The organism is Mycobacterium kyogaense, from assembly GCF_003254575.1.
Taxonomy (GTDB): domain Bacteria; phylum Actinomycetota; class Actinomycetes; order Mycobacteriales; family Mycobacteriaceae; genus Mycobacterium; species Mycobacterium kyogaense.
The window spans coordinates 56,367-114,037 of sequence record NZ_QJUA01000012.1 but is presented as its reverse complement, the minus strand read 5'-3'; the positions used below and the strand labels follow the sequence as shown (position 1 = coordinate 114,037).

Here is a 57,671-nt window from a genome sequence, read left to right as displayed (position 1 = left end):
TCGTGGCGACCACGGGACGTGACCACGACCTGCTACCCGAGGCAGTTGCGGAACTGCTCAGCCACATCGGTGTCTATCGCTCCGACTACCTGTCGCTGTCCCTCGTCCTGCCGGCCGCACTCGCCGAGACCACCACGGCACGGCCCGATCTCGCCGAGCCGCTCACACTGCTGACCGCCGCGCTGACCCCCGGCTCGGAAGTCGGCGTGCGGCTGCAGCAGCTGTGTGGCGCGGCGACCGCGAAATCCATGGAGGACTGCCTGTTCTACCGGGACGCCCGGCTGGTCTCGCTGAACGAGGTCGGCGGCGAACCGGAGCACTTCGGGGTCAGCGCGCCGGAGTTCCACACCCGGGCGCAGGCGCGCGCCACCCTGTGGCCGTCGGCGATGACGACGCTGTCCACCCACGACACCAAACGCGGCGAGGACGTCCGAGCGCGGATCGGCGTGCTCTCCCAGGTGCCCTCGCTGTGGACGGAGATGGTGCAGGGCTGGGAGCGCGCTACCCCCTCCCCCGATCCCCTGACCGGACTCTTCCTGTGGCAGAACATCTTCGGCGTGTGGCCGGTCGACGGAACCGTCACCGACGAGCTACGGGGCCGGTTGCACGCCTACACCGAGAAAGCGATCCGCGAGGCGGCGCTGCACACCACCTGGAACGATCCCGACTCCGACTTCGAATCCGCGGTGCACGGGTGGATCGACAGCGTGCTCGACGGCCCGGTGGCCGCCGAACTCACCGCGCTGGTTGCTCGACTGGATCCGCACACCCGCGGTGATGCGTTGGGCCAGAAGCTGATTGCGCTCACCGGCCCCGGGGTGCCCGATGTCTACCAGGGCACCGAACTCTGGGAGGACAGCCTCGTCGATCCCGACAACCGGCGCGCGGTCGACTACCGAGCGCGCCGTGCCGCACTGGCCGACGGCAACCACCCGAAGATGCGCGTCGTGACCGAGGCGCTGAAGTTGCGCCGAGAACGACCCGATACGTTCCTGGCCGGCGGTTACCGCGCGGTGCCGGCGGACGGCACCGCGGCAGAACACGTCGTCGCGTACGGCCGCGGCACCGACGTCACGGTGGCCGTCAGCCGATGGACAGCACGCCTCACCGACTGGGGGGACACCTCTGTGACACTCGCCGACGGATCGTGGACCGACCGGCTCAGTGGGCGAACGCATTCCGGCACCGTGCCGGCCGCCGAGCTATTCGGCGACCTGCCGGTCGCACTGCTGGTGCGTACCGATGCCTGAGCACGAGTTCGCGGTGTGGGCGCCGCGGCCGGACCGAGTTCGGCTCGACCTCGACTTCGCCCTGTACCCGATGGAGCGCAGCGACGACGGCTGGTGGCGGGCGACGGTCGATGCCGCACCTGACGCGCGCTACGGCTTCGTGCTGGGCGACGACCCGAAGGTGCTGCCCGATCCCCGCTCGCCGCGTCAGCCCGAGGGCGTCCACGAACGCTCACAGCTGTGGCAGCCGTCGGCCGACGCGTGGTCCGACAGCGACTGGGCCGGCCGGTCCATCGAGGGTGCGGTGATCTACGAGCTGCACATCGGCACCTTCACGCCGGCCGGGACGCTCGACGCCGCCATCGACAAGCTCGACTATCTCGTCGACCTCGGTGTCGACTTCGTCGAAGTGATGCCGGTCAACGCCTTCGGCGGCACCCACGGCTGGGGTTACGACGGAGTGCTCTGGTATGCCGTGCACGAACCGTACGGCGGCCCCGACGCGCTGATCCGCTTCGTCGACGCCTGCCACCAGCGGGGTCTCGGCGTCCTCATCGACGCGGTGTTCAACCACCTGGGCCCCTCTGGCAACTACCTCCCCGAGTTCGGCCCGTACCTGTCGTCGGGCTCCAACCCGTGGGGCGAGTCGATCAACATCGGCGACGCGGGCGCTGATCAGGTGCGCCGCTACATCCTCGACTGTGCGCTGCGCTGGATGCGCGACTTCCACGCCGACGGGCTGCGCCTCGATGCCGTGCACGCCCTCGTGGACACCACCGCGATCCACATCCTCGAGGAGATGGCGGCCGAAACCGATTCTCTGGCAGCCGATGTGGGGCGGCCGCTGTCACTGGTCGCCGAGAGCGACCTGAACGACCCACGTCTGATCACCCCGCGTGACCAGGGCGGGCTGGGCATGACCGCGCAGTGGGACGACGACATCCACCATGCCATCCACACCGCCGTGTCCGGCGAGCGGCAGGGGTACTACGGCGATTTCGGCACACTGGAGACGCTGGCCCAGACGCTGCGTCACGGCTACTTCCATGCGGGGACGTTCTCGTCGTTCCGGCAGCGTCGGCACGGCAGACCGCTGGACACGGCCACGATCCCGGCGACCCGCCTGCTGGCCTACACGCTCACCCACGACCAGGTGGGCAACCGGGCCATCGGTGACCGGCCGTCACAGAACCTGACCACCGGCCAGCTGGCCGTCAAGGCGGCGCTTGCGCTGGGATCTCCCTACACCGCAATGCTTTTCATGGGCGAGGAGTGGGCGTCGTCGTCACCGTTCCAATTCTTCAGCAGCCACCCCGAACCCGACCTGGCGCGGGCGACCGCCGAGGGTCGCAAGAAGGAGTTCGCCAGTCACGGGTGGGACGCCGACGAGATCCCCGATCCCCAGGACCCGGCGACGTTCGAGCGGTCGAAGCTGGACTGGGACGAGGTCGACGACGGTGACCACGGCCGGCTGCGGGCGTTCTACCAGAGCCTGATCGCGCTGCGCAAAGCCGAACCCGACCTGGCTGACCCGTGGCTGGACCACCTGCTGATCGACTACGACGAGGACGCGCGCTGGTTCGTCATGCACCGCGGCGGCATCGCCGTCGCCTGCACTCTCGGGGAGAGCGACGCCGACGTCCCCGTGACCGGTGACGTCTTGGTGAGCTGGGGCGACCCCGAGGTGGGTGCCGAAACGACCCGGATGGCCGGGCATTCCGTCGCGGTGTTGCGTCAGGTCAGGTAGCGGTAGGTCGGCGAGCCCGGCTCGAGCAGCTCAACGTGGCATTCCGATGTCGACATCCGCTCGAGGAGCCCCTCCAGGTCCGCTGCCGAGGCCATCTCGATACCGACCAGCGCTTCACCGGTCTCCCGGTTGTTGCGCTTGACGTATTCGAACAGCGTGACGTCGTCATTGGGGCCCAGCACCTCGTCGAGGAAGCGTCGGAGTGCGCCGGGCTCCTGCGGGAAGTCGACCAGGAAGTAATGCTTGAGACCCAGGTGTACCAGTGACCGTTCGAGCACCTCGCCGTAGCGGGACACGTCGTTGTTGCCGCCCGAGATCAGACACACCACCGTCGAGCCCGGCTCGATGTCGGCCTCCAGCAGCGCCGCCACTGACAGCGCCCCGGCGGGCTCGGCGATGATGCCCTCGTTCTGATAGAGGTCCAGCATCGCGGTGCACACCGCACCCTCGTCGACCGTGGTGATCGACACCATGTCCCCCGCGGCCGACAGCGCCGCGAACGGGAGCGTGCCGACGCGGGCGACGGCGGCGCCGTCGACGAACTGGTCGACATCGGTCAGCGTCACCGGCTCGCCGCTGGCCAACGCGGCCACCAGCGCTGCCGCTCCGGCCGGCTCCACACCCAGCACCGACGTGGTCGCGGTGCGCTCGGCCAGGTAGGTGGTGACGCCGCTGATGCAGCCGCCGCCACCCACCGGGACGACCACCAGGTCGGGCTCGGCACCGAGCTGTTCGAGGATTTCGACCGCGATGGTGCCCTGCCCGGCCATCGTGCGCAGATCGTCGTAGGGCGGCACCAGCGTCGCGCCGGTGCGGGCGACATCGTCGCGGGCGGCCTCGGCGGCCAGGTCATAGGTCTTACCGCCGACGATGAGCTCGATGAACTCCCCGCCGTGATAGCGGATCCGGTTGCGCTTCTGCTTCGGGGTCTTGGCCGGCACATAGACGCGGCCGTGCACGCCCATGGACCGGCAGGCCAGCGCGAAACCCTGCGCGTGGTTGCCCGCCGACGAGCACACCACGCCGGCAGCCTTCTCCTCCGGGGTCAGCTGCATCAGCAGGTTGTAGGCGCCGCGCAGCTTGTACGAGCGCACCGCCTGCAGATCCTCGCGTTTGAGGTACACCTGCGCGCCGGTCAGCGCCGAGAGCCGGTCGCTGTACTGCAGCGGTGTCTTCGACACCACAGCCGAAATTCGCGCAGCGGCCTCGTCGATGTCGGCGGCGCGCAGAGGCGCACCACCCAGATCGAATCGGGGGCTCTGGCTCAGCTCGGTGGACACGCCGACCATGGTGCCACCGGATGCTCCTACAGCGGAAATGGACAGCCGCCCGGGCCGAGACGCGGAGGGACGACATCAGGGTTTCGGCTAGCCGAAAACTCATCTACGGGTTATCGTGGAGCACATGACCACCGCGCAGGAATTCGGCAATGCAGTGAGCCGCCCCGCCGGCTCGGTCTCGATCGCCGGCGTGTTGTGGCCCACCTACAAGGTGGTCGCGCTGCTGGTCGGGCTGATCGTCTTCGCCGGAGTGGCCGTGATGACGTCGACGGCCGCAGCGGCCGTGCTCAGCGGAGCCGGTGCCGCGGCCGTCGTGTGGCTCACCGCGGGTCTGCTGAACCCCTCGAAGAGCTGACCGCCTGACGCCGCACGAGCGGCAGAGCCACCAGTGCAAGCCCCTGGATGGCAACCACCACACCGATGAGCAGTGGCACCGACCTCTCGTACAGAAACCCCCCGCGCGAGGCCGGCAGCGGGACCGTGATCGACCGCGCACCCTCGTAGACGACATCGGCGAGCAGGCTGACGACCCCGAACGTCGTGACGAACCGCCAGGCGCCCAGCCCCGGCGCGGTCACCCGCCGAGGCAGCCCGGTCCGAGCAACTCCTTGAGGTCGCCCATCAGCGCGGATGACGGTGTCACGCGCAGGGATTGGTCGAGTTCCAGCGTGGTGATGCGCTCACCACTGATGAGCCGCAGATGCACCTGGGCGGTACCGGGATGGCGCGCGAGGACCTGCTTGAGGGCACTGACCTTGTCGACGGTGCACTGTCGCGTCGGCAGGCTCACCGCAACCGGCCGGTTGGCCTGTGCGCTGGAGAAGTCCGGGACGATCAGCTCGTTGGCGATCAACGAGATCCGGTCGTCGCGCTTGGCCACCTTGGCGCCGATCAGCACCACGACGTCGTCGGCGATCTCGGCGCCGAACATCGAGTACGTCTGCGGGAAGAACAACACCTCGATACCGCCGGAGAGGTCTTCGATCTGCGCCGACGCCCACGGCAGACCGTTCTTGTTCACCCGGCGGTTGACCGACGCCAGGATGCCGCCGACGCGGACCTGGGTGTCGTTGGCGATGTCGCCTTCCAAGATCGCCGGGATCTGGGTGTCGACCTGCGCGGCCAGCAGATGCGCGATCCCGTTCAGCGGATGCCCGGACACGTAGAGGCCCAGCATCTCGCGCTCCAGCGCCAGCTTGTGCTTGTCCTCCCACTCCTCCTCGGGCACCTTGATCGTGAACACCGACTCCGTCTCGGAGTCACCGCCGCCGAACAGGTCGAACTGCCCCATGGCCTCGGCCTTCTTGGTACCGAGCACCGAGTCCACCGCGTCGGTGTGCACGAGGAACAGACCCTTGCGCGGATGCCCCAGCGAATCGAAGGCCCCGGCCTTGATCAGAGACTCCGTCACCTTCTTGTTGCAGGCGGTGATGTCGATCTTGTTGAGGTAGTCCGAGAAGTCGGCGTACTTACCCTTTTCGGAGCGCGTGTTGACCAGGGAGGCAACGACATTGGCGCCCACGTTGCGCACCGCGCCGAGACCGAAGCGGATGTCGCTGCCCACCGAGGCGAAGTTCTGCACCGACTCGTTGACATCGGGCGGCAGCACCGTGATGCCGAGGCGTCGGCAGTCGGCCAGGTAGACCGCGGCCTTGTCCTTGTCGTCGCCGACGGAGGTGAGCAGACCGGCCATGTACTCCGCGGGATAGTTCGCCTTGAGGTAGGCCGTCCAGTACGACACCAGCCCGTAGCCGGCGGCATGCGACTTGTTGAACGCATAGCCGGCGAACGGAAGAATGGTGTCCCACAACGCTTTCACCGCGGCGGCGGAGAACCCGTTGGCCGTCATCCCCTCCAGGAAGCCCTTGTACTCGGCTTCGAGGACTTCCAGCTTCTTCTTGCCCATGGCCTTACGCAGCGCATCGGCTTTGCCCATCGAGTAGCCGGCGACCTTCTGCGCGATGAACATGATCTGCTCTTGGTAGACGATCAGGCCGTACGTCTCGGCCAGGATCTCCTTGAGCGGCTCCTCGAGCTCCGGGTGGATCGGCTTGATCGCCTGGCGCCCGTTCTTGCGGTCGGCGTAATCGTTGTGGGCGTTCATGCCCATCGGGCCGGGCCGGTAGAGCGCGAGCACGGCCACGATGTCGTTGAACTCGGTGGGCTGCATACGGCGCAGCAGGTCACGCATCGGGCCGCCGTCGAGCTGGAACACCCCGAGCGTGTCACCGCGGCCCAGCAGTTCATAGGCCAGTGGATCGTCGAGCGCGAGTGATTCGAGGTCGACGTCTTCGCCGCGATTGGCCTTGATGTTCTCGATGCAGTCGCCGATGATCGTCAGGTTCCGCAGCCCGAGGAAGTCCATCTTCAGCAGGCCGATGGCCTCGCACGACGGGTAGTCCCAGCCGGTGATCACCGCACCGTCCTGCGGGCGCTTCCACAGCGGGATCGCCTCCATCAACGGCTCGGAGCTCATGATCACCGCGCACGCGTGGACACCGGCGTTGCGGACCAGGCCCTCCAGGCCGCGCGCCGTCTCGTAGATGGTCCGGACGTCGGGATCGGTGTCGATCAGCGCGCGAACCTCGGCGGCCTCCTTGTACCGCTCGTGGGTCGGATCGGTGATACCCGAGACCGGGATGTCCTTGGCCATGATCGGCGGCGGCAGCGCCTTGGTGATCCGATCGGCGATCGCGAAACCGGGCTGCCCGTAGTGCACACGCGCCGAATCCTTGAGCGCTGCTTTGGTTTTGATCGTGCCGAAGGTGATGACCTGGGCAACCCGGTCGCTGCCCCACTTGTTCGCCGCGTAGCGCAGCATCTCGCCGCGGCGGCGGTCGTCGAAGTCGATGTCGATATCGGGGGCCGACGGGCGTTCCGGGTTCAGGAACCGTTCGAACAGCAGGCCGTGCGGAATGGGATCGATGTTCGTGATCCCCATGGCGTAGGCCACCAGCGAACCCGCGGCCGAACCGCGGCCCGGGCCGACGCGGATGCCCACGGACCGGGCGTAGTTGATGAGGTCGGCGACGATGAGGAAGTACGCCGGGAAACCCTTGTCGCAGATGACCTTGATCTCGTACTCGGCGCGGTCGATGTACTCCTGCGGAACCGGCGCGCCCGCGAACCGGCGCTCCGCCAGGCCGGTCATCACCTCGTGCGTGAGCCAGGACCCCTGGTCGTGCCCCTCGGGGACGGGGAAGATCGGCATCCGATCCTTGGGCGCCCACACCTCGGTGTAGGGCTGCACCCGCTCGGCGATCAAGAGGGTCGAATCGCAGGCGCCGGGCACCTGGTCGTCCCACAGCGCCCGCATCTCGGCCGCGGACTTCAGGTAGTAGCCGTCACCGTCGAACTTGAACCGCGTGGGATCCGACAGGGTCTTACCGGTCTGGATGCAGAGCAGCGCCTCGTGGTTCTGGGAGGCGTCGCGCGTGACGTAGTGGCAGTCGTTGGTCGCCAGCGGCCGGATGTTGAGCTTTCTGCCCACCTCCAGCAGGCCCTCGCGGACGCGGCGCTCGATGTCCAGACCGTGGTCCATCAGCTCGAGGAAGAAGTTCTCCTTGCCGAAGATCTCCTGCCACTTGGCCGCGGCCTCGATCGCCTCCTGGGTGTGGCCCAGCCGCAGTCGCGTCTGCACCTCACCCGACGGGCAGCCCGTGGTGGCGATGATGCCTTCGGAGTGTTCGGCGATGATCTCGGCGTCCATGCGCGACCACTTGCCGAGCTGACCTTCGAACGAGGCCAGCGACGACAGCGTGAACAGGTTGCGCAGACCCGTCGCGTTCTCGGCGACCATCGTCATGTGCGTGTAGGAGCCGCTACCGGAGACGTCGTCGCTCTTCTGGCTGGGATCACCCCAGAGCACGCGCTTGGTGTCGAAGCGCGATGCGGGCGCGATGTAGGCCTCGATGCCGATGATCGGCTTGATGCCGACATCGGTGGCCGCGTTGTAGAACTCGCTGGCGCCGAACATGTTTCCGTGGTCGGTCATGCCGATGGCGGGCATCTCGAGGCGCTGCGCCTCGGCGAGCATCGGCTTGACCTTCGCGGCGCCGTCCAGCATCGAGTACTCGGTGTGGTTGTGGAGATGCACGAATGACCCGCTCATAGGCAGGCCAGTCTATGGCCGCACACCGACACCTCCCGGCGTGTCTCCTGGCGTGTCCCCGCGCGTGTCTCGAGGAGGTTTCGAAGTGACCGTCAGCCCGCGCCGCTGCGCGATGTCAGCAATTTCTCGTCGAAGACGTTGAGCAGTTGCCTGGCAACCATAGAGCCGTCACTGTCGGACGCCACGAATCCGGCGTGGAACGCGATACCCCAGAACACCGACGCCAGAAGGTCCGCCAGGCCCCGGGTGTCGGCCAGGGTGTCGTAGAACCCGTGAATCGCCGCGATGGCCGACTCTGCCGTCGCGTTGCAGTGCACACCTCGACGCTGTTCGACCTGCATGGTCACCAGAAACCGCAGCGCACCGGGTCCTCGCGGCACAGACGTGCGACGGCTTCGGTGAACGCGACGAGCTGAGCGCGCGGTTCCGGGAACTCCCGCGCCTCCGCGATGTAGCGGGCGATCTGCGCATGAACCGCCTGCGCCAGCGCCTCGTAGACCTGTTCGCGAGTGTCGAAGTAGTAGTGCAACGTGGGCCGGCTGACGCCGGCTCGCAGCGCCATCTGCTGAAACGTCGCCGCGGGATAGCCGCTCAGGGCGATGACGTCGCGGGCGGCCCGCAGGATCGTCTGCCGGGTCCGCTCGGAATCCGCTCCCACGGGGCGGCCGCGGCCTCGGGTGCCCGTCGCGCAGTCCACGAGCAAACGCTAGGGCATTGCTGCCAACGGGTCAATCAGCAAACGGGCAAAACTAGGTTCTGGACGGCTGCACGGCACGCCGGTCGGCGCGGGCACGCCGCACCGCGTCGACTGTGAAGACGGCCAGCGCCACCCAGATCAACGCGAAGCCCACCCAACGCGCCGGCGGCATCGGTTCGTGGCCGACGAGCACGCCCCAGGACAGCTGCATCGCCGGCGTCAGATAGAACAGCAGCCCCAACGTCACCATCGGCAACCGCTGCGCGGCGGCGGCGAACAGCAACAGCGGCAGCGCGGTCAGCAGGCCCGACAGCACCATCAACCACACGTGGGAGGCACCGTGATTGCCGAACGTCGCGTGGCCGGAAAGTGTCAGCACCCCCACGTAGGCGAGCGCGAACGGCGTGGCCAGACCTGCCTCCACGCCGACGCTGACGCGGGGATCGGTCGGCACCAGCTTCTTCACCGCGCCGTAGAGGCCGAACGACAGCGCCAGCCCCAGCCCGATCAGCGGTGGCGATCCGACCTCGACGGTCAACACCACGACCGCGACCACCGCGACCGTCAGCGCCGCGATCTGCCAGCGGTTCAGCCGTTCCCGGAAAATGAGCATTCCCAGCGCGATCGACACCAGCGGGTTGATGAAATAGCCGAGCGCGGCATCGACCACGTGCCCGTTGTTGACCGCGTAGACGTAGATCAGCCAGTTCATCGAGATCAGCGCCGCCGCGGCCGTCAGGAGCAGCCACACCCGGCCGGTGATCTCGCGCAGATCGCCCAGTCGGCGCACGGCGGCGACCACGATCACCATCAGAAGGAAGCTCCAGATGATGCGGTGCGCGAGCACCTCCACCGCGCCGGCGGGCTTCAGTAGCGGGAAGAACGCGGGGAACACACCCCACATGCCATAGGCGCCGACGCCGAACAGCAGGCCCGATCTCACCGGCCGGGACCGCGCAGGACGTCCAGTGCGTGTTGCAGATCCGCCGGATACGGACTGGTGATCTCGACCTGCCGGCCATCGGCGGGATGGGCGAAGGCCAACGAGCGCGCATGCAGCCACTGCCGGGTCAACCCCAGCCGCGCGGCCAGCGTCGGATCGGCGCCGTAGGTCAGATCCCCGCAGCACGGGTGGTGCAGAGCGGAGAAATGCACCCGGATCTGATGGGTGCGACCCGTCTCGAGGTGGACGTCGAGCAGGCTGGCGGCCTGGTGAGCCTCGAGCGTGTCGTAGTGGGTGACGCTGTTGCGGCCGCCCTCGACGACCGCGAACTTCCAGTCGTGGCCGCGGTGCCGCCCGATCGGGGCGTCGATCGTGCCGCTGGACGGATCGGGGTGACCCTGCACCAGCGCGTGGTAGCGCTTGTCGACGGTGCGCTGTTTGAAGGCCCGCTTGAGCACCGTGTAGGCGCGTTCGGACAGCGCGACGACCATGACCCCGGAGGTCCCGACGTCGAGGCGATGCACGATGCCCTGGCGTTCGTGGATGCCCGAGGTGCTGATCCGGAATCCCGCGGCGGCCAGTCCGCCGAGCACCGTCGGGCCGTGCCAGCCGACGGTGGCGTGTGCGGCCACCCCCGGGGGCTTGTCGACGGCGACGATGTCGTCGTCGGAGTACAGGATCGTCATGCCCTCGATGTCCTCGGGCACGTTCTCGACGGGTGCGGGCGCCTCGGGCAGCCGCACCTCGAGCCACGCGCCCGCGGTGAGCTTGTCGGACTTGCCCGCCCGCGCGCCGTCGAGCTCGACGCCACCCTCTTCGGCCAGCGCCGCGGCCGCCGTCCGCGACAGCCCCAGCAGACGCGCGATGCCCGCGTCGACCCGCATCCCTGCCAGGCCCTCGGGCACCGGCATCGACCGTGTGGTCACTGCGCGCCGTCACCGCCGGCGCGCCGGCGGCCGGTCGTATCGAAGTCGAACCCGAACAGCGACAGCGCCACCAGGAGGATCGCCCCGCCCACCACCGATGGGTCGGCGACGTTGAAGACGGGCCACCACCCGATCGACAGGAAGTCGACGACGTGCCCGCGCAGCGGACCGGGCGAACGGAAGAACCGGTCCACCAGGTTGCCCATGGCGCCGCCCAGGATCATGCCCAACCCGAGCGCCCACCACGGCGAGACGAGACGGCGCCCCATCCAGATGATGCCGATCACCACGCCGATGGCCACCAGGGTCAGCACCCAGGTGTAGCCGGTCGCCATCGAGAACGCCGCGCCGGAGTTGCGGACCAGCGTCCACGTCACGGTGTCGCCGATGATCGAGACCGGCTGGCCGGGCGTCAGCAGCTCGACCGCGAAGATCTTGGTGACGACGTCGACGACCAGCACCACCGCGGCCACCCCCAGGAGCAGCCGCAGGCGCCGACGCGGGGTCGCGTCGGCCGGCGGTGGGTCCGCGGCATCGCCGGTCGCCGGTCCGGCCGGCTCGGAGGATTCGTCAGTCACGCCGTCCATCATCGCAAAGCTGCGATGGGGAAGAATCCAGCCATGGCCCGCCTCGTCCTGATCGCCACCGGCGGCACCATCTCCACCAGTGCCGATGCCGACGGTGTCAAACGCCCCACCCGCTCCGGCACCGAGCTGACGACCGGTCTCGGTGTCGACGCCGGTGTCGTTGTGGAGGTCGTCGAAGCGATGCGCAAGGACAGCTCTCAACTGGTGCCCGCCGACTGGGACGTCATCGGGGCCGCAGTGGCCGACGCAGACCGCGAAGGTGCCGACGGTGTCGTTGTCACCCACGGCACCGACTCGCTGGAAGAGACCGCGCTGTGGCTCGCGCTCACCTACTCCGGCGCGGCCCCCGTCGTCGTGACCGGCGCTCAGCGCAGCGCCGACGACCCGGACGCCGACGGGCCGGCCAACCTGCGCCAGGCGCTGGCCGTCGCGGCCGATCCGGCGATGCGCGGCGCCGGTGTCGTGGTGGCCTTCGCCGGTGAGGTGTTCGCGGCACTCGGCCTGACCAAGGTCAGCACCGACAGCGACCAGAGCTTCGCAGGGCGCGAGCCCGGCACGCGTCCCCGCCTGGGGGCGTTGCGCGCCGCCGACGCGCCGAGGGTCGACATCGTGGCCGCCTACCCCGGCGCGGACAGCACCGCGCTCGACGCGTACGTGGCAGCGGGGGCCCGCGGTGTGGTGATCGAGGCGCTGGGCGCCGGCAACGTGGGCGCAGCCCTGATCGACGGCGTGTGGCGGCACTGCGCAGCAGGAGTGATGGTGGCGGTGTCGACGCGGGTGCCCGGCGGCCGCGTCAATGCCGGCTACGGCCCGGGCCGTGACCTGGTCAGCGCCGGGGCGGTGCTGGCGCCGACGCTGCGTCCACCGCAGGCCCGCGTGCTTCTGATGGCGGCGCTGGCTGCCGGCTCACCGGTCGCCGACGTCTTCGCCCGCTGGGGCTGACTCGGCGCCGAGCTGTTCCACGAACTCCGGCCAGTCCAGGCTGTCCACGGGATTGGCTCGCGACAGTCCGGGGTCGTCGCCGCGGAACGTGCGAGCGATGCCGGGTCCGTGTGCCCGGGTCTCGAAGCGGACCGTCATCACGCCGTGCCCGGCGCCCTGCACCCAGCCGTGGCCGTGTTCGGTGTGCGACACGTCGTCTCCGATCCGCCAGCCCGGCGCGGTCGCCGCGACGTCGGTCCGCGTGTCCGGCACGCCCATCTCGGGGGCCTGGGCCGCCGAGGACAGGGTCGTCAGCTCCGTATCGGCGAACAGCGGCTCCTGACGGACCTCGGTCAGTCCCGAGAAGCCCACGCCCACAAGGCGAACGGGCCCGATCTCCACCGGATCGAGCAGCAGTTTGCGCGCGGTGCCGATCAGCGTCGCGGCCTCGGTGGTCGCGTAGGGCAGCGTGGCCGACCGGGTGAGGACGCTCATGTCGGAACGCCTGAGCTTGACCGTGATCGTGCGGGCGCCGCGGCCGTCCTTCTCCAGCCGACGGTGTGCGTGGTCGCCGATCGGTCCGATCGCCTCGCGCAGCTGCGCCAGCGTGATCAGGTCCTCGGCGAACGTCGACTCGGCGCTGATCTGCTTGGCCGGCGCGTTCTCGGCGACCGGCCGGTCGTCCACGCCGCGGGCCAGCCGGTGCAGCGCCGGCCCGATCGTGGCGCCCAGGATGTCGGCCACCTCCGCCTCGGTGAGCGCCGCCAGCGCGCCGATGGTCTCGACACCCAGCCGGTGCAGTCTGTCCTCGGCCACCGGACCTATCCCCCACAACCGGCGCACGGGCAGACTCGCGAGCAGCGCCACCTCCTCGTCGCGGTCCACCACCCGGACACCGTCGGGCTTGGCGAGGCCCGACGCGATCTTGGCGATCTGCTTGCCCGACCCGGCGCCCACCGAGGCCACCAGACCCGTCGTCGCGCGCACGTCGGCCCGCAGCCGCTGGCAGAACGCCTCGACCTCGGCGGCGCTCGCACCCGCGAGCTCGATCGGCTCCCCGAACGCCTCGTCGTACGAAAGCTGTTCGAGGACAGGCACTGTGGACCGCACCGTCTGGAAGACACGGCGGCTGGCCAGTCCATAGACCACGCCGCGGGGCGGCAACACCACCGCGCCCGCGCCCACCAGCCGGCGAGCCTGATGCATCGGCATCGCCGACCGCGCCCCGAACCGGCGCGCCTCGTAGCTGGCCCCGGCCACCACCCCGCGGCCGCCGAGGCCGCCGACCAGCACGGGCCGGCCGCGCAGCGTGGGTCGCGTCAGCTGTTCCACGGACGCGAAGAACGCGTCCATGTCCAGGTGCAGGACCCATCGCGCGCCCACACCGCTGACTGTAGGCGGCTAGCGTGGGCGACGTGCACGACGTACCGATCCGCGACGAGACGATCCGCCTCGGCCAGTTCCTGAAGCTGGCCAACCTGATCGACACCGGCGCCGACGCCAAGGGCGTGATCGCCGACGGCCTGGTGTCGGTCAACGACGCCGTCGAGACGCGCCGCGGCCGTCAGCTGCGCGCAGGCGACGTGGTCACCTTCGGCGGGCAGAGCGCGAGAGTCGGCTGACGATCAGACCTTCGCGAGGCTGACCCGTACGCCGTCGCCGATCTCGGCCCCGTCCACGGGCTCCCCGAATGCGAAGTCCGTCGCGAGGATCTCACCGGCGATCAGCTCGGCGTGCGCACGCGCCCACTGCTCTTTGTCGGCGGGCACGGACATCACGACCCGGATCCGATCGGAGACGTCGAGGCCTGAGGTCTTACGCAGTTCCTGGAGCTCGCGGATGCGGTCCTTGGCCCAGCCTTCGGCCTCCAGCTCCGGGGTGAGCGTCCCGTCGAGCACGACCAGGCCGGCACCGTCGGGCAGCGCGGCGGTCCACTCCGGGTCCGCCGCGACCAGCTTCGAGGTGAACTCCTCGGGCAACAGGACCGCGGGCCCGGCGGTCAGCGTGCCGTCCGGATTGAGCACCCCTTCCCCCGCCTTGACGGCCTTGATCGCCGCCTGGACGTCCTTCCCGATGCGGGGACCGGCGGCGCGTGCGTTGACGGCCAACTCGAAGCGTCCGTGCGCGGCGATGTCGTCGGTCAGCTCCACCGCCTTGACGTTGAGCTCGTCGGCGAGCAGCTCCCGGTAGGGTGCCAGCCTCTGCGGATCATTCACGGCGACAACGAGTTTCGTCAGCGGCAGCCGCACCCGCAGCTTCTTGGCCTTGCGCAGTGACGAACCCACCGAGGCGACTTCGCGCACGAGGTCCATGTCGGCGACCAGTCGTGCGTCGGCGGGCAGGCAACCCTCCTCCGGCCAGTCGGTCAGATGCACCGAGCGCTCACCGGTGAGGTCGCGCCAGATCCGCTCGGCGGCCAGGGGCAGCAGCGGCGCGGCCAGCCGGCACGTCACCTCGAGCACGGTGTGCAGCGTGTCGATGGCATCGCGGTCCTCCTCCCAGAACCGCGAACGTGACCGTCGCACATACCAATTCGTCAGCGCCTCGGTGAACTGCCGGAGCTGGTCGCACGCCACCGAGATGTCGCAGACGTCCAGCGAGGCCGTCAGCTCGTCGCGCAGCACCGCCAGCTTGGCCAGGATGTAGCGGTCCAGCACGTGGGTCGAGTCGGTGCGCCACGTCCCCTTCTGCGGGGCATAGAGCGCCAGGAACGAGTACGCGTTCCACAGCGGCAGCAGAACCTGGCGCACCCCTTCGCGAATGCCCTGCTCGGTGACCACCAGGTTGCCGCCGCGCAGGATCGGCGACGCCATCAGGAACCAGCGCATCGCGTCGGACCCGTCCCGGTCGAAGACCTCGGTGACATCGGGATAGTTGCGCAGCGACTTGCTCATCTTCTGCCCGTCGTTGCCCAGCACGATGCCGTGGCTGACGCAGGTGCGGAACGCGGGCCGATCGAACAGCGCGGTGGCCAACACGTGCAGCGTGTAGAACCAGCCACGGGTCTGGCCGATGTACTCGACGATGAAATCCCCGGGGAAGTGCGACTCGAACCAGTCCTGATTCTCGAACGGGTAGTGCACCTGACCGAACGGCATCGAGCCGGAGTCGAACCACACGTCGAAGACGTCCTCGATGCGGCGCATCGTGGAGCGGCCCGTCGGATCGTCGGGATTGGGCCGGGTCAATTCGTCGATGTAGGGCCGGTGCAGGTTGTCCGGGCGCACCCCGAAGTCGCGTTCGAGGTCGTCGAGGCTGCCGTAGACGTCGACGCGCGGATAGGCCGGATCGTCGGACTTCCACACCGGGATCGGGCTGCCCCAGTAGCGATTCCGCGAGATCGACCAGTCGCGCGCCCCGGCCAGCCACTTGCCGAACTGACCATCCTTGACGTGCTCGGGATACCAGGTGATCTCTTGGTTCAGCTCGACCATCCGGTCGCGGATCTCGGTCACCTTGATGAACCACGACGACACCGCGCGGTAGATCAGCGGATTACGGCAGCGCCAGCAGTGCGGATAGGAGTGTTCGTAGGTGTCGTGACGCAGCAACACCGCGCCGTTGGCTGCCGCCGGGCCGGTGCCGTTCTTGAGGTCGCGGATGATGTGCGGGTTCGCCTCGAAGACGTGCTGCCCCTGGTAGTCGGGCACGGTCGCGTCGAAGCGGCCGCGCGCGTCGACGGGGGTGACGGCCACGATCCCGCCGGCGGCTGCGGTGGTCATGTCGTCCTCGCCGTAGGCAGGCGACATGTGCACCAGACCGGTGCCGTCCTCGGTGCTGACGAAGTCGGCGGGCAGCACCCGAAACGCGTTAAGCGAGTCCATGAAATACGGGAACGGCGGCGTGTAGGTCACGTCGAGCAGATCACGGCCGGTGTAGGTGGCGAGAACGGCGGGCTCGTCCCCGAGCTCGCGGGCGTAGGCGCCCAACCGGGCCTCGGCGATCACGTAGCGCCGCCCGTCGTTCTCGACGACGACGTAGGTCACCTCGGGGTTCACGGCGACGGCCTGATTCGACGGCAGAGTCCACGGCGTCGTCGTCCAGATGAGCAGGTGGGCGCCCGCCAGCTCGGCCACCGGCCCGCCGGTGATGCGGAAGCCGACGGTCAGCGCCGGGTCCTGCCTGCTCTGGTAGACGTCGTCGTCCATGCGCAGTTCGTGGCTGGACAGGGGGGTCTCGTCGTTCCAGCAGTACGGCAGCACGCGGTAGCCCTCATAGGCCAGCCCCTTGTCCCACAGCTGTTTGAACGCCCACAGCACCGACTCCATGAAGCCCAGATCGAGGGTCTTGTAGTCGTTGTCGAAGTCCACCCACCGGGCCTGCCGGGTGACGTAGCTGCGCCACTCCCCGGTGTATTTGAGCACCGACTCCCGGCATGCTTCGTTGAACTTCTCGATGCCGAGCTCGTCGATCTGCGCCTTGCTGCTGATCCCGAGCTGGCGCTGGACCTCGAGTTCGGCGGGCAACCCGTGGGTGTCCCAGCCGAAACGCCGCTCGACCTTGTATCCGCGCATCGTGCGGTAGCGCGGCACGATGTCCTTGACGTAGCCGGTGAGCAGATGTCCGTAGTGCGGCAGACCGTTGGCGAACGGAGGCCCGTCGTAGAACACGTACTCGGGCGCCCCGTCGCGGTTGGCGATGCTCGCCCGGAACGTGTCGTCACGGTCCCAGTAGTCGAGGACCTCGAGTTCCACACTCGGGAAGTCGGGCGATCCACTCGCCGGCTTGGGGTACGCGCTCACCGTCTGTCTCCTGTGCCAACCATCAGGCACGGGGACGACGTCGCGCGGTGCGCGAGCGCCGCGGTACCACCCCGCTTGCGCACCTGGGGTGCGCCGCTCGTTCGCGGGCTGTGACGGGCCCACCCGTTCGGGTCTAGTAGGCGCTACGTACGCCGTTCTTCCGAAGGCTCCCCGGTGATGGCCGGATCGACGCCAGTGCCCGCCAGTCTAACGGGGACGGCTACAGCGGTGCGCCGGCGTCGGAGGTGATCTCGATCAGCGCGAGGCCGAACTGCTCGGCCATCTCCTCGACCGAGTAGCCGTCCAGCCGAGCCGCGTCGTAGGTCCAGTCGACGGTCAGCCCGTCGGCGGTGCGGCGCACGTGCACCTGGAGCGGAGTCTCCGGCGCGCCGGCAGCGGTGTCCACCGCCAGCGTGATGTCGGCGGGCGAGTGGGGGTGGTCCGCGTCGGGCAGCAACGCGTTGTGCGCTCCCTGCAGCATCTCACTGGGACCCATCGGCCGGCCGGCCGCGCACAGCAGCGTGACCGGGTGCGCGGGCGCCACTGCCGCGCTACGGACGGTGACGGCGACAGCACCGTCGCCCCGGGTGCGGCCGAACGCACGACCGAGGGCGGCGAGCAGGATCTCCTCGCTCCGCACACCGAGCCACTCCGCTGCGTACTCGAGCTCCGCGGCGAGTTCGCTCGACGGGGTGCTTGCGCACGACACGAACTGCGGCGGTGCCGACCCCGCCGGGGCCCGGTCGAAGATGTCCAGCGCTATCGGCGCTGCGGCGACCACGGCGTGCTTGACCTCGTCGGGCAGGAAGGGAGCGACCATGCAGCTAACCGTAGCGCGGATGTCCCAGAATTGGGAGACTGCTCCCAAAACTGTGACGGCCGTGTCAATTAAGGAAACTCTGACCTGTTTGCCCTGAGGGCTGCCCCGGCGGCCGTCCGCGGTTTACAGTGTTCAGGTGCCCAGGACCGACGAGAACGGCAGACAGCTCAAGGCGTTGCTCGACTACCTGCTCGACGGGGAGATCGACGCCAAAGACATCTACGACGCACTCGGCACGTCCAGCAGCACGTACTACCGGCGGATCAAAGAGGCCGACTACCCGAACGCCGAAGAGCTCCGCCGAGTCGCCGATCGCTTCGACCTCAGCTATCCCGATCTCCAGATCCAGTTCGGTCTGATGACCCGCCAGGAAGTGTTCACCTACGTCGAGTCCGCCCGCGCCTCGGTGGCGACCCGACAGACGCCGGCGGCCACCGTGACGTCAGGGACCCAGCGCAGGCCCCGCCTGTCCGAGCTGACGCCCCGCCTCGACGCCCCGCCCCTGTAAGAGACAGACCCCCGATGGCCATTGCAACTCTCATCGCGATCACGCTGCTGTGCATCGCGTGGAGCTTGTGGATCCGGCGTGTCACCTGGTCCTCGCGCTGGGAGGTCGCCGCCACACTCAACATCGCCCTGCAGGGCGTCGCCGTGTTGCTGATGTCGCCGTGGGCCTCCGAGACCGTGGGCCACTGGCTCTATTCACTGACGGGCAAGTGGAACCTCGAGGACTACATCGGCCACGATGCCTACATCGTGGCGGCATCGGCAGTCGTCTACAACACCCTCGGCCGGCTGGAATCCGACCACGCGATGCACCAGCGTTTCAAGCAGTTCGTCGAGCGGCCGGCGACGCTGTGCATCCCGCTGCTGCTGGCCGCGTTCTGGATGGGCAACGGCGCGGCGCTCTACCGCCCCGACTTCTTCGATGTGCCCACCGACCTGTGGCTGAACCTCTACTGGCTGCTGCTGTGCGGGATGCTGATCTACCTGCTCATGTACGGTTCGCGGGCGCTACTGATCCTGCGCACCGATCCCCGCTCCCGACACGTCGCCAACATCTACCTGTTCGCGTCCGCGATGGGGATCATCGCGTGCGTGGTGCGGGTCGTGACCGCGCTGATCCCCACCCTGCAGACCGTGCAGGGCACCACGCTGGTGTGGGTGTTCGCGTGTGCGTGTGGCGCCGGCTTCGCGCTGACCTCCGCGCATTCGTGGCGGCTGCGCACCAAGTGGTTCACCCGCGCTGGTACCTGACAGCGTCGCGGGCACGCAGCAGGAACTCGGTCGTCCTGTCGTAGTCGGGGCGCGGCCCGTCGATACGCCATTCATCGACGATGGCGCGAGCGACCTCGCGCAGCTTCAGATTGCCGTTCTGCGACAACGACTTCAGTAGTTCGAACGCGTCCTCGGCGGTCAGCCCGAAGGCCGACATGAGCATCCCTTTGCACTGCTCGATGGCGGGCTGGCTGGCCAACCGGTTGTGCAGCTGGCTCACCTTGGCCTGCAGTTCTGCGATCAGCACGGGGTCGGGAGCCGGCACGACCGGCGGCTCGATACGCACATGGGACAAGCGGCCGTCGATGGCTTCGACCGCTGACGCACGGACCAGAAGGGTGATCGACCGGCCGTCGCGCCGAGCGGCGCGGTCCAGACGCAACACGCACTCGGCGGCGAGGTGATCCGCGCCGCCGGCGTCCACGGTCACCGACTCACTGCCGGCCGGCGAGAACGCCGTGTTCACCGCGTCGACGACGGCGGTGGCGTGCTCGGCGTCCACCACACCGGCGACCGCCACGTCGGCGTCCGGGGCGGCGAAAACCCGGTAGGCGCCCCCGCTGTGGCTCACGAACGGATGCAAGCAGATGAGGTCGGCCGCGCCGTCGAGTTCGGCCATGTCATAGGCGCACAGCGCAGACACGGGGAAGCGCGCCATCTGCTGATCGACGAGAATCTCGAAACGCGCGAACGCCCGACGCTGGGCTTCAGTGCGCGCGACCGGGGTGGCGTCCACCACCGCGCGGAAGCCGCTGTGACCGTCGGCGACGGCCCGTTCGGTCGCGGCCACCCGCTCGGCTACCGACGCCTCGGGGTCGACCACGCCGGTCCCGGGAACGAAGCTGTAGAACTGTTCCGCAGGGATGACGGTCACGGGCGCGTCGGCGACGTCTGCACTCATGGTCTTACGCACCGCGGTCAGTTCCGCGGTCAGCGAGCGGGAGCTCCCGCCGCCGACGAACACCACGAACTGGCCCTGCCGCACCCCGTCGGTGAGGTACTCCGCGGCGCGGCGGTGGAATTCGCGGCGGTCGCGGTACCCCCAGCCGAGGTGCCCGAACGGCGTCAGGCCGGCCGCCGACCCGACGACGCCGTGAAGCCGGCTGGTCATTGCCTCACCCCCGTCCGCCCCACCCTCAGACAGTATGCAGCCACAGATATGTCGCGGCACGATTGGGCAAATCGCGACGCTGACGTCAAAATTGACGGTCGCGCCCGCCTGTCCCCTATCCACTCAGCGAAAACAGCGATACCATGGCGCGGGCGCCGGACGAGGAATAGTCGCTTCCGCTCTGCCGCCTGGCGACGACGTGGACCGCGATTGCAGTGTTCAGCAAACAGCACTGACCCGAGTCGCCACCCCGGGCCGACTCACACAGCTGTGGCGGTGACGTCGGAGAAGGGCGCCCCGAAATCCGGCACCGGCCGGTAACCGCGGCTCCGGGCCACCGCCGCACCACGCCGGATCAGTGCCGCCGTGGTGACGAACCCGGCCTGGTCGCTGACCACGAACGGGGTCAGCAGCCGGTTGTGGACGAAGCCGAAGGCCAACCCGCGCTCCGGGTCCGCCCACCCCAGCGAGCCGCCGAGACCGACGTGCCCGAACCCGGGCAGGATGCCGAAGAGCGGCAGTCCGTGATAACCCAGGTGGAACGACAACGGCATGATCAGGCTGTGATCGGGGCGCAGGCTGCGCCTGCCCACCAACGCCGCGGCCGTCTCGCGCGACAGGAACTGCGTGCCGTCGATGCGCCCCTCGTTGGCGATCGCGCCGTACATCCGCGCCAAGGCCCGGGCGGTGGCGACGCCGTTGGCCGCCGGGATCTCGCCGTCGAGCAGCGGGGTGTCGCCCTGCACGAACGCCTTGACGCCGGGGAAGTACATCGCGCCGAAGCCCGCCGAGATCGGCAGGGCGGCCAGGTGCGGCGCGACCAGGTTGAACAACGGGTTCTGGAGTTTGCTCTGCGGACCGATGATGCGAGCCGGCTGCGTCGGGGCGTGCACCGGCGGACGCCCGAGGTGCAGCCCGTCGGTGTTCAGCGGTGCCGCCACCTCGCTGCGGATCAGCTCGCGCATCCCGATGCCCGTCACCGACCGGGCCAGCCCCGACAGCAGCCAGCCGAACGTGAACGCGTGATAGGCCGGGCGGCCGATCAACCAGCTCGCGGGCGCTGCGGCGAGCCGCTCCTCCATCACGAAGTGGTCCATCAGGTCGGTGCCTGCGGCACCGTTGAGATGCGACAACCCTGCCCGATGCCGCATCGCGTCGCGCACCGTGATCTTCGCCTTGCCGTTGGCGCCGAACTCCCGCCAGTACTCCGACACCGGCGCGTCGTAGTCGATGAGGCCGCGGTCCGCGAGTCGGTGGATGACCGTGGCGGCCACGCCCTTGGTCGCCGAGAACACCATGGGCGCGGTGTCGGCATTCCAGTGCCGCCGCCCCCTACGGTCTGCCCAGCCGGTCCAGACGTCGACGACGGGCTCACCGTTGAGGTACACCGCCAGGGCGCCGCCGCCGAATCGGCGGTGCGGGAACATCTGCTTGAAAGCCCGGACAGCCCATGAGAAAGCGGGGTCTGCAGCTCCCTGCACCCCGTGGGGAAGCGCGCCGTCGCGCTCGTCGGAATTGACGCCCGTCACAATGGAACGAACATACGCCTCGGCTCGGCAAAGCGGTGCGGAGTTACCGATTCGTTAGTCTAAAGATTTTGCCGGACTGTCCGAGGCGTCCAGGATCTGTTGGGCAGCAAGGGCCGGCGTCAGCTCCCCGTCGCGCACCGCGCGCTCCACCTCCGCGCGCATCTCGCGAACGCCCGGATGCGACAGCACCCGTTCCAGTACCGCGTCGCGCACCATCGACCACGTCCATTCGACCTGTTGAGAGCGCCGCCGCGCCTCGAACTCCCCCGCCTCGGTCAGCACGTCGCGGTGTCGCAGCACCGTCGCCCACATCTCCTGCAGACCCGTGCCCTCCAGCGCGCTCATCGTGAGAACGGGTGGGCGCCAGAGGGTTTCCCGGGGGTAGAGCAAACGGATCGCCCCGGCCAACTCACGTGCGGCAGCCTTCGCCTCGACCGCGTGTTCGCCGTCCGCCTTGTTCACCACGACGACGTCGGCGAGTTCCAGAACGCCCTTCTTGATGCCCTGCAGCGAATCCCCGGTCCGTGCCAACGTCAGGAACACGAACGTGTCCACCATGTTGGCGACGGTCACTTCGGACTGTCCGACTCCGACGGTCTCGACCAAGATCACGTCGTAGCCGGCGGCCTCCAGCAGCACGATCGTCTCCCGGGTCGCCTTGGCGACGCCACCGAGCGTTCCCGACGTCGGCGACGGGCGGATGTAGGCGTCCGGGTGCACAGCCAGCCGCGCCATCCGGGTCTTGTCGCCGAGGATCGAGCCGCCCGTGCGTGTCGACGACGGGTCGACGGCCAGCACCGCGACGCGGTGCCCCTGCTCGATCAGATACATGCCGAGCGCCTCGATGGTCGTCGACTTGCCCACCCCGGGCACCCCGGTGATGCCGACGTGCAGGGCGCTGCCCGCTTCGGGCATCAGCTCGAGCAGCAGCTCCTGGGCTCGTTGGCGGTGATCGGCGCGCGTCGACTCGACCAGGGTGATCGCGCGGGCCAGCGCCGAGCGGTCGCCGCCGCGCAACGCGGCAGCGAGTTCGTCGGGAGAGGTCATCTAGCTCAGCGCGTAGCCGAGGCGCTCGCCGAGCTTGGTCAGCAGACCGATCGCGGCGTCGGCGATCACGGTGCCCGGCGGGAAGATCGCGGTGGCGCCGGCGGCGTAGAGCTCATCGAAATCGCCCGGTGGGATGACACCGCCGACCACGATCATGATGTCGGGCCGGCCGACCTCGGCCAGCGCGTCACGCAACGCGGGCACCAGCGTCAGGTGTCCCGCCGCCAGCGACGACACCCCGACCACGTGTACGTCGTTGTCGGCGGCCTGACGCGCCACCTCGTCCGGCGTGGAGAACAGCGAACCGACGTCGACGTCGAAGCCGATGTCGGCGAACGCCGTCGCGATCACCTTCTGCCCGCGGTCATGACCGTCCTGGCCCATCTTCGCGACCAGGATGCGGGGCCGGCGGCCGTCGGCCTCGGCGAATTTGGCCACCAGCTCGGTGGCGCTGCTGACATTGCTGGCCATACCCACCTCGTCCCGGTACACCCCGGCGATCGTCCGGATCTCGGCCTGGTGCCTGCCGTACACCTTTTCCAGTGCGTCGGAGATCTCTCCGACCGTCGCCTTGGCGCGCGCGGCGGCGATCGCCAGCGCCATCAGGTTGTTGCCCAGCCCGTCTTCTCCGGCCCGACCGGAAGCCGCTGCGGCACGGCACAATTCGTCGAGGGCGGCCTGGGTGGCGGCGTTGTCGCGTTCGCCACGCAGCTGCTCCAGTTTGGCGATCTGCTCGGCGCGCACCCTGCTGTTCTCGACCTTGAGGACCTCGATCTCGTGGTCCTCGTCGACCTGATAGCGATTCACTCCGATCACCGTCTGCTGGCCGGAGTCGATGCGCGCCTGGGTACGCGCGGCGGCCTCCTCGATGCGCAGCTTCGGAATGCCCTCGTTGATCGCCTGCGCCATGCCGCCGTGCTCGGCGACCTCGCGAATGTGCTCGCGCGCCTTCTCCGCGAGCTGGTGGGTGAGCCACTCCACGTAGTAGGAGCCGCCCCACGGATCGATGGGCCGGGTGGTGCCCGACTCCTGAGCCAGCAGCAGCTGGGTGTTGCGGGCGATGCGCGCCGAGAAGTCGGTGGGCAGAGCGAGCGCCTCGTCGAGGGCGTTGGTGTGCAGCGACTGCGTGTGGCCCTGGGTCGCCGCCATCGCCTCGACGCACGTGCGGGCGACGTTGTTGAACGGGTCCTGCGCGGTCAGTGACCAACCGGATGTCTGCGAATGGGTGCGCAGGGACAGCGATTTCGCGTTCTCGGCGCCGAACTCGGCGACCAGCTCACTCCACAGCAGGCGCCCGGCACGCAGCTTGGCGACCTCCATGAAGAAGTTCATCCCGATGCCCCAGAAGAAGGACAACCGTGGTGCGAAGGAGTCGATGTCCAGCCCGGCGTCGAGGCCGGCCTTGATGTACTCGACGCCGTCGGCCAGCGTGTACGCCAGCTCGAGGTCGGCGGTGGCCCCCGCTTCCTGGATGTGATAGCCCGAGATCGAAATGCTGTTGAACTTGGGCATTTTCACGCTGGTGTAGCCGAAGATGTCGGAGATGATCCGCATCGAGGGCTTCGGCGGATAGATGTAGGTGTTGCGGACCATGAACTCTTTGAGGATGTCGTTCTGGATGGTCCCGGCGAGCTTCTCCGGCGGCACACCCTGCTCCTCGGCGGCCACCACGTACAGCGCCAGGATCGGTAGCACCGCGCCGTTCATCGTCATCGACACCGACACCGAGCCCAGGTCGATGCCGTCGAAGAGCTGGCGCATGTCCAGGATCGAATCGATGGCCACACCGGCCATTCCGACGTCACCGGCCACCCGGGGGTGATCGGAGTCGTACCCGCGGTGGGTGGCCAGGTCGAAGGCCACCGACAGGCCCTTCTGACCGGCGGCGAGGTTGCGGCGGTAGAACGCGTTGGATTCGGCGGCCGTGGAGAACCCGGCGTACTGACGGATGGTCCACGGCTGGTTGACGTACATCGTCGGATAGGGCCCCCGCACGAACGGCGGCAGTCCGGGCAGGCTGCCCAGCGGGTACCCGGCGGCGACGGCGTCGTCGCGGTCGGCGCCGATGTAGACGGGTTTGACGTCGATGCCCTCGGGGGTGACCCAGTCCAGCTGGTCGGCCGTGTAGCCGTGCGCCTCTGCCGCCGCGACGGTCGTCTCCGTGACCTGCTCGGGGGTCGGCGCGGCGACGTCGGCGTCGGCACGCAACGGGACGTCGGCGAAACTCTCGATGGCCGTGTTGCGGGGTTCAGTAGCGGTCACCTTCAGGCCCCCAATCGAGTCAGCAGATCCGACAGCACCGACACCGCGTCGATCTTCGCGGTCACGTAGCCGTCCGGTGGGGGCTCGGCGCCGGCCACCGCCTTCTCCGGGCCCGCCAGCAGGATGTGGCCGGCCCCGGCGGCGCGCGCGGCCGCGACCACGGCGGCGACCTCCTGGCCGTAGCGGGCGTCGGTGCCGCAGAGGATGGCGACCTCGGCGCCTGCCCCGTCGGCGAGCACGGCGGCCACGGTGTCGGCAGTGACCGTTCCCGGGTTCACCGCGTCGATGCCACCGGAAGCCAACAGGTTCGCCGCGAACGTGGTGCGGATGTTGTGCTCGGCCAGCGGCCCCAACGGCAGGAGCACCGCGGTGGGCCGTGAGCCGGTGCGCGCCAGGTACGCGTCGGAGCGGTCACGCAGCGCCTCGAAGTCCGCGGCGTAGCGGCGCACGGTCGGCAGCGGATCGCCTTGCGGCAACGGCACTTCGGCGAGATTTGGGAATTCGTTGACACCGGTGACCGCGGTCCGGCGGTGGGCGATGTCGACGCTGCGGCGCTGGGCGACCTCCGCGATACGCGCCTGCACCTGCTCGCGTGCCGCCTCGAAACCGCCGGCGGCCTCGATCTCCTGGAAGTTGCGCCACGCCGCCTCGGCCACACTGCGCGTCAGGTCCTCGACGAACCACGAGCCGCCGGCGGGGTCCAGCACACGCCCGAGGTGAGACTCCTCGAGCAGCAGCAGCTGGGTGTTGCGGGCGATGCGCCGCGCGAATGTCCGTGCAGTGCCTGGGAATCCACCTTCGATGGCGACGTCGAACGGATGCACCAGCACGGTGTCCGCTCCCCCGACGCCCGCGCCGAAGGCCGCCACCGTGGTCCGCAGCATGTTCACCCAGGGGTCGCGCTGAGCCATCATCGGCAGCGATGTCACCGCGTGCACGGTCGCCGCCCCGGCCTCGGGCGCTCCGGCCACCTCGGCCACCCGGGCCCAGAGTTGGCGCACGGCACGCAGTTTCGCGATCGTCATGAACTGGTCGTCGTCGGCGGCGACACGGAAGGCGATCTGGCGCAGCGCGGTCGCGACGGGCAGGCCGGCGTCGGTCAGTGTCCGCAGGTACGCGACGCCCGCGCCGATCGCCGCGCCGAGCTCCCAGGACGCATTCGCGCCGAGATCGTGCAGCGCCGGCCCGTCGACGGTGACCGCGCGGACATGACCGTCGTGATCCCCGGCCACTGCCGCTGCGACGTCGGTGACATCGGCCAGCGTCGGCGCGGCGCGGTCGGCCAGCGGTGCGACCAGCGGATCGCCACCGAGGTCCACCGACAGCCGGGACCGCTGGTCCTCGTCGAGACCCGCCAGCATGCCGAGCAGCGCCTCGGCGGTGGCCCGGTACACCGGACCGCCACCGGTCACCTCGACGACCAGCGGCACCAGGTCCAGGTAGACGCCCTCGAGGGCGCGATCGAGGTCGGTGGGGTCGATGCCGCCCGGCCCGAGCCGCAACGACAGGGCGCTCACCCCTTCGGTCAGCCCGAGCAGGATCGCACCGTTGGTCTCCTCGACGCTCGATGCCCCCGCCGGGAACACCTCGGCGACCTTCCAGCCGGACTTGACGTCCCGCAGCGCGTCGCCGCCGCGGACGAACGGCCACCGGCCCGGCAGCGCGGGCTCAGCCAACTCGTCGGCCTCGGTGTAGAGCGGGCGTATCGGGAAGCCCTCGTAGGTGTCTGAGTCGAGCGCGCGCTCCGGCTCAGCACCCAGCTCGGCCGGATCGCGGCGGCTGGCCTTGGCCAGCACACCCGCTACCGCAGAACGCCATCGGTCGACATCGCCCGTTGTCTGCACAGCCTTCAGGCTAAATGATGTTCCTCACGTCGGTCGCGCGAGGTGATCATGGCCCTACCCGTAGGGTGGAATGTCGTGAAACCCGTCGTCAGCGCGCTGCGCACCGTGCCGGCGGCCGTGCTCGCCACCCTGCGCGGAGTGCCGCGGACCCGGCTTCTGGCCATGGTCGGCACGGGTGTGATTCTCGTCGCAGTGGTGCTGCTGGTTCCGCTGCCCACCGCGGTGCAGCTGCGGGACTGGGCCACCTCACTCGGCGCCTGGTTCCCGCTGGCATTCCTGGCTGCGCACGTGGTGGTGACGGTGTTCCCGTTCCCGCGCACGGCGTTCACCCTCGCGGCCGGCCTGCTGTTCGGGCCCTACCTCGGCATTCCGCTGGCCGTCGTGGCGAGCGCGCTCAGCGCGGTGCTCGCGGTCCTGCTCGTGCGCGCCGCGGGCTGGCAACTGAACAGGCTGGTCAGCCATCCGAAGGTGGATGCGCTCGATGCCCGGCTGCGCGAACGGGGCTGGGTCTCTGTGATGGCGATGCGATTGATCCCGGCCGTGCCGTTCTCGGTGCTGAACTACGCGGCGGGCGCGTCAGCGGTCCGGCTGCTGCCGTACACGCTCGCCACGATCATTGGCTTGCTGCCAGGCACCGCCGCGGTGGTCGTCCTCGGCGACGCGCTCACAGGCAACGTCAGCCCCCTGCTGTTCGTGGTGTCGCTGTGCACGGCCGCCCTCGGTGTGGCCGGACTCAGTTTCGAGGTGCGCTCGCACCGGCGCGCTGCGGCGGCCCCTGCACCGTCATCGACCCGAACAGCGCCAGCAGCGACGCCGCCGCCCCCAGCCCAGGACTCCAATCCTTCGCCCTGACGTGGGCGCCGACGGCCAACGTGAAGTACACCGTCAACATGAACGTCGTCAGGCGCGCCAGTGCGGGGAACCGGTACACCGACAGCAGCCCCACCGCCGATGCGGCCTTGACGATCGGCAGTACCGGGCGCACGTTCTCGGGGAGGCCGACCGCGTCGAGCGCCGCACGTACCGGCGCGATCGGACCGATACACGCCACCGCGTCGCCGGCCTGCATCGCGGCGAGCACCGCATAGGTCCGCCGCGAGTGCAGCGCGGCCGCCGCGGTCACTGGTCGGAGGCGCCGTGCCGCGGCGCCGCCGGCTGCGTGTAATCGGTCGCCGGGGGCGGCGCCTGTTGCGACAGCGGCGGATACTGCGGCCCCGATCCGAGCGAACCGGCGACCGGGGTGCGCGCCTCGGCGACCGCCTGGGCCACCGCCTGCGCGATCTCCGGATCGGTCTGGGTGTTGAACCAGTCGGCCACCTCGGCCGAGTCGTCCTCCGGCTTGTCCAGGCCGTCCTCCACCGGGGACGGCTGGTAGCGGAACACACCGTCGTCGCCGGGCGCGCCGAGCAGCTTCGTGAAACCCTGCAGCGCAGAACCGAAGTCGCTGGGCACCACCCAGACCTTGTTGGCCTCCCCCTTGGCCATCAGCGGCAACGTCTGCAGGTACTGGTAGGCCAACAGTTCGGGCGTCGGCCGGCCGGCCTTGATCGCGGCGAACGTCTTCTCGATCGCCTTGGCCTGACCCTGGGCCTGCAGGTACTGCGCGGCGCGTTCACCCTGCGCACGCAGCATCCGGGACTGACGGTCGGCCTCGGCGGCCAGGATCGCGGCCTGCTTGGCGCCCTCAGCCGCCAGAATCTGGGCCTGCTTCTGGCCTTCGGCCTGCTTGATCGACGCTTCCCGGTTGCCCTCGGCGGTCAGGATCATCGCGCGCTTCTCCCGGTCGGCACGCATCTGCTTCTCCATCGAATCCTGGATCGACGGCGGCGGGTCGATGCTGCGCAGTTCGACACGGGCGACGCGCAGCCCCCACCGGCCGGTGGCCTCGTCGAGCACGCCGCGCAACTGCCCGTTGATCGAATCCCGGGAGGTCAGCGTCTGCTCCAGCGTCATACCGCCGACGACGTTGCGCAGTGTGGTCGTGGTCAGCTGTTCGACGCCGACGATGTAGTTGCTGATCTGGTAGACGGCGGCCTGAGGGTTGGTGACCTGGAAGTACACCACCGTGTCGATGTTGACCGTCAGGTTGTCCTCGGTGATCACCGGCTGCGGCGGGAACGAGACCACCCGTTCTCGCAGATCCACGCGGGCGCGGATCTTGTCGACGAACGGCAGCAGCAGGGTCAACTGCCCCGACACGGTCTTGCTGTACCGGCCCAGCCGCTCGATCACCGCGGCTTCGGCCTGCGGGATCAGCGCCACCGATTTCGCGACGATGATGATCGCGAACACCACGAGCACACCCAGCAGGACCAGCCCTGCGACGGCACCTTCCACCGTGAACTCCTCTCAGGCGATCTTCGACACGACCGCGGTGGCGCCGTCGATGTGCACGACGGTCACCTGGTCGCCGGGTTCATAGACATCGTCGTCGTTGAACGGGCGCGCCGTCCAGATCTCCCCCGCGAGCTTCACCTGGCCGGCATCCCGGGCGACGCGATCGAGCACCAGGGCGCTCTTGCCCTCGAGCGCCTTGACCGGTTCGGGCAGGCCCGTGCCTGCGTGCATGCGGCGGCGCAGCGCCGGACGGACCCCGACGAGCAACAGCACCGACACCACGAGGAAGACGAGTCCGTCGGCCCACACCGGCCAGTCGAGCAGCCAGCTGGACCCCGCCGCGGCCAGCGCCCCACCGCTGAGCATCAGCAGGAACAGATCTCCGGTCAGCGCCTCGGCGCCGGCCAACGCCAGTGCTGCGATCAGCCAGATCAGCGGTACGGGCATACCGGAAGCCTACGCGCGACCTGCTCCGGCTCGGGACCATCAAATGCGCAGCCAACAACTACACTGCGCCGCATGTGGTGTCCCAGTGCAACGCTCTCGGTGTGGGCCAATTCCTGGCTGGCCGGTGTCGCCGCGCCCGACGACGTGTTGGATGCGTTATCCCTATGGACGCAATCGCATTCGGTCACGGCCTACGATTCCGCGGCCGCCGACCGGACCGGCCTGCCGTGGCCGGATCTGGACAACACAGGCGTCATGTCGCTGTTGCAGACGATGCGGACGGTGGCCCGGCCGGCGAGTGCGCAGCCCGCGATCGCCCTGGCTCTGCCGGTGCCCGGCGACGTCCGGGGTCTGCCGCCGGGCACCCAGTTCGGCCGCGACGCGATCTCGGCCGGAGAGGCGATCATCGTCGGTGATTCGCGGGCCGCGATCGGCGTGGTGCCCGACTTCGAGTACGCCGACGAGTACGCCGACCCGGTCGACGAGGACGAGTTCGAGCCGGAGCTGTGCGGCCTGTCCTGGACGGTGTACTCGCTGGAGCGCGCGCCGGTGAGCACGCACCTCGATCTCGGCGAGGCCGAATACGGGCTGCGCGACGCGGTCCGATCGGCCGCCGACGCCCTGGTCGCGCTCCGGGCCGGGGCCACAGGCGCCGACGTCGCCGATCCGCGCCGCCTCGTCGAGCAGGTGCTCGAAGCCAACCGCGCACATCGCGTTCCGGACCACGCGCCCGAGCGGGCGGTTCGGGTGCTGGAGAACGCTGCGCACGTCGACGCGATCATCGCGGTCAGCTCCGGGTTGCTGCCCATCGGGCAGAGCTCGTCAGAGGTGCAGTTGGCCACCGATGCGCTGCGTCCGCTGACCGCGGTGGTCCGCTCGGCGCGCCTGTCCGCTGTCGATGCGATCCTGCAGTCGGCCTGGCGGCGCTAGAAACGACCTAGGAACTGCAGTTCGGGGTACACAGGGCGCCGTTGACGCTGCACCCGAAACCCGGCACCGGATCGGACCCGTCCACCCGGGCGGCAGGCGCCTGGTGAACCAGTTCGTCCATCAGATCCACCGCCAGGCGCGCGAACCGCGGGCTGCTGTTGGGAGTCGTGGCCCGCGCCAACGCGATCCCGGCTGCCTCGGCCTGCTCGGCGAGTTCGCTGTCGAGGTCCCAGACCACCTCGATGTGGTCGGCGACGAAACCGACCGGGCACACGATCACGGCCTTGGTGCCCGCCGCAGCGAGTGCGTCGAGGTGATCTCCGACGTCGGGTTCGAGCCACGGCACCTGCGGCGGACCCGAGCGCGACTGCCACACCTGATCGAAGTCGTCGTATCCCGCTGCGGCCGCGACCAACCGGGAGGTGTAGCCAACCTGGCGTTCGTAGAGATCCGGTCCGCACCGGTTGGCCGCACGCAGCGGTATCGAGTGGGCGGTGAACACCAGACGCGCGTCGGCCCGTAGCTCCTCGGGCAGCGTGGCGGCGGCGTCGCGGATCGCGTCGGCGAACATCTCGACCAGCAGCGGATGGTCGAAGTACTGGCGCAGCTTCGTCAGCTCCGGCGCCTCGGGGCCGGCGGCGGCGCGGGCGCGGGCGATGTCCTCCTGGTACTGGGTGCAGCCGGAGTAGCCACCCCACGCCGAGGTGGAGAACACCGCGGCGCGGCGAATCCCGTTGTCTCGCATGTGCGCAACGGTGTCCTCGACGAACGGGTGCCAGTTGCGGTTGCCGAAGTAGACCGGGATGTCCGCACCACGGCGGGCCAGCTCGGCCTCGATCGAGGTGATCAGCTCGCGGTTGATGCCGTTGATCGGGGACACGCCACCGAAATGCAGGTAGTGCTCGGCGACGCTGGCCAGCCGCTCCCGCGGGATGCCCCGGCCCCTAGTCACGTTCTCCAGGAACGGCATCACCTGCTCGGGGCCCTCGGGACCGCCGAAGGACAGCAGCAGCAGTGCATCAAAAGACATGGCAGGACACGCCCGTCACAACAGCTGGGTGCTCGCCCCGCCGTCGGCGAAGATGATCGTCCCCGTCGTCGCCGGCAGCCAGTCGGACAGCAGCGCGCACACCGTCTTGGCGACCGGCGTCGGGTCCTTCATGTTCCAGCCGAGCGGGGCACGTTGATCCCAGCCCTCCTCGAGCAGCTGCATCTGCGCACCCGCCTCCTCGCCGAGCGCACCGCCGACGATCGCGCTCATCGCGAGCGTCCGGATCGGGCCGGCAGCAACGAGATTGGAGCGCACACCGACCTTGCCGGCCTCGCGGGCGACAAAGCGGTTCACCGATTCCAGCGCGCTCTTGGCGACCGTCATCCAGTTGTAGGCCGGCATCGCCCGGGTCGGGTCGAAGTCCATGCCGACGATGCCGCCACCGGGATTCATGATCGGCAGCACGGCCTTGGCCAGTGAGGCATAGGAGTACGCGGAGATGTGGATGCCCTTGGCGACGTCCTCGTAGGGTGCGTCGAAGAACGGGTTGATACCCATGCCGGTCTGCGGCATGAAGCCGATCGAGTGGACCACGCCGTCGATCTTGTTGCCCTCGCCGATCTCGGCGGTGATCCGGTCGGCGAGCGAGTCGAGGTGCTCGGAGTTCTGCACGTCGAGTTCGATCAGCGGCGCCGGGTTCGGCAGCCGGTCGGCGATCCGCTGGATCAGCTTCATCCGGTCGAAGCCGGTGAGTACCAGTTCGGCGCCGGCCTCCTGCGCCACCTTGGCGATGTGGAATGCGATGGACGAATCGGTGATGATCCCCGTGACGAGGATCCGCTTGCCTTCCAGAAGCCTTGCCATGTGAAAGTCCTTTTCTCTCTTAGTGGCCCATGCCCATGCCGCCGTCGACCGGGATCACCGCGCCGGCGATGTAACCCGCGTCTTCGGACGCGAGGAAGCTGACGGCGCCGGCGACCTCGGCGGCAGTGCCGATCCTCTTGGCCGGGACGAACTCCAGGGCGCCCTTCTGGATGCGCTCGTCGAGCGCGCGCGTCATGTCGGTGTCGATGAAGCCGGGCGCGACGACGTTGGCCGTGACGCCCGCCTTGGACAGCTCTCGGGAGATCGACCGCGCCATGCCGATCAGGCCCGCTTTGGCGGCCGCGTAGTTGGCCTGGTTGCCGATGCCCCACATACCCGACACCGAGCCGATGAAGATGATGCGGCCGAATCGGTTGCGCTGCATGCTGCGCGACGCGCGCTGCACCACCCGGAATGCTCCGGTCAGATTCGCGTCGATGACCTCGGTGAACCGGTCCTCGGTCATCCGCATCAGGAACGCGTCTTTGGAGATGCCGGCGTTGGAGACGAGGACCTCGACCGGACCCTGGTGCTCCTCGACCTCGGTGAAGGCGCGGTCGACGGCCGCGCTGTCGGTGACGTCGCACTCCACGCCGAACAGGCCCTCGGGTGCACCCGATCCGCGGTGGGTGACCGCGACCTTGTGGCCGTCGGCGGCGAGACGCTGCGCGATGGCCAGCCCGATCCCACGGTTACCGCCGGTCACGAGGACCGAGCGGGAGACGAACGCGGGACGGACGGTCTCGGGGCTGTTCTGGCTGGGAGTGTCGCTCACCTGTTCGCTCCTCGAGTGCTCGCCATGATCGTCAACCTAGTGCCTGGCGGGCGTGACCTTGAAATCGGCTGTGGTCTCAGAGCGGCATCCTGCGGTTGATCAGCAGCGCGCTCAGAGCGGCGGCAGCAGCCAGCAGGGTGCCCAGCCGCAGCCAGCCTGCCGAGGCGTCGCCGCGGACGGTCTCGTAACCGATCTGCTCCTGCAGCGTGGTGTAGACCCTGTTGAGCTCGTCGAGGTTGGAGGCGGTGTAGTGGTCGCCGCCGGAGAGCGAGGAGATCTTCTTGAGCATCTCATCGTCGACGGGGACGTCGACACGCTCGCCGTTGACCTCGACCGAACCATTGGGGGTGCCGAACGCGATCGTCGAGATCGGCACGCCCTGGTCGTTGGCCGCGCGCGCCGCGGTGTAGGCGCCCTTCGGGTTGTCCGGGTTCGCCGGCACGGTCTCCTTGCCGTCGGAGAACAGCACGATGTGGGCCGGCGGGGGCTCATCGCCGCCGCCGATCACCGCGCCGACGGTGTTGATGGCGGTCAGCGCCGTGAGGATGGCCTCCCCCGTCGCGGTCCGATCGGCGACCTGCAGGCTGTCGATCGCCCGCTTGCTGGCATCCCGGTTGGTGGTCGGCGAGACCAGCACCGTCGCGGTGCCCGCGTAGGAGATGACACCCAGGTTGATGCCGGGGGTCAGTTCGTCGACGAACTTCTTCGACGCCGCTTGCGCGGCAGCCAACCGGGTGGGGTCGACATCGTTGGCCATCATCGACTGCGACACGTCGACCACCAGCATCACCACTGCCCGGTTCCGCGGGATCCGTTCGTCCTGGGTGGGGCCCGCCAGCGCGATCGCGAACACCAGCAGTGCGACCGCCATCAGCGCGGGCGCCACGTGCCGGCGCCGGCCGAGGCGCCGGGGCGACACGCTGTCGAGCAGGTCGGTGTTGGCGAACCGCTGCAGCCGCTTGCGCGCCGAGATCTGCAGCATCACGTACAGCCCCGCCAGAGCAAGCGCGATGATCACGAACAGCGCCAGCCACCAGAGGTGCTGGAAGCCCGTCAGCGACAGGGGTCCCAGGAGGGGAAGCGTCATCCTGGCAGCCTCCGGTTCAGCAGGAGCGCCGCCAGCGCAGCGCCGGCCAGAATCAGGGCCCCGATCCGCAACCAACCGATGCTGGCGTCTCCCTTGACTGTCTCGTAGCCGATCTGTTCCTGCAGGTTGGTGAACACGCCCTTGAGCTGTTCCAACGTCGACGCGGTGTAGGAGTCACCCCCGGAGAGCTCGCCGATCTTGGCCAGCATCTCGTCGTCGACGGGCACGGGCTGGCGCTGATCGTTGATCTCGACGTAGCCGTACGGCGTGCCGAACGAGACGGTCGAGATCGGCACGCCCTGGTCCTTGGCGGTACGGGCGGCGGTGTAGGCACCCTTCGGCGCGTCCGGGTTGGACGGCACGGTTTCCTTACCGTCCGACATCAGCACGATCCGCGCCGGAGGCGGGCCGTCGCCGCCACCCAACACCGCACCGACGGTCGCGATGGCCTGCAGCGCGGTGAAGATGCCCTCGCCGGTGGCGGTTCGATCAGCGAGCTGGAGCCGGTCGATGGCGCTCTTGGCGGCTTCCCGGTTGACGCTCGGCGACACCAGGACCGTCGCCGTGCCTGCGTAGGCGATGAGGCCGAGATTGATGCCGGGAGTGAGCTGATCGGCGAACTGCTTGGCCGCCTCCTGAGCGGCGAGCAGTCGGCTCGGTGCCACGTCGGTGGCGCGCATCGACTGCGAGACGTCGATGACCAGCATGACCACCGCGCGGTTACGGGGAATCCGGACGTCGTGCGTCGGCGCGGCCATCGCGGTGGTGAACGACACCAGCGCGAGCACCAGCAGGATCGCCGGCAGGTGCCGCCAACGCTGCCGCTTCGCCGGCGCCACGGCCTCGAGCAGTTCCATGTTCGCGAACCGCAGCATCCGCCGCTGCCTGCGCCGCTGGACGACGAGGTAGAGCGCGACGAGTGCGACGACCGCGATCAGGAACAGGAAGAACCACGGGTGCTTGAACCCCGACACCGAGATCGGGCCGAGCAGGGGCAGAGTCATACGAGGCGGATCTTTCGGTCGTCTCGGCTCGGGCTCACCGCGCCGCGAGCGCGCCGCGGCGCCGGCTCGCGACGAACCTCACCACGTCGGCGATCCAGTCGCGATCGGTGCGCAGACTCAGCAGCGGCGCGTCACATCGGCGCAGCGTGCGGGCCACATCGGCGCGGTGGGCCGCCGCGGCCCTCTCGAAGTCGGCGCGCAGCTGTTCGTCGATGGTGAACTCACGGGTCCGGCCCGTCTCGGCGTCCTGCAGGATCACGTCTCCGACGGGCGGGAGCTCGACGTCGCGGGGGTCGAGGATCTCGATGCCGAGCACCTCGTGGCGCCCCGCGATGGCCCGCAGCGGTCGCATCCAGTTGATCGGCCCCAGGAAGTCGCTGATGATCACGGCCATGCCGCGGCGGCGCTCGGGCCGGCGCAGCGCGTCGATGGCCGCGGCCAGGTCACCCCGCACCCCGACCGGCGCGCGGGGCGTGGTCGCGATGGTGCGCAGCAACTCCTGCTCGTGCATGCGCCCCGACAGGGCGGGCACCCGGCGCACGGTGTCCCCGTTGCTGATGATCGCGCCGAGCCGGTTGCCGCCACCGCTGTTCAGGAACGCCACGGCCGCCGCCGCGGCGACCGCGAGGTCGCGCTTCTCGCATCCGGTCGTGCCGAAGTCCAGGCTCGCCGACACGTCGACGACCAGCCACGTCTCCAGCTCGCGGTCGGCGATCATCTGACGCACGTGCGGCTGGGTGGTCCTCGCGGTCACCGACCAGTCCATCCGGCGCACGTCGTCGCCGGGCTGGTAGATCCGCGACTCCCCCGGCTCGGAACCCGGGCCAGGCAGCAGACCCAGATGGTCGCCGTGCAGCACGCCGTCGAGCTTGCGGCGCACCGTGAGCTCGAGCTTGCGCAGCGCAGCCGTCAGCGCCGGGTCGCGGATCTCTCCGCGCTGCAACGACGGCAGGTCGACGGTCCGGCCGGGGCCGGGGCCGGAAGGCCGAGAAGACTCAGTAGAAGCCACCAGGTCAGCGGCCGTTCGCCGCGGCCGCTGCGGCCGGAACCGCCGGCCCCACCGCATGCCCCTGCTGCGGGATCGCGTTGACCTGCGGCAGCGCCACCGTCTGCAGGATGCGGTTGACCACGGTCTCGGAGGAGATCTCGTCGGCCAGCGCGTCGTAGGTGAGCACGAGGCGGTGCCGCAGCACGTCCGGGATCACCTCGACGACGTCCTGCGGGATCACGTAGTCGCGGCCGCGGACCAGGGCCAGCGCCCGCGACGCCGCGATGATGCCCAGCGACGCACGCGGGGAGGCGCCGTAGGCGATCCACGCCTTGGCGTCGGGCATGCCGAACTTCTCCGGTTCACGCGTCGCGGTGACGATGCGGACGACGTAGTCGACGAGCGCGTGGTGGACGAAGTTGTTAGCCGCGACGTCCTGCAGGCGAAGCAGGTCGCCGGTGTTGAGGATCGTCTTGGGCTCCGGGGGCTTGACGCCCATCCGGTAGATGATCTCGCGCTCCTCCTCCGGGGAGGGGTAGTCGACGTTGAGCTTGAACAGGAACCGGTCGCGCTGGGCTTCCGGAAGCTGGTACACGCCCTCCTGCTCGATCGGGTTCTGGGTCGCCATGACCAGGAAGGGGCTGGGCAGCGGGAAAGTCTTTCCGCCGATGGAGATCTTGCGCTCGGCCATGATCTCGAGCAGCGCCGACTGCACCTTGGCGGGCGCACGGTTGATCTCGTCGGCAAGCAGGAAGTTGACCACGACCGGGCCGAGTTCGATGTCGAACTCCTCTTTGCCCGCGCGATAGATGCGGGTACCGACGATGTCGGTGGGCACCAGGTCGGGGGTGAACTGGATACGCGCGAACGTGCCGCCCACGACCTTGGCGAACGTCTCGACCGCGAGGGTCTTCGCCACACCGGGCACACCTTCGAGGAGCACGTGCCCCTTGGCCAGCAGGCCGACCAGCATCCGCTCGACGAGCTGGTCCTGCCCGACGATGATGCGCTTGACCTCGAAGATCGCCCGCTCCAGCGTGTGCACCTCGCCCTGCAGGCCACCGTTGGACTGCGCGGGTGCCGACGGGGCGGGGGCGGCGTGCGCCCCCGCGGAGTAGCCGGGGCCGGGGGCTTGTCCGGGGAATCCTCCAGAGCCCTGCGGCGGCCCACTCGGTGAGGTCATCAACATTCCTTCCACATGCGCACTACCTGCTGGTTTGTGCGGCGCGCAATGCAATTCGCGCAACACCCGCCGTCAACTATTCCAGGCGGGTGTGAATCCGTCGACGCCGCCCGAATTAACTCAGCCGCTACTCAGGATTCGATGATGCGGGCCGCATAGGGCTGCAGACCGGAGGTGCGCACGGGACTGACGGTGACCTTGCCGGCGCTGCCGGAGGCCTCGAGCATCCGACCTCCGCCCAGGTACATCGCGACGTGCTGGCTGCCACCGGGTCCCCAGAACAGCAGGTCGCCGCGTTTGGCTTGCGCGACGGGCACCTTGCGGCCGGTGTCGTACTGGTCGCCGGAGTACTTCGGGATCAGCACGCCGACCCCGGCGTAGGAGAACTGGGTGAGTCCGGAGCAGTCGAAGCCCACGGTGTTGGCACCGGACTCGATTCCGCGGCTGGGACCGTTGGGCTTGCCGCCGCCCCACGAGTAGGGCACACCCATCTGGCTGCCGCCCCGCCGGATCACGTACTCGATGGCAGCGGGGCCGCGCACCAGCCCGGGGGCCACGCCCGTCGGGTCGGCCGGGGCCAGACCGATGCTCTGCAGGAACTTGTGCCCGAGGTCCATCGTGATCTGGGTGGCTTGAGCAGTGGCGGCAAGCGAGGCGTTGGCGATGGCCAGCGGATCGCCCGGGGCGCCCGCGCTGAGCGTTTTGGGCAGCGTGGGGTCCCACTGACCGGCCTCGGGTTGCGCACCGGCGGGAGCGGCCGCGCCGAGGAGCACCCCGATGACGACCGTCAGCGACAGCAGAAGGCGACGCAGGGCGATCACCACTCGATCATTCGGGTGACATACGGCGTCATGCCACTGGTGCGCACCGGCGAGATCTTGACCACCGAACCGGTGTACGGCGCCTCGAGCATCTGGCCGTCGCCGAGGTACATGGCGACGTGCTGGCTGGCGTTGGGGCCGTAGAAGATCATGTCGCCGCGACGCATCTGCGAGGAGGGGACTTTGCGGCCGGCGTTGTACTGCGATCCCGTGTAGTGGTCGAGCTTGATCCCGACACCGGCGAACATGTAGAGCATCAGGCCCGAGCAATCGAAGCCGACCGTGCCCGCACCGGAGTCGATGCCGCGGCTGGGGCCCGAGGCGTTGCCGCCACCCCAGGAGTAGGGCACGCCCATCTGCGCCATGCCGCGTTTGATGACGTACTCGGTGGCCTGCCGGCCGTACACCACCGGGATCGCGCCGTTCGTGATGCCCGTCGGCGTCGGCAGCAGGCCGATGCTCTGCAGGAATTTGCGACCCAGGTCCTGGGTGACCTGCAGTGAGGTGGTGATGATCTTGAGGACGGCGTTGATGATCTGCACCGGGTCGCCGCTGACGAAGGCGCTCGGGATCTGGGGCAGCGTCATGTCCCAGGCGGTGTTGCGGTTACCAGTGCTCGGGTCCGCATCCCAGTCGGGGTTCACCCCCGACGGCGCGGGCTTGGCGCCCGGGGCGGCCGGCGCTGCGGCGCCGCCCGAACGCCCGGTCGGCGCCGAGAGTGCTTGCGCGGCTTGCAGTTTCGTCTGAGCGTCGGCACGTTCGGCGGTGAGCCGATCGAGATCGGCCTGCTGCGATTTGAAGGTCTGCTGGGCGTTGGTCAGCGCCTCCACGGCGCTCTGTTGGCTCGTCTCGGCAGCCTTGACCGCGTCGTCGGCCTGCTGCTTGGCCAGCCGCGCCGTCGACTCCCGGTTCACCTGCTCGGTGCGGGCCCGCGCGAGGTCGGACATCACCTTCTGGGTGGACAGCGACAGAGCCTGACCGGTGGCCGCGGTGTCGAGGATGTCGATCGGGTCCTTGGCCGTCAGGTACGAGCTCGACGGACCGTGGACGTACATCGCTGACGCGAACTGGTCGAACCTGCCCTGCGCGGCGGTGATCGCCGCGTCCGCGTCCTTGACGCTCTGCGCGCTGGCGTCGACGTCCTGCTGAGCAGTCGTGGCCTTTTCCCGGGCCGTCTGCACATCGAGGATCGCCTTGTTCACGCTCTCCTGCTGGCCCTGGATCGACGCGCCCAGATCTTGCAACTTCTGGTTCACGTTGGCGACCTCGGTCACCAGCTCAGCCAGGTCGTCGGCGGGCTTCGCGTTGGCCAGCTGCGGTGTCGTCAGCACCATGCCGAACGCGAGCGATACGGCGCACAACCGGGTGGCGGGCGCGCCGCCAAGGGGGCGTCTCATTCGACTCAGGTCTCCTCAGGCTTTGCGCAGAAGTCACATCAAGCACAACTGCAACTACAGGCACCGATTGCACCGTACGTCACATCTGACGCTAAAGAAACTTTAGTCACGAATTACAACAATGTAATTGCAATTGCCGTTATCAAACGGTGATGTTTGTATTCGCGCAGCGCGCGGCAATTACTTAATCGCTGCTGGTGGACGCTGCGCTGGAGCCGGTCGACCGTTTGCTCCATTTCTGCAGCGCACGCGTCGCGACGGCACCGATCAGCACGAGAAAAACAAGCGCAATCGTGAATGCAGTCCAGTCAAAGTGCGGGGTGGTCAACTCCCCCACGAAATTCTTCGTCGACTGGACCGGATCGCCGGTCCGGGCGATGTCCTGCCCCGCCTCCAGCGTGGTGCGATCGAAACTCGTGCTGTAGGTGCCGGCGAACGACGGACTGAGCGCCAGCACCGTCGAACCCGGGTGAGCCGCACCGACCTCGGTCGCGATATCGCGAAGCGGAGTGTCGATGGCCGGGTTCTCGGCGATCACGACGACCTTGAGATCGATCCCCTGCTGCTGCGCCTGGGCGATGATGTCGCGCAACGCGGGCACCTCGGCCTGATCGGCCGGCGGCACACTGATGCCGTCGTCGGAGACGTCGGCCTGCACACGATCCATGTCGATCGACGGCGGGATGTACGCCGGCAGGAACGGGATCACCTGCGGTCCGGTCACACGAGCACCGTAGCCGACCGCCAGAGAGAACTGAGCGAGGCCGGGAACACCACAGTGGGTGGCGTGGCGCGCTTCGGGCGACAAGACTGGACACCGCCCTGGGATTCCATACAGGACAAGCGTACTGTTAGGGTGACAAGCGCCGCCGACACAGCCCGTCGCGGCGATGATCTAAGCCGGGAGTTGATGTGAGCAGCAAGAATTCATCCGTGAACTCGTTCGGAGCCAAGGCCACGCTCGAAGTCGGGGACAGCAGCTACGAGATCTACCGCCTGGACGCGGTGCCGGGCACCGAGAAACTTCCCTACAGCCTCAAGGTGCTCGCCGAGAACCTCCTGCGCACCGAGGACGGCGCCAACATCACCAAGGAGCACATCGAGGCGATCGCGAACTGGGACCCCGAGGCCGAGCCGAGCATCGAGATCCAGTTCACCCCCGCACGCGTGCTGATGCAGGACTTCACCGGCGTGCCCTGCATCGTCGACCTCGCCACCATGCGCGAGGCTGTCGAGAGCCTGGGCGGCGACCCGAACAAGGTCAACCCGCTCTCGCCGGCCGAGATGGTCATCGACCACTCCGTGATCCTCGACGTGTTCGGCACCGCCGACGCCTTCGAGCGCAACGTCGAACTCGAGTACGAACGCAACGGCGAGCGCTACCAGTTCCTGCGCTGGGGCCAGGGTGCGTTCGACGACTTCAAGGTCGTCCCCCCGGGCACCGGCATCGTGCACCAGGTCAACATCGAGTACCTGGCACGGGTGACCATGGTTCGTGACGGAGTCGCCTATCCCGACACCTGCGTGGGCACCGACTCGCACACCACGATGGAGAACGGTCTCGGCGTCCTCGGCTGGGGCGTCGGCGGCATCGAGGCCGAGGCGGCCATGCTCGGCCAGCCCGTCTCGATGCTCATCCCGCGTGTCGTCGGGTTCAAGCTGACCGGTGAGATCAAGCCCGGCGTCACCGCCACCGACGTCGTGCTCACCGTCACCGACATGCTGCGCAAGCACGGCGTCGTCGGGAAGTTCGTCGAGTTCTACGGCAAGGGTGTGGCCGAGGTGCCGCTGGCCAACCGCGCCACGCTGGGCAACATGAGCCCCGAATTCGGTTCCACCGCAGCGATGTTCCCCGTCGACGAGGAGACCATCAGCTACCTGCGGATGACCGGCCGCAGCGACGAGCAGCTCGCCCTGGTCGAGGCGTATGCCAAAGAACAGGGCATGTGGCACGACCCCGACAAGGAGCCGGTGTTCTCCGAATACCTCGAGCTCGACCTGTCGACGGTGGTGCCGTCCATCTCGGGGCCGAAGCGGCCGCAGGACCGCATCGAGCTGACCGATGCGAAGAACGCGTTCCGCAAGGACATCCACAACTACGTCGAGGAAAACCACCCGGCGCCGGAGACCAAGCTCGACGAGGCCGTCGACGAGTCCTTCCCGGCCAGCGACCCGGTGTCGCTGTCCTTTGCCGATGACGGGGCGGTGGACGCTCGGCCGTCAGCGGCCAATGGCGCCGAAGGGCGTCCGAGCAACCCGGTCACGGTCCGCTCCGACGAGCGCGGCGAGTTCGTGCTCGACCACGGCGCCGTGGTGGTCGCCGGCATCACGTCGTGCACCAACACCTCCAACCCGTCGGTCATGCTCGGCGCGGCCCTGCTCGCCAAGAAGGCCGTCGAGAAGGGTCTGACCACCAAGCCGTGGGTCAAGACGAACATGGCCCCCGGATCGCAGGTCGTCACCGACTACTACAACAAGGCGGGCCTGTGGCCCTACCTGGAGAAGCTCGGCTACTACCTCGGCGGCTACGGCTGCACGACCTGTATCGGCAACACCGGTCCGCTGCCCGAGGAGATCTCGGCGGCGATCAACGACAACGACCTGTCGGTGACGGCGGTGCTCTCGGGCAACCGCAACTTCGAGGGCCGCATCTCCCCCGACGTCAAGATGAACTACCTGGCCTCCCCGCCGTTGGTCATCGCCTACGGCTTGGCCGGCACCATGGACTTCGACTTCGAGTCAGACCCGCTGGGCCAGGACAATGACGGCAATGACGTGTTCCTGAAGGACATCTGGCCCTCCCCGCAGGAGATCCAGGAGACCATCGCGAGCTCGATCAACCGCGAGATGTTCACCGACAGCTACGCCGACGTGTTCAAGGGTGACGACCGGTGGCGCTCGCTGCCCACGCCGGAGGGCAACACCTTCGAGTGGAACGAGGACTCGACCTACGTGCGCAAGGCGCCCTATTTCGAGGGCATGCCCGCCGAGCCCGAGCCCGTCTCGGACATCAAGGGCGCCAGAGTGCTTGCGCTGCTGGGCGATTCGGTCACCACCGACCACATCTCCCCTGCCGGCAGCATCAAGAAGGGCACCCCGGCGGCGCAGTACCTCGAGGAGCACGGCGTCGAACCCAAGGACTTCAACTCGCTGGGCTCGCGACGCGGCAACCACGAGGTGATGATCCGCGGCACCTTCGCCAACATCCGCCTCAAGAACCAGCTCCTCGACGACGTGTCGGGCGGCTACACCCGCGATTTCACCCAGGATGGCGGTCCGCAGGCCTTCATCTACGACGCATCGCAGAACTACCAGAAGGCCGGTATCCCTCTGGTTGTGTTGGGCGGCAAGGAGTACGGGTCCGGATCGTCGCGTGACTGGGCGGCCAAGGGCACGACGCTGCTGGGTGTACGGGCGGTCATCACCGAATCCTTCGAACGCATCCACCGGTCGAACCTGATCGGCATGGGAGTGATCCCGCTGCAGTTCCCGAAGGGCGAATCCGCCGCCAGCCTCAAGCTCGACGGCACCGAGACCTTCGACATCGAGGGGATCGAGGAGCTGAACAACGGCAAGACGCCCAAGACGGTTCATGTCACCGCGGCCAAGGAGGACGGCTCGAAGGTCGAATTCGACGCCGTGGTGCGCATCGACACCCCCGGCGAGGCGGACTACTACCGCAACGGCGGCATCCTGCAGTACGTCCTGCGCAACATGCTGAAGTCGTAACCGATGCCGAGGGTGACCGACGATCATCTGGCGGCGCGCCGTCGCCAGATCCTCGACGGCGCCCGCCGGTGCTTCGCCGAGTACGGCTACGACCGTGCCACGGTGCGGCGGCTCGAGCAGACGATCGGGCTCTCGCGCGGCGCCATCTTCCACCACTTCCGCGACAAGGACACGCTGTTCTTCGAACTGGCGCGTGAGGACGCGGAGCGGATGGCCGAGGTGGCGGCGCGCGAGGGTTTGATCCAGGTGATGCGCGACATGTTGGCCGCGCCCGACCAATTCGATTGGTTGGCAACGCGGTTGGAGATCGCCCGCAAGCTGCGCAACGATCCGGCGTTCAGCCGCGGCTGGGCCGAACGATCAGCCGAGTTGTCCGCTGCGACCAGCGAACGGTTGCGCCGCCAGAAGCAGGCGGGCCGGCTGCGTGACGATGTGCCGGGTGAGGTGTTGCGCACCTACCTGGAGTTGGTGCTCGACGGCCTGGTGGCACGCTTGGCCTCCGGTGACGATCCACAGCGGCTGAGCGCTGTGCTCGACATGGTCGAGGAGTCGGTGCGCCAGCAGGCCGGCCAGTCCTAGCGTCTACCTCGGTGGTTGGGGCCACCGCGGCTGCGCATGGTGGCGCCGGCTTCGCGCAGCATGCTGTGCACCGAACCGTAGGAGTGACCGGTGGAGGCCACCAGGGTCCGGATGCTGGCGCCCCCCTCGTAGGCGGTGCGCAACTCGGTGATGAGTTGGTCCCGGTTCGCTCGGATGTCTTTCACGCTCTTCTTCATCGACGCCCCTCCAAGGTTGTGCGGCAATCGCATACCCGGGCCCAGGGGGCTTGAATCTGACGATCAGGCGAGTTCGATGAGCTCTCGGTAATCGTCGGACCAGAAGTCCTCGGTGCCGTCCGGCAGGAGCAGCACCCGCTGCGGATCCAGCGCCTCGGCGGCCCCGGGATCGTGGGTCACCAGCACCACCGAGCCCTCGTAGCTGCGCAGCGCGTCGAGCACCTGCTCGCGCGAGGCCGGGTCCAGGTTGTTGGTCGGCTCGTCGAGGAGGAGCACGTTGGCGGTGGAGGCGACCAGGCCGGCCAGGGCCAGCCGGGTCTTCTCACCGCCGGACAGCGTGCCGGCGGGCTGTTCGAGTTGCGGGCCGGTGAACATGAACGCGCCGAGCAAGCCGCGCAGATCCTGCTCGCCGGTGTCGGGGGCGGCGTGGCGGATGTTCTCCCACACCGAGGCCATGTTGTCGAGGGTGTCGTGCTCCTGGGCGAAGTACCCGATCTTGAGCCCGTGCCCTGGTTCCAACCCGCCCGCATCGGATTTCTCCACGCCCGCGAGCAGCCGCAGCAGCGTGGTCTTGCCCGCGCCGTTGAGCCCGAGCACGACCACGCGGGAGCCGCGGTCGATGGCCAGGTCAAGGCCGGTGAAGATCTCCAGCGATCCGTAGGTCTTGGTCAGGCCCTTGGCGATCAGCGGGGTCTTTCCGCACGGCGCGGGAGTGGGGAACTTGATGCGGGCCACCTTGTCGGCGACGCGTTCGTCGTCGAGGGCGGCCAGCATGCGGTCGGCCCGTTTGAGCATGTTCTGTGCGGCGACGGCCTTGGTCGCCTTGGCGCCCATCTTGGCGGCCTGGGCGCGCAGCGCGCTCGCCTTCTTCTCGGCGTTGGCGCGTTCGCGACGGCGGCGCTGCTCGTCGGTCGCGCGGGCGTCGAGATACTTCTGCCAGCCCATGTTGTAGACGTCAGCCTCGCCGCGCACCGCGTCGAGGAACCACACGCGGTTGACGACGTCGGCGAGCAGGCCGACGTCGTGGCTGATCACGACGAGCCCGCCGGCGTGGTTCTGCAGGAACGATCGCAGCCAGGTGATCGAGTCGGCGTCGAGGTGGTTGGTCGGTTCGTCGAGCAGGAGCGTCGTCGCCGAGCCGGAACCGGTGTCTGACGCGGCGAACAGGATGCGCGCGAGTTCGACGCGTCGCCGCTGGCCGCCGGAGAGGGTGCGCAGCGGCTGGGTGAGCACGCGATCGGGCAGACCGAGGCTCGCGCAGATCCGGCCCGCCTCACTCTCGGCGGCGTATCCGCCCAGGGCGGCGAAGCGCTCCTCGAGTTCGCCGTACCGGCGCACCGCTTTGTCGCGGGCCTTGTCGTCGGCCACCTCGGCCATCAGCGCCTGCTGCTTCTCCAGGTCGGACAGCAGCGTGTCCAGCCCGCGCGCCGAGAGCACCCGGTCGCGGGCGAGCTGGTCGAGGTCACCCTCTTTGGGGTCCTGCGGCAGGTAGCCGATCTCTCCGGTGCGGGTGATCGTGCCGGCGTACGGCTCACCTTCACCGGCCAGGATGCGCATCGTGGTGGTCTTGCCCGCACCGTTGCGGCCGACCAGACCGATCCGGTCGCCCGGCTGCACGCGCAGCGCCGACCCTTCGATGGCGAGAAGCGTGCGCGCTCCGGCGCGGACCTCGAGGTCCGTTGCGGTGATCACGCTGAGACTCCTGAATGTGAATGGGCAGCTGAAGACGAGCAGGGTGACACCGCTGCCGCGATTGCCCTACCAGGCTAATGGCAGCGGCCGCCCTGCCGCCAATCGTTACTTGTCGTCGGTGAAGACGGCCGCACGGTTCTCCTTGCGCGCCGCGACCGCTTCCTCGAAGTTGCCGGTCAGCAGCCGGATGTAGAGCTGACCGAGGCCCTCTGCCTGCATATGAGCTTCGAGGGAGCCGGCGTCGAGCCCGCTCCACAGGGTGCGCTTGGTGAGTTCTGTCCCGGGCCGGGAGAACCCGGCGATGCGCTCGGCCAGGTCGAAGCACGTGTCCAGGAGATCCTGGGGGGCCACCTGCCGCGAGACCAGCCCGATCCGCTCGGCCTCGTCGGCACTGACGTCGCGGCCGGTCAGCATGATCTCGAAGGCCCGCGACGATCCGATCGCGCGCGGCAGGAGATAGCTCAGGCCCAGCTCGGAGGCGGTCAGCCCGTTGTTGATGCCCGCGGCGCGGAAGTACGCCTCCGTCGAGGCGACCCGGATGTCGGCGGCCAACGCCAGGCACAGGCCGCCGCCGATCGCGGCACCGTTGACCGCGGCGATCACCGGTTGGTGCAGCTTGCGCATGCCCAGGATCACGTCGTCGAGCAGTTCCATGGACCGCAGGCCGAAGCTGGGCCGAGTGAGCCCGTCGACATGCGGCACGGACCCGGCCGACTTGTGGTCGGCCCCCGACGAGAAGCCACGGCCGGCACCGGTGAGGACGACGGCGCGGACGTCGTTGTCATGGCTCAGTTCGTCGAGGACCGCTTTGAGCGGCACCATGACGTCGAACGCCATCGAGTTCATCCGCTCCGGCCGGTTCAGGGTCACCAGCGCAACGTGCGGACGGGGGGTGTCGACGAGGACGAACTCAGCCACGCCAGCAGGCTATCCGGCGCGGCCCCGCGGCATCAGGCCTGGCCGTCGTCCTGGGCGGCCATTGCGGCGTCGATGTCGAATTCTTTGACCTTCTGGATCAGGTCTTCCAGCGCCGCAGGCGGCAGCGCACCCGCCTGGTTGAACACCAGCTTGCCCTTCTTGAAGGCCATCAACGTCGGGATCGAGCGGATGTCGGCGGCCGCGGCGAGATCCTGTTCGGCCTCCGTGTCCACCTTGGCGTAGACGACGTCGGGGTGCTTCTCCGACGACGCTGTGAACGTCGGGGCGAAGGCGCGACACGGCCCGCACCAGGACGCCCAGAAATCGACCAGAACGATGTCGTTCTCGGTGATGGTAGCGTTGAACTCTTCGGCGGTGATGTCTTTCGTGGCCATGTTGACGTCAACGTCGAACGCCGGGCCTGTGTTCCCCTGTCAGAGTTGGTAGGCGCGGACCCAGTCGACCTTCATCTCGGCGTTCATCGGGACCGAGGCGCTGGGGTCGCCGGTCCAGGGGTTGCCCACGGCGACGTTGAGGATCAGGTAGTGCTCCCATTTCCCGGAGAACGGCGTCCAGTCACCGCCCCGCGCCTCGTACTCCGCTTTCGTCACCCGGCCCACCTCGACACCGTCGACCCGCCAGATGATGCGGTCGGCGTACCAGTCCATGCCGTAGGTGTGGAACCCTGCCGACAGGTCGACGCCCAGGTCGGCGTCGATGTTGTCCATCTTCACGTCGACGCCGTTGTTGCCCTTGGCGGGGCCGTGGATGTTGCCGGTCCAGGTGCTCCGTGAGGCGGGAGTGCCGAAGCCGGGGATTTCCATGATGTCGATCTCGCCCTGGCGTGGCCAGTCGAACTCGTGACCGGGTTCCAGGCCGACGGTCCAGAACGCCGGCAGCAGACCCGAGTCCGGCGGCACCTGGATGCGGGCCTCGACGCGGGTGCCGACGCCGATCGACTGCTTGCCGTAGGTCACGACGCGGGCCGAGGTGTAGTTGTAGGGAGCGCCGAGCCCGTCCGGTGTGCGTTCCCGGCGGACCTGGATGACGAGGTTCCCGTCGGCGTCGACGACGATGTTGTTGCCGTCGGTGTAGTACTGGTTCTCGCCCGCCGACTGGCCCCAACGCCCGGTCTGTGAACCCCAGTACTTCAGCGCTTCCTCCCGGCTGCTGAAATTCGTCTCCCACAGCAGTTTTGGCTGCGAGGTCCCGGGGGGTTGACCGACGGGCGGACCCGACGGCTGGCTGTTCAGCACGTCGCGGTAGATGTCCTGGCGGCGCACCAGCCATTTGTCCGCCTTCGCCGCCGACACCGGGATGTCGAGCCAGTCCGTGCCCATCTTGCGGCTGCGGATTCCGACGGCGTAGAGCTTGTCCACGATCATCGATCCGACGGTCACCCTGGTGCTCGTCGCGGCGGCGAGCAGCACGGCGTCGGGTGTGGTGCTGCTCGCCGTGACCGAGGTGCGCGCTGACGTGAGCGTCGCGGGGGCGACGGTGACCTCGCCCGTTTTCGGGGCTGCGTCCGGGGCCTCTTCCGGGGTCGACGACTTGACTGTGCGGGACGGGCGCTCCGCTGCGGTGGTCGCACGGTCCGCGCGGGGGGTGCGGTCGCGTCGCTGCGGGCGGCTGTCCTCCCCCGCCGTCTCGTCCGAGTCGGCGCGGGGGCGCTCGACTCGGCGCTGGGGCGCGTCCACCTCGCGCTCCTCGGATTTCCGGGCCTGTCCACGCGGAGACAGGCGGGACGGTCTGCTCACCGCACCCGCTGAGGCCGAGTCGGCTGCCGCCGCCGAGTGTGCGGCCGAACCGGGATCGTCCGGGGCTGCGCCAGCGGAGCCCGCCCCGGCGACTCCCGCCGCCATCAGCCCGGCCGCGACGATGCCTCCGGCGAGAAAGTGTTTGCCGCTGAGCGCCGTTGTTCCCGTGCGCTGCGTGGATTGCATCACCGAACTCATTTCTCTTGCCGAGACAGTTAACGAAAGGCGAAGCAAAGTGAACACCACAGCAGAGGAATGACCAGCGAACCACAGAACTGTAACTAAGTGCAGTTCAGACCATGCTAGCGAGCGAATCCCCGGTGCTCAGCAAACGTTATACATAACGCGTACGGGAGTTGCACGCTTTCTCGACAATTTCGGATGACGCCCAGAATCGTCACATTTCGAACGCTCTCGGAGATCCCCGAGAATGCATTTGTGGCGTAGCTGTGAATATTCGCTCGATCCTCGGAGATCTGCGAATGTGCATGGTCGGGACGGTGCCATGGGCCAGTGGCGCCATAGCCGCATCGACGACGGCAAGATCAGGAGAGCATGGCGGATGATGAGACCCATGCCCACTCCCCGTGTACTGATCTTCGACGTCAACGAGACGCTGCTCGACATCGAGGCGCTGGCGCCCACGTTCGAGGATCTGTTCGGTGACCGGCGGGTACTGCGTGAGTGGTTCGCGCAGTTGATCCTGTACTCGATGACGGCCAGTCTTGCCGGGAGCTACACCGACTTTTTCGCCCTCGCCCGCGGGGTCCTGCACATGGTCGGTGGCGTCCACGGAGTGCCCATCACCGACGACGACTGGCAGCGGGTCGGGGAAGCCCTGCGCTCGATGCCCGCGCACGACGATGTCGCCGACGGTCTCGCCGAGCTGCGCGACCGCGGCTACCGGCTGGTGACGTTGACGAATTCACCGTCGGTCACCCGTGCGCCGAGTCCGCTGGAGCGGGCCGGCCTGGGTGACTTCATCGAGCGGCAGTTCAGTGTCGACACCTACCGCATGTTCAAACCGGCCACCCGCCTGTACGAGCAGGTGGCCGCCGACCTCGGCGTTGCACCCACTGAATGCATGATGGTGGCCGCGCACGTCTGGGACACGATCGGCGCACAGAGCGCCGGGATGTCCGGGGCGTTCGTGGCCCGGCCCGGCAATGCCGTCATTCCGACGCTGCCGCTTCCGACCGTCGTCGCCGCCGACCTGGTCGACCTGGCCCGCCAGCTCGACTGATCAGACGGTGAAGCCCAGGGCGCGCAGTTGCTCGCGACCGTCCTCGGTGATCTTGTCCGGGCCCCACGGCGGGTTCCACACCCAGTTGATGCGCAACTCGTTGACCAGGCCGGCGCCGACGAGAGCCGTGCGGGACTGGTCTTCGATCACGTCGGTCAGCGGGCAGGCCGCCGAGGTCAGGGTCATGTCGATCAGCGCGACATCGCCCTGCTCGCCCTTCTCCACGTTGACGCCGTAGACCAAACCGAGGTCCACGACGTTGATGCCGAGTTCGGGGTCGACGACATCACGCATCGCCTCTTCGATGTCGGCGAGCTGTTCTTCGGTCGGTGCGTCACTCATCAGTTCTCCTCCGCAGAAGTCTCATCGGGTCCATGCGCCTGCGCCAGCGCTGCTTTGAAAGCGGTCCACCCCAGCAGCGCGCATTTCACCCGCGCCGGATACTTGGCGACACCGGCGAATGCGACGCCGTCGCCCAGCACGTCCTCGTCCCCGTCGATCGTGCCCCGCGACGACACCATCTCCGAGAAGGCCGCCACCGTCTTGAGCGCGTCCCCGACAGTCTGGCCGATCACCTGATCGGTCAACACCGAGGTCGAGGCCTGGCTGATCGAGCAGCCCTGCCCGTCGTAGGAGATGTCGGTGACCGTCTCCCCGTCGTCGGACAGGGCGACGCGCAACGTCACCTCGTCGCCACACGTCGGATTGACGTGGTGCACCTGCGCCGCGAACGGCTCCCGCAGGCCGCGGTGGTGCGGGTGCTTGTAGTGGTCCAGGATCACTTCCTGGTAGATCTGCTCGAGTCTCACGAACGACCCCCGGTCGCTTCGCTCCTGCCCGCCGGATCGAAGAACTCCACGGCGCGGCGCACGCCCGCCACCAACCGGTCCACTTCCTCGGCGGTGTTGTAGACGGCGAACGAGGCGCGGGCCGTCGCGGCGATGCCGAACCGACGGTGCAGCGGCCACGCGCAGTGATGTCCCACGCGCACGGCCACCCCGTCGTCGTCGAGCACCTGGCCCACATCGTGGGCGTGCACGCCGTCGACCACGAACGACACCGGCGAGCCGCGGTCGGCCATCGTGGTCGGGCCGATCACCCGGACACCGTCGATCTCCGAGAGCCCGGCCAAGGCAGCCACAACCAGTTCGCGTTCGTGGTCCTCGACGGCAGGCATGCCCAGCCCGTCGAGATAGCGTGCGGCGGCGGCCAATCCGACGACCTGCGAGGTCATCGGGGTGCCCGCCTCGAAGCGCTGCGGTGCGGGCGCGAACGTGGTGGCCTCCATCGTGACCGTCTCGATCATCGAGCCGCCGGTCAGCACCGGAGGCATCGCGTCGAGCAGCGCACGCTTGCCGTACAGCACACCGATGCCGGTGGGTCCGAGCATCTTGTGCCCGGAGAACGCCGCGAAGTCGACGTCGAGGGCATGGAGATCGACGGGCTGGTGCGGTACCGACTGGCAGGCGTCCAGCAGCACCAGTGCGCCCACCGCACGCGCCCGGGCCACCAGCTCCTCGACCGGCGCGACGGCCCCGGTGACGTTCGAATGATGGCTGAAGGCAACGATTTTCACGCGCTCATCGAGCTGCAGCGAATCCAGGTCGATGCGGCCTTCTTCGGTGATCCCATACCAGCGCAGCGTCGCGCCGGTGCGCTGCGCCAGCTCCTGCCAGGGCACCAGGTTCGCGTGATGCTCGAGCTCGGTGGTGACGATGACGTCTCCCGGGCCGACGACCCGGTCGAACCGCCGATCCCCCAACGCATAGGCCACGACGTTGATGGCTTCGGTGGCGTTCTTGGTGAACACCAGCTCGTCGGTGTCGGCGCCGACGAACGCCGCGATGTCCTCGCGGCCCTGTTCGTAGGCGTCGGTCGCCTCCTCCATCAGCTGGTGGGCGCCTCGGTGCACCGCACCGTTGGAGGTGAGCAGGAACTCCCGCTCGGCGTCGAGCACGCACAACGGCTTCTGCGACGTCGCGCCGGAGTCCAGGTACGCCAGCTGGTTACCGCCGCGCATGACCCGCGACAGGATCGGGAAATCAGCCCGGACTCTGGCCAGTTCGGCCGCATCGAGCACTCGCGCAGCCGTCACGGTCACGCCCCCGCGGCGGCCTGGGTGAAGCGCTCGTAGCCGTTCGCTTCCAGTTCGTCGGCGAGCTCGGGCCCGCCCGATTCGACGATTCGGCCGCCGACGAACACGTGGACGAACTGCGGCTGGATGTAGCGCAGGATGCGGGTGTAGTGCGTGATCAGCAAGACGCCGCCGTTCTCGGCCTCCGCGTAGCGGTTCACGCCCTCGCTGACCACCCGCAGCGCATCGACGTCCAGACCGGAGTCGGTCTCGTCGAGGATCGCGATCTTGGGCTTGAGCAGACCGAGCTGGAGGATCTCGTGGCGTTTCTTCTCACCGCCGGAGAAGCCCTCGTTGACGCTGCGCTCGCCGAACGACGGGTCGATGCCGAGATCGGTCATCGCACCCTTGACCTCTTTGACCCAGTGCCGCAGCTTCGGCGCCTCACCCCGCACCGCGGTCGCGGCGGTGCGCAGGAAGTTCGACATCGACACCCCCGGCACCTCGACCGGGTACTGCATGGCCAGGAACAGGCCGGCGCGAGCGCGCTCGTCGACGCTCATCTCGAGCACGTCCTCGCCGTCGAGGGTGATCGAGCCGCCGGTCACGGTGTACTTCGGGTGCCCGGCGATCGCGTAGGACAGCGTCGACTTACCGGACCCGTTGGGGCCCATCACCGCATGCGTCTCCCCCGACTTCACGGTCAGGTCGACACCCTTGAGGATCGGGATCTCTTCGCCCTCGGGGGTGTTCACCGAGACGTGCAGATCTTTGATGTCCAGTGTGGTCATGGTCAACTCTTCTCGGTAATCGCGAGTTCGCGTTCGATGGCGTCGGTCAGGCGGTCCCGCACGGCGGGGACGGAGATCTTGGCGATGATCTCGTGGAAGAAGCCGCGGACCACCAGGCGGCGGGCCTGCTCTTCGGGAATGCCGCGGGCACGCAGGTAGAACAGTTGCTCGTCGTCGAAACGGCCAGTGGCGCTGGCGTGGCCGGCGCCGACGATCTCGCCGGTCTCGATCTCGAGGTTGGGCACCGAGTCGGCGCGTGCGCCGTCGGTGAGCACCAGGTTGCGGTTCAGCTCGAAGGTGTCGGTGCCGGTGGCTTCGGCGCGGATCAGCACGTCGCCCACCCACACCGTGTGGGTGTCGGGTCGCTTCGACTCCGGATCCCCCTGCAGCGCACCCTTGTACGTCACGTTGGAGCGGCAGTTGGGCTGCGCATGGTCGACGAGCAGCCGGGATTCGAAGTGCTGGCCGTCGTCGGCGAAGTACAGGCCGAGCAGTTCGGCGTCGCCGCCGGGCGCGGTGTAGCGCACGCGGCCCGTCAACCGCACCACGTCGCCACCCAGGGTGACCGCCGCGTGCCGAAGCACGGCGTCGCGGCCCAGTGTCGCGTGATGCGTGCTCACGTGCACTGCGTCGTCGGCCCAGTCCGCGATGGAGACCACCCGCAGTGTCGCGCCGTTTCCGACGACGAATTCGATGTTGTCGGCGTAGGTTCCGCTGCCGCGGTGGTCGAGCACCACGACCGCTTCGGCCAGTTCGCCGAGGAGGATCTGGAGGTGGCCGTAGGCGGTCGCACCCTCGCCGGGTCCGGTGATGACCACCTCGATCGGATCGGCGACCACGGCCTGGGCGGGCACCTCGATCAGCGTCGCCGTCTCGAACGACGAATACGCTTGCGCTGCAACCCGGTCGGCAGGCACGCCGGCTTGTCCGAGCCGGTCGTCGGTGCGGGAGACCCGCTCGACCCGTACGTCATCGGAACCGGTCACCTCGACGGTGGCCTCTGCCGTGGCGGCGGCCGACCCGTCGTGCAGGCCGCGCAACCGCTTCAGCGGGGTGAAACGCCAGATCTCGTCGCGACCGCCGGGTACCTCGAATGCGTCGACGTCGTAGGAGGTGAACAGCTCGCCCTTGGTGGCGCCCTCGAGGGCCGCCGTCAGATTGGTGTTCGCCACTAGCCGACCGCGCCTTCCATCTGCAGCTCGATCAGCCGGTTGAGCTCCAGCGCGTACTCCATCGGGAGCTCCTTGGCGATCGGCTCGACGAAGCCGCGCACCACCATCGCCATCGCCTCGTCCTCGGTCAGACCGCGGCTCATCAGGTAGAACATCTGGTCTTCGCTGACCTTCGAGACCGTCGCCTCGTGGCCCATCGTGACGTCGTCCTCGCGGATGTCGACGTAGGGGTAGGTGTCGGAGCGACTGATCGTATCCACCAGCAGCGCATCGCATTTCACGCTCGAACGCGATCCGTGGGCGCCCTTGTTGACCTGCACCAGGCCGCGGTAGGACGCGCGGCCGCCGCCGCGGGCGACGGACTTCGACACGATGTTGGACGACGTGTTGGGCGCCAGGTGCAGCATCTTCGCACCGGTGTCCTGGTGCTGGCCCTCACCGGCGAACGCGACCGAGAGCACCTCGCCCTTGGCGTGCTCACCGGTCATCCACACCGCGGGGTACTTCATCGTGACCTTGGAGCCGATGTTGCCGTCGACCCACTCCATGGTGGCGCCGGCCTCGGCGCGCGCCCGCTTGGTCACCAGGTTGAAGACGTTGTTCGACCAGTTTTGGATCGTGGTGTACCGGCAGCGACCGCCGGGCTTGACGATGATCTCGACGACCGCGCTGTGCAGCGAATCGCTCTTGTAGATCGGCGCCGTGCAGCCTTCGACGTAGTGCACGTAGGCGTCCTCGTCGACGATGATCAGCGTGCGCTCGAACTGGCCCATGTTCTCGGTGTTGATGCGGAAGTAGGCCTGCAGCGGGATGTCGACGTGCACGCCCTTGGGGACGTAGATGAACGACCCGCCGGACCACACCGCGGTGTTGAGCGCCGAGAACTTGTTGTCCCCGGCCGGGATCACGGTGCCGAAGTACTCCCGGAACAGCTCGGGATGCTCACGCAGACCGGAATCGGTGTCGAGGAAGATGACGCCCTGGGCCTCGAGATCCTCGCGGATCGAGTGGTAGACGACCTCGGACTCGTACTGCGCGGCCACACCGGAGACCAGGCGCTGCTTCTCGGCCTCGGGGATGCCGAGCTTGTCGTAGGTGTTCTTGATGTCGGCCGGCAGATCGTCCCACGTGGCGGCCTGCTTCTCACTGGAGCGCACGAAGTACTTGATGTTGTCGAAGTCGATGCCCTCGAGGTTGGACCCCCAGTTCGGCATCGGCTTCTTGTCGAAGGTGCGCAACGCCTTGAGGCGGACGTCGAGCATCCACTCCGGCTCGCTCTTCTTCGCCGAGATGTCGCGCACCACCGCCTCCGAGAGCCCGCGCTGGGCGCTGGCGCCCGCGACGTCGGAGTCGGACCAGCCGTAGCCGTACTTGCCCAGGGAGGCGATGGTCTCCTCCTGGGTCAGCGCTTCTGGCTTGACCTCCGGTGTGAGTGTCATTGCGACACACTCCTTTTGCTTGCTGACGGGTTCCGGCGCGGGCTGTGCGCCGGAACGTGGGTGGTGCAGGCACAATCCCCGTTGACGATGGTGGCGAGACGCTGGACGTGCGTGCCCAGCACCTCGGCCATCGCTTCTTGTTCGGCCTCGCAGAGTTCGGGGAATTCCTCTGCGACGTGGGACACCGGGCAGTGGTGCTGACAGATCTGCACCCCACCCAGCGGACCGCGCACCTGCGTGGTCGTGGTCGCGTAGCCGGCACGGCTCAGGGCGTCGGCAACGCGTTCCGCCGCGGCCTCGACGTCATCGGCGTCATCGGTCGTCGCGGGTGCGACGCCGGCCAGGATGGTGTCGATGCGCCGGCGGGCGAACGTGTGCACCGCGTCGTCCCCGCCGATCTCGCGCAACGCCCGCATGGCCGCCGACGCCAGATCGTCGTAGGTGTGCTCGAGCTTCGCGCGCCCGGCTGCGGTCAACTGATAGCGCTTGGCCGGCCGGCCGCGGCCCTCCTGCTGCCAGGCGGCCGCCGATTTGGCCTGCGCGTCGCCCGCCTCGATCAGTGCGTCCAAGTGACGGCGCACCCCGGCTGCCGACAGGCCCAACCGCTCGCCGATGCTGCTCGCCGTCGTCGTACCCGACTCCAGCAGCAGGCGCACGATCGCCGTCCTGGTGTCGCCGTCGGCGACCGATGACGACGGCACGGCGGCCGCCTTCTCAGCCGGCACGACGGTGCCCTCAGGACGGATTTTCACAACACCAGTGTGACGCAATTGCCGGGGCGGGTCCACCAAGGCCACCCTTATCGGATCCGTCATTCTTCTCACACGGTCGAGGCGACCGATCCGGGAATAGTCGCCCGCTACGCTGCCTGGGTGGCAGCCCGCCGACACTCGCTCAGCACCTCGATCGCCGGTCTCCACGGCGATGAGCGCACCGTCGGCAGTCCCCTCGACCCCGCCGAACTCGTCGCGCTGCACCGCACACGGCTGTTCGGCGCGACCGGCACCGTGCTGATGGCGATCGGCGCACTGGGCGCCGGCGCGCGACCCGTCGTGCAGGACCCCACGTTCGGCGTGCGCCTGCTCAACCTGCCGTCGCGCATCCAGACGGTCTCGCTGACCATGACCACCACCGGCGCGGTGATGATGACACTGGCCTGGCTCATGCTCGGGCGGTTCGCGCTGGGCAAGCGGCGCATGACGCGCAGCCAAGTGGACCGCACGCTGCTCCTGTGGGCGCTGCCGCTGCTGATCGCGCCGCCGATGTACAGCAAGGACGTCTACTCCTACCTGGCGCAGAGCGAGATCTCCCTGCAGGGCAGCGATCCCTACCGGGTGGGGCCGGCTCCCGGCCTGGGCCTCGATCACGTGTTCACGCTGTCGGTGCCGAGCCTCTGGCGTGAGACGCCCGCCCCGTACGGGCCGCTGTTCCTGTGGATCGGCCGCGGCATCTCGCGGATCACCGGCGAGAACATCGTCGAGGCGGTGCTGTTCCACCGTGCGATGGTGCTGCTGGGCGTCGGCCTGATCGTTTGGGCCACTCCGCGGTTGGCCCGCCGCTGCGGAGTGGCCGAGGTCAGCGCCTTGTGGCTGGGCGCGACGAACCCGCTGCTGTTCATGCACCTGATCGCCGGCATCCACAACGAGGCGCTGATGCTCGGCCTGATGTTGGCGGGCACCGAATTCGCGCTGCGCGGCATTTCCGCTTTCCCGAGAGGCGCGGCGTCGGGCGCGACCGAACGGCACCGCTGGTACGCCCCCGGCATGATGTTGGCCGGGACGGTGCTGATCACGATGTCCTCGCAGGTGAAGCTGCCCGGCCTGCTGGCACTCGGCTTCGTCGCGATGGCGTTGGCCGCGCGGTGGGGTGGCACGGTCAAAGCGTTCCTGACGGCCGGCACCGCGCTCGGTGTCGTGTCGCTGGCGGTGATGGCGTTGATCGGCTGGGCCAGCGGTCTGGGCTTCGGCTGGCTGTTCACCCTCGGTACCGCCAACGTGGTGCGCAGCTGGATGTCACCGCCGACGCTGCTGGCGCTGGGCACCGGACAGGTCGGCATCCTGCTCGGCCTCGGCGATCACACCACCGCCGTCCTCGCGCTGACCCGCGCGATCGGCGTGACCCTGATCGCGATGTTCGTCACCTGGCTGCTGTTCGCCGTGCTGCGAAACCGGCTGCACCCCGT

General features: G+C 68.6%; 53 protein-coding genes and 1 pseudogene (2 of these 54 cut by a window edge). 13 read left to right on the top strand and 41 right to left on the bottom strand.

What is annotated here, in order from left to right; genetic code table 11:
• Positions 1-1,250, top strand: the 3' portion of a protein-coding gene (gene treY / locus DMB80_RS11455; RefSeq protein ID WP_111509953.1) for a malto-oligosyltrehalose synthase. The gene continues 1,045 nt to the left of window position 1, outside the view; the window shows 1,250 of its 2,295 coding nt (coding positions 1,046-2,295); its start codon lies off the left edge, out of view; it ends in the stop codon at positions 1,248-1,250.
• Positions 1,243-2,976 carry a malto-oligosyltrehalose trehalohydrolase gene (treZ, locus tag DMB80_RS11450; protein WP_111509952.1) on the top strand — a complete coding sequence of 578 codons (1,734 nt, stop codon included), beginning with the start codon at positions 1,243-1,245 and terminating at the stop codon, positions 2,974-2,976. Before treY ends, treZ begins: the two co-directional genes overlap by 8 nt.
• Here the strand turns inward: treZ and ilvA are convergent.
• The gene (ilvA, locus tag DMB80_RS11445) at positions 2,964-4,256 is read right to left on the bottom strand and encodes a threonine ammonia-lyase IlvA (RefSeq protein ID WP_111509978.1); all 1,293 of its coding nucleotides are present in this window, start codon (positions 4,254-4,256) and stop codon (positions 2,964-2,966) included. The two genes, treZ and ilvA, sit on opposite strands and share 13 nt — an antisense overlap.
• Positions 4,257-4,380: 124 nt before the next feature.
• On the opposite strand from ilvA, the gene DMB80_RS11440 reads away from it, so the two are divergent.
• Positions 4,381-4,611 (top strand): hypothetical protein, encoded by a 231-nt coding sequence (locus DMB80_RS11440; protein ID WP_111509977.1) that lies wholly within the window; start codon positions 4,381-4,383, stop codon positions 4,609-4,611.
• A 13-nt stretch (positions 4,612-4,624) separates the two neighbouring features.
• On the opposite strand, the pseudogene DMB80_RS28920 reads toward DMB80_RS11440, so the two are convergent.
• From DMB80_RS28920 to lspA, 7 genes and pseudogenes are all read right to left on the bottom strand, one after another.
• Positions 4,625-4,846: pseudogene (locus DMB80_RS28920) on the bottom strand (hypothetical protein); the annotation flags it as partial.
• Positions 4,831-8,367, bottom strand: a complete 3,537-nt coding sequence (dnaE, locus tag DMB80_RS11430) for a DNA polymerase III subunit alpha (protein WP_111509950.1) — start codon at positions 8,365-8,367, stop codon at positions 4,831-4,833. The pseudogene DMB80_RS28920 and the gene dnaE, both read right to left, overlap by 16 nt.
• A gap of 92 nt (positions 8,368-8,459) precedes the next feature.
• A complete protein-coding gene (locus tag DMB80_RS28550) occupies positions 8,460-8,714 on the bottom strand; it encodes a hypothetical protein (protein WP_240431129.1) in 255 nt (84 codons plus the stop codon).
• Entirely contained in the window at positions 8,711-9,064 is a 354-nt protein-coding gene (locus DMB80_RS28545; protein WP_240431128.1) for a TetR/AcrR family transcriptional regulator, read from the bottom strand. The genes DMB80_RS28550 and DMB80_RS28545 overlap by 4 nt, the downstream gene beginning before the upstream one ends.
• A 52-nt stretch (positions 9,065-9,116) precedes the next feature.
• A complete protein-coding gene (gene rarD, locus DMB80_RS11420) occupies positions 9,117-10,007 on the bottom strand; it encodes an EamA family transporter RarD (protein ID WP_111509949.1) in 891 nt (296 codons plus the stop codon).
• Positions 10,004-10,933, bottom strand: coding sequence for an RluA family pseudouridine synthase (locus DMB80_RS11415; RefSeq protein ID WP_111509948.1), 930 nt, complete (start codon positions 10,931-10,933; stop codon positions 10,004-10,006). The genes rarD and DMB80_RS11415 overlap by 4 nt, the downstream gene beginning before the upstream one ends.
• Complete coding sequence (gene lspA / locus DMB80_RS11410) at positions 10,930-11,511, bottom strand: signal peptidase II (RefSeq protein WP_111509976.1); 582 nt, start codon at positions 11,509-11,511, stop codon at positions 10,930-10,932. The genes DMB80_RS11415 and lspA overlap by 4 nt, the downstream gene beginning before the upstream one ends.
• A gap of 42 nt (positions 11,512-11,553) precedes the next feature.
• Here lspA and DMB80_RS11405 point away from each other — a divergent pair, with 42 nt between their 5' ends.
• Positions 11,554-12,462 (top strand): asparaginase, encoded by a 909-nt coding sequence (locus DMB80_RS11405; protein WP_111509947.1) that lies wholly within the window; start codon positions 11,554-11,556, stop codon positions 12,460-12,462.
• Here DMB80_RS11405 and DMB80_RS11400 read toward each other — a convergent pair.
• Positions 12,427-13,824 (bottom strand): DNA polymerase IV, encoded by a 1,398-nt coding sequence (locus DMB80_RS11400; RefSeq protein ID WP_111509946.1) that lies wholly within the window; start codon positions 13,822-13,824, stop codon positions 12,427-12,429. The two genes, DMB80_RS11405 and DMB80_RS11400, sit on opposite strands and share 36 nt — an antisense overlap.
• A 23-nt stretch (positions 13,825-13,847) precedes the next feature.
• On the opposite strand from DMB80_RS11400, the gene DMB80_RS11395 reads away from it, so the two are divergent.
• Positions 13,848-14,063 carry an RNA-binding S4 domain-containing protein gene (locus DMB80_RS11395; protein WP_111509945.1) on the top strand — a complete coding sequence of 72 codons (216 nt, stop codon included), beginning with the start codon at positions 13,848-13,850 and terminating at the stop codon, positions 14,061-14,063.
• Positions 14,064-14,066: 3 nt separating this feature from the next.
• On the opposite strand, the gene ileS is transcribed toward DMB80_RS11395, so the two are convergent.
• Positions 14,067-17,213: an isoleucine--tRNA ligase gene (gene ileS, locus DMB80_RS11390; protein ID WP_420812166.1), complete on the bottom strand. Its 3,147-nt coding sequence runs from the start codon at positions 17,211-17,213 to the stop codon at positions 14,067-14,069.
• Positions 17,214-17,403: 190 nt separating this feature from the next.
• Positions 17,404-18,003, bottom strand: coding sequence for a hypothetical protein (locus DMB80_RS11385; protein ID WP_111509943.1), 600 nt, complete (start codon positions 18,001-18,003; stop codon positions 17,404-17,406).
• Between the two features lie 136 nt (positions 18,004-18,139).
• On the opposite strand from DMB80_RS11385, the gene DMB80_RS11380 reads away from it, so the two are divergent.
• Both DMB80_RS11380 and DMB80_RS11375 read left to right on the top strand, forming a co-directional pair.
• Positions 18,140-18,511 carry an XRE family transcriptional regulator gene (locus DMB80_RS11380; protein ID WP_111509942.1) on the top strand — a complete coding sequence of 124 codons (372 nt, stop codon included), beginning with the start codon at positions 18,140-18,142 and terminating at the stop codon, positions 18,509-18,511.
• Positions 18,512-18,525: 14 nt separating this feature from the next.
• Complete coding sequence (locus DMB80_RS11375) at positions 18,526-19,260, top strand: hypothetical protein (RefSeq protein WP_111509941.1); 735 nt, start codon at positions 18,526-18,528, stop codon at positions 19,258-19,260.
• Here the strand turns inward: DMB80_RS11375 and DMB80_RS11370 are convergent.
• From DMB80_RS11370 to mutA, 5 genes are all read right to left on the bottom strand, one after another.
• Complete coding sequence (locus DMB80_RS11370; RefSeq protein ID WP_111509940.1) at positions 19,241-20,392, bottom strand: MEDS domain-containing protein; 1,152 nt, start codon at positions 20,390-20,392, stop codon at positions 19,241-19,243. The genes DMB80_RS11375 and DMB80_RS11370 overlap by 20 nt on opposite strands.
• 260 nt (positions 20,393-20,652) lie before the next feature.
• Positions 20,653-21,921 (bottom strand): esterase/beta-lactamase LipL, encoded by a 1,269-nt coding sequence (lipL, locus tag DMB80_RS11365; RefSeq protein ID WP_111509939.1) that lies wholly within the window; start codon positions 21,919-21,921, stop codon positions 20,653-20,655.
• 54 nt (positions 21,922-21,975) lie between these two features.
• Complete coding sequence (gene meaB, locus DMB80_RS11360) at positions 21,976-22,968, bottom strand: methylmalonyl Co-A mutase-associated GTPase MeaB (protein ID WP_111509938.1); 993 nt, start codon at positions 22,966-22,968, stop codon at positions 21,976-21,978.
• A complete protein-coding gene (scpA, locus tag DMB80_RS11355) occupies positions 22,969-25,230 on the bottom strand; it encodes a methylmalonyl-CoA mutase (protein WP_111509937.1) in 2,262 nt (753 codons plus the stop codon).
• 2 nt (positions 25,231-25,232) lie between these two features.
• Entirely contained in the window at positions 25,233-27,074 is a 1,842-nt protein-coding gene (gene mutA, locus DMB80_RS11350) for a methylmalonyl-CoA mutase small subunit (protein ID WP_111509936.1), read from the bottom strand.
• 75 nt (positions 27,075-27,149) lie between these two features.
• On the opposite strand from mutA, the gene DMB80_RS11345 reads away from it, so the two are divergent.
• Positions 27,150-27,926 carry a TVP38/TMEM64 family protein gene (locus DMB80_RS11345; protein WP_111509935.1) on the top strand — a complete coding sequence of 259 codons (777 nt, stop codon included), beginning with the start codon at positions 27,150-27,152 and terminating at the stop codon, positions 27,924-27,926.
• Here DMB80_RS11345 and DMB80_RS11340 read toward each other — a convergent pair.
• The 3 genes from DMB80_RS11340 to DMB80_RS11330 are packed head-to-tail and all read right to left on the bottom strand — an operon-like array spanning position 27,808 to position 29,858.
• A complete protein-coding gene (locus tag DMB80_RS11340) occupies positions 27,808-28,143 on the bottom strand; it encodes a DoxX family protein (RefSeq protein WP_121497469.1) in 336 nt (111 codons plus the stop codon). The two genes, DMB80_RS11345 and DMB80_RS11340, sit on opposite strands and share 119 nt — an antisense overlap.
• A gap of 50 nt (positions 28,144-28,193) precedes the next feature.
• Positions 28,194-29,411 carry an SPFH domain-containing protein gene (locus DMB80_RS11335; RefSeq protein WP_111509934.1) on the bottom strand — a complete coding sequence of 406 codons (1,218 nt, stop codon included), beginning with the start codon at positions 29,409-29,411 and terminating at the stop codon, positions 28,194-28,196.
• Between the two features lie 12 nt (positions 29,412-29,423).
• Positions 29,424-29,858, bottom strand: coding sequence for an NfeD family protein (locus DMB80_RS11330; RefSeq protein ID WP_111509933.1), 435 nt, complete (start codon positions 29,856-29,858; stop codon positions 29,424-29,426).
• A 72-nt stretch (positions 29,859-29,930) separates the two neighbouring features.
• On the opposite strand from DMB80_RS11330, the gene DMB80_RS11325 reads away from it, so the two are divergent.
• Complete coding sequence (locus DMB80_RS11325) at positions 29,931-30,788, top strand: hypothetical protein (protein WP_111509932.1); 858 nt, start codon at positions 29,931-29,933, stop codon at positions 30,786-30,788.
• 7 nt (positions 30,789-30,795) lie between these two features.
• On the opposite strand, the gene DMB80_RS11320 is transcribed toward DMB80_RS11325, so the two are convergent.
• The 10 genes from DMB80_RS11320 to DMB80_RS11275 form a co-directional block, all read right to left on the bottom strand.
• A complete protein-coding gene (locus DMB80_RS11320) occupies positions 30,796-31,818 on the bottom strand; it encodes a ferrochelatase (protein ID WP_111509931.1) in 1,023 nt (340 codons plus the stop codon).
• 15 nt (positions 31,819-31,833) lie between these two features.
• Entirely contained in the window at positions 31,834-32,643 is an 810-nt protein-coding gene (inhA, locus tag DMB80_RS11315; RefSeq protein WP_111509930.1) for an NADH-dependent enoyl-ACP reductase InhA, read from the bottom strand.
• Positions 32,644-32,662: 19 nt separating this feature from the next.
• Positions 32,663-33,418, bottom strand: a complete 756-nt coding sequence (gene fabG1 / locus DMB80_RS11310) for a 3-oxoacyl-ACP reductase FabG1 (protein ID WP_046361964.1) — start codon at positions 33,416-33,418, stop codon at positions 32,663-32,665.
• A gap of 76 nt (positions 33,419-33,494) precedes the next feature.
• Positions 33,495-34,505, bottom strand: a complete 1,011-nt coding sequence (locus DMB80_RS11305; RefSeq protein ID WP_111509929.1) for a VWA domain-containing protein — start codon at positions 34,503-34,505, stop codon at positions 33,495-33,497.
• Positions 34,502-35,509, bottom strand: coding sequence for a VWA domain-containing protein (locus DMB80_RS11300; RefSeq protein WP_046361962.1), 1,008 nt, complete (start codon positions 35,507-35,509; stop codon positions 34,502-34,504). The genes DMB80_RS11305 and DMB80_RS11300 overlap by 4 nt, the downstream gene beginning before the upstream one ends.
• Before the next feature lie 34 nt (positions 35,510-35,543).
• The gene (locus tag DMB80_RS11295) at positions 35,544-36,518 is read right to left on the bottom strand and encodes a DUF58 domain-containing protein (RefSeq protein WP_111509975.1); all 975 of its coding nucleotides are present in this window, start codon (positions 36,516-36,518) and stop codon (positions 35,544-35,546) included.
• A 4-nt stretch (positions 36,519-36,522) separates the two neighbouring features.
• The gene (moxR1, locus tag DMB80_RS11290; RefSeq protein ID WP_046361960.1) at positions 36,523-37,680 is read right to left on the bottom strand and encodes a chaperone MoxR1; all 1,158 of its coding nucleotides are present in this window, start codon (positions 37,678-37,680) and stop codon (positions 36,523-36,525) included.
• A 131-nt stretch (positions 37,681-37,811) separates the two neighbouring features.
• On the bottom strand, positions 37,812-38,498 hold the full coding sequence (ripB, locus tag DMB80_RS11285) for an NlpC/P60 family peptidoglycan endopeptidase RipB (protein WP_162231987.1): 687 nt from the start codon (positions 38,496-38,498) through the stop codon (positions 37,812-37,814).
• Complete coding sequence (gene ripA, locus DMB80_RS11280) at positions 38,498-39,907, bottom strand: NlpC/P60 family peptidoglycan endopeptidase RipA (RefSeq protein WP_420812170.1); 1,410 nt, start codon at positions 39,905-39,907, stop codon at positions 38,498-38,500. Before ripA ends, ripB begins: the two co-directional genes overlap by 1 nt.
• A 175-nt stretch (positions 39,908-40,082) precedes the next feature.
• Positions 40,083-40,622: an Rv1476 family membrane protein gene (locus tag DMB80_RS11275; RefSeq protein ID WP_111509974.1), complete on the bottom strand. Its 540-nt coding sequence runs from the start codon at positions 40,620-40,622 to the stop codon at positions 40,083-40,085.
• Positions 40,623-40,810: 188 nt separating this feature from the next.
• On the opposite strand from DMB80_RS11275, the gene DMB80_RS11270 reads away from it, so the two are divergent.
• Together DMB80_RS11270 and DMB80_RS11265 are read left to right on the top strand one after the other, a co-directional pair.
• Positions 40,811-43,627 carry an aconitate hydratase gene (locus DMB80_RS11270; RefSeq protein WP_111509927.1) on the top strand — a complete coding sequence of 939 codons (2,817 nt, stop codon included), beginning with the start codon at positions 40,811-40,813 and terminating at the stop codon, positions 43,625-43,627.
• A 3-nt stretch (positions 43,628-43,630) separates the two neighbouring features.
• The gene (locus tag DMB80_RS11265) at positions 43,631-44,206 is read left to right on the top strand and encodes a TetR/AcrR family transcriptional regulator (RefSeq protein ID WP_046361955.1); all 576 of its coding nucleotides are present in this window, start codon (positions 43,631-43,633) and stop codon (positions 44,204-44,206) included.
• Here the strand turns inward: DMB80_RS11265 and DMB80_RS11260 are convergent.
• The 5 genes from DMB80_RS11260 to DMB80_RS28540 all read right to left on the bottom strand — a co-directional run bounded on the left by DMB80_RS11260 (position 44,203) and on the right by DMB80_RS28540 (position 48,956).
• On the bottom strand, positions 44,203-44,403 hold the full coding sequence (locus DMB80_RS11260) for a helix-turn-helix domain-containing protein (RefSeq protein ID WP_205538626.1): 201 nt from the start codon (positions 44,401-44,403) through the stop codon (positions 44,203-44,205). The two genes, DMB80_RS11265 and DMB80_RS11260, sit on opposite strands and share 4 nt — an antisense overlap.
• A gap of 63 nt (positions 44,404-44,466) precedes the next feature.
• A complete protein-coding gene (locus DMB80_RS11255) occupies positions 44,467-46,095 on the bottom strand; it encodes an ABC-F family ATP-binding cassette domain-containing protein (protein WP_046361954.1) in 1,629 nt (542 codons plus the stop codon).
• Between the two features lie 105 nt (positions 46,096-46,200).
• Positions 46,201-47,013 carry an enoyl-CoA hydratase gene (locus DMB80_RS11250; RefSeq protein WP_111509926.1) on the bottom strand — a complete coding sequence of 271 codons (813 nt, stop codon included), beginning with the start codon at positions 47,011-47,013 and terminating at the stop codon, positions 46,201-46,203.
• Between the two features lie 32 nt (positions 47,014-47,045).
• Positions 47,046-47,408: a thioredoxin gene (gene trxA, locus DMB80_RS11245; protein ID WP_111509925.1), complete on the bottom strand. Its 363-nt coding sequence runs from the start codon at positions 47,406-47,408 to the stop codon at positions 47,046-47,048.
• Between the two features lie 39 nt (positions 47,409-47,447).
• Entirely contained in the window at positions 47,448-48,956 is a 1,509-nt protein-coding gene (locus DMB80_RS28540; protein WP_240431127.1) for a glycoside hydrolase family 16 protein, read from the bottom strand.
• Positions 48,957-49,344: 388 nt separating this feature from the next.
• Between DMB80_RS28540 and DMB80_RS11235 the strand changes: the two genes are divergently transcribed.
• Positions 49,345-50,013, top strand: a complete 669-nt coding sequence (locus DMB80_RS11235; RefSeq protein WP_111509972.1) for a haloacid dehalogenase type II — start codon at positions 49,345-49,347, stop codon at positions 50,011-50,013.
• Here the strand turns inward: DMB80_RS11235 and DMB80_RS11230 are convergent, their stop codons facing one another.
• The 7 genes from DMB80_RS11230 to DMB80_RS11200 are packed head-to-tail and all read right to left on the bottom strand — an operon-like array spanning position 50,014 to position 56,313.
• Positions 50,014-50,355 (bottom strand): metal-sulfur cluster assembly factor, encoded by a 342-nt coding sequence (locus DMB80_RS11230; RefSeq protein ID WP_046361951.1) that lies wholly within the window; start codon positions 50,353-50,355, stop codon positions 50,014-50,016.
• A complete protein-coding gene (gene sufU / locus DMB80_RS11225) occupies positions 50,355-50,822 on the bottom strand; it encodes a Fe-S cluster assembly sulfur transfer protein SufU (RefSeq protein WP_111509924.1) in 468 nt (155 codons plus the stop codon). The genes DMB80_RS11230 and sufU overlap by 1 nt, the downstream gene beginning before the upstream one ends.
• Positions 50,819-52,093, bottom strand: a complete 1,275-nt coding sequence (locus DMB80_RS11220) for a cysteine desulfurase (RefSeq protein WP_420812169.1) — start codon at positions 52,091-52,093, stop codon at positions 50,819-50,821. Before DMB80_RS11220 ends, sufU begins: the two co-directional genes overlap by 4 nt.
• 17 nt (positions 52,094-52,110) lie before the next feature.
• Positions 52,111-52,878 (bottom strand): Fe-S cluster assembly ATPase SufC, encoded by a 768-nt coding sequence (gene sufC / locus DMB80_RS11215; protein WP_111509923.1) that lies wholly within the window; start codon positions 52,876-52,878, stop codon positions 52,111-52,113.
• Positions 52,879-52,880: 2 nt separating this feature from the next.
• A complete protein-coding gene (gene sufD, locus DMB80_RS11210) occupies positions 52,881-54,050 on the bottom strand; it encodes a Fe-S cluster assembly protein SufD (protein WP_111509922.1) in 1,170 nt (389 codons plus the stop codon).
• Entirely contained in the window at positions 54,050-55,489 is a 1,440-nt protein-coding gene (sufB, locus tag DMB80_RS11205; protein ID WP_046361947.1) for a Fe-S cluster assembly protein SufB, read from the bottom strand. The genes sufD and sufB overlap by 1 nt, the downstream gene beginning before the upstream one ends.
• Entirely contained in the window at positions 55,486-56,313 is an 828-nt protein-coding gene (locus DMB80_RS11200) for a helix-turn-helix transcriptional regulator (RefSeq protein WP_111509921.1), read from the bottom strand. The genes sufB and DMB80_RS11200 overlap by 4 nt, the downstream gene beginning before the upstream one ends.
• 48 nt (positions 56,314-56,361) lie before the next feature.
• Between DMB80_RS11200 and mptB the strand changes: the two genes are divergently transcribed.
• Positions 56,362-57,671, top strand: the 5' portion of a protein-coding gene (mptB, locus tag DMB80_RS11195; RefSeq protein WP_111509920.1) for a polyprenol phosphomannose-dependent alpha 1,6 mannosyltransferase MptB. It continues 358 nt past the right edge of the window; the window shows 1,310 of its 1,668 coding nt (coding positions 1-1,310); it begins with the start codon at positions 56,362-56,364; its stop codon lies beyond the right edge, outside the window.

Coding starts and splice junctions, on each gene's coding strand:
- DMB80_RS11340 (WP_121497469.1), bottom strand. CDS start 28,143: ATGCAGGCCGGCGACGCGGTGGCGTGTATCGGTCCGATCGCGCCGGTA.
- DMB80_RS11320 (WP_111509931.1), bottom strand. CDS start 31,818: ATGTCTTTTGATGCACTGCTGCTGCTGTCCTTCGGCGGTCCCGAGGGC.
- DMB80_RS11305 (WP_111509929.1), bottom strand. CDS start 34,505: ATGACGCTTCCCCTCCTGGGACCCCTGTCGCTGACGGGCTTCCAGCAC.
- moxR1 (WP_046361960.1), bottom strand. CDS start 37,680: ATGACCTCACCGAGTGGGCCGCCGCAGGGCTCTGGAGGATTCCCCGGA.
- sufC (WP_111509923.1), bottom strand. CDS start 52,878: ATGACCACACTGGACATCAAAGATCTGCACGTCTCGGTGAACACCCCC.
- DMB80_RS11325 (WP_111509932.1), top strand. CDS start 29,931: ATGTGGTGTCCCAGTGCAACGCTCTCGGTGTGGGCCAATTCCTGGCTG.
- DMB80_RS11235 (WP_111509972.1), top strand. CDS start 49,345: ATGCCCACTCCCCGTGTACTGATCTTCGACGTCAACGAGACGCTGCTC.
- DMB80_RS11330 (WP_111509933.1), bottom strand. CDS start 29,858: ATGCCCGTACCGCTGATCTGGCTGATCGCAGCACTGGCGTTGGCCGGC.
- DMB80_RS11440 (WP_111509977.1), top strand. CDS start 4,381: ATGACCACCGCGCAGGAATTCGGCAATGCAGTGAGCCGCCCCGCCGGC.
- inhA (WP_111509930.1), bottom strand. CDS start 32,643: ATGGCAAGGCTTCTGGAAGGCAAGCGGATCCTCGTCACGGGGATCATC.
- trxA (WP_111509925.1), bottom strand. CDS start 47,408: ATGGCCACGAAAGACATCACCGCCGAAGAGTTCAACGCTACCATCACC.
- DMB80_RS11375 (WP_111509941.1), top strand. CDS start 18,526: ATGGCCATTGCAACTCTCATCGCGATCACGCTGCTGTGCATCGCGTGG.
- DMB80_RS11370 (WP_111509940.1), bottom strand. CDS start 20,392: ATGACCAGCCGGCTTCACGGCGTCGTCGGGTCGGCGGCCGGCCTGACG.
- meaB (WP_111509938.1), bottom strand. CDS start 22,968: ATGACCTCTCCCGACGAACTCGCTGCCGCGTTGCGCGGCGGCGACCGC.
- treZ (WP_111509952.1), top strand. CDS start 1,243: ATGCCTGAGCACGAGTTCGCGGTGTGGGCGCCGCGGCCGGACCGAGTT.
- DMB80_RS11265 (WP_046361955.1), top strand. CDS start 43,631: ATGCCGAGGGTGACCGACGATCATCTGGCGGCGCGCCGTCGCCAGATC.
- DMB80_RS11300 (WP_046361962.1), bottom strand. CDS start 35,509: ATGACTCTGCCCCTGCTCGGCCCGATCTCGGTGTCGGGGTTCAAGCAC.
- DMB80_RS11405 (WP_111509947.1), top strand. CDS start 11,554: ATGGCCCGCCTCGTCCTGATCGCCACCGGCGGCACCATCTCCACCAGT.
- dnaE (WP_111509950.1), bottom strand. CDS start 8,367: ATGAGCGGGTCATTCGTGCATCTCCACAACCACACCGAGTACTCGATG.
- sufB (WP_046361947.1), bottom strand. CDS start 55,489: ATGACACTCACACCGGAGGTCAAGCCAGAAGCGCTGACCCAGGAGGAG.
- DMB80_RS28540 (WP_240431127.1), bottom strand. CDS start 48,956: ATGCAATCCACGCAGCGCACGGGAACAACGGCGCTCAGCGGCAAACAC.
- DMB80_RS11385 (WP_111509943.1), bottom strand. CDS start 18,003: ATGGTCGCTCCCTTCCTGCCCGACGAGGTCAAGCACGCCGTGGTCGCC.
- DMB80_RS11260 (WP_205538626.1), bottom strand. CDS start 44,403: ATGAAGAAGAGCGTGAAAGACATCCGAGCGAACCGGGACCAACTCATC.
- DMB80_RS11230 (WP_046361951.1), bottom strand. CDS start 50,355: ATGAGTGACGCACCGACCGAAGAACAGCTCGCCGACATCGAAGAGGCG.